This is a genomic window from Terribacillus saccharophilus (genome assembly GCF_046592595.1).
Classification (GTDB): Bacteria; Bacillota; Bacilli; order Bacillales; family Amphibacillaceae; genus Terribacillus; species Terribacillus saccharophilus_C.
Window position 1 is genome coordinate 1 of sequence record NZ_JAWVPF010000009.1, and the last position, 57,671, is coordinate 57,671.

General features: G+C 39.7%; 48 protein-coding genes (1 of these 48 running past the window's edge). 13 read left to right on the forward strand and 35 right to left on the reverse strand.

The genetic code is table 11. The annotated features are described in order from the left end of the window. From SFC25_RS15220 to galU, 14 genes are all read right to left on the reverse strand, one after another. A partial coding sequence (locus SFC25_RS15220) for a lipopolysaccharide biosynthesis protein (RefSeq protein WP_411216107.1) occupies positions 1-486 on the reverse strand: 486 nt, incomplete at its 3' end. A gap of 19 nt (positions 487-505) precedes the next feature. After that, complete coding sequence (locus tag SFC25_RS15225) at positions 506-1,624, reverse strand: glycosyltransferase family 1 protein (RefSeq protein ID WP_411216108.1); 1,119 nt, start codon at positions 1,622-1,624, stop codon at positions 506-508. A 3-nt stretch (positions 1,625-1,627) separates the two neighbouring features. Beyond that, positions 1,628-2,722: a glycosyltransferase gene (locus tag SFC25_RS15230; protein ID WP_411216109.1), complete on the reverse strand. Its 1,095-nt coding sequence runs from the start codon at positions 2,720-2,722 to the stop codon at positions 1,628-1,630. A 31-nt stretch (positions 2,723-2,753) separates the two neighbouring features. Continuing rightward, positions 2,754-3,956 carry a glycosyltransferase family 4 protein gene (locus SFC25_RS15235; RefSeq protein WP_411216110.1) on the reverse strand — a complete coding sequence of 401 codons (1,203 nt, stop codon included), beginning with the start codon at positions 3,954-3,956 and terminating at the stop codon, positions 2,754-2,756. Continuing rightward, positions 3,956-4,951, reverse strand: coding sequence for a peptidoglycan bridge formation glycyltransferase FemA/FemB family protein (locus SFC25_RS15240; RefSeq protein ID WP_411216111.1), 996 nt, complete (start codon positions 4,949-4,951; stop codon positions 3,956-3,958). Before SFC25_RS15240 ends, SFC25_RS15235 begins: the two co-directional genes overlap by 1 nt. 1 nt (position 4,952) lies before the next feature. Beyond that, a complete protein-coding gene (locus SFC25_RS15245) occupies positions 4,953-6,044 on the reverse strand; it encodes an aspartate aminotransferase family protein (RefSeq protein ID WP_411216112.1) in 1,092 nt (363 codons plus the stop codon). Continuing rightward, positions 6,025-6,561: a GNAT family N-acetyltransferase gene (locus SFC25_RS15250; protein ID WP_411216113.1), complete on the reverse strand. Its 537-nt coding sequence runs from the start codon at positions 6,559-6,561 to the stop codon at positions 6,025-6,027. The genes SFC25_RS15245 and SFC25_RS15250 overlap by 20 nt, the downstream gene beginning before the upstream one ends. Continuing rightward, positions 6,558-7,196, reverse strand: coding sequence for a sugar transferase (locus SFC25_RS15255; protein WP_411216114.1), 639 nt, complete (start codon positions 7,194-7,196; stop codon positions 6,558-6,560). Before SFC25_RS15255 ends, SFC25_RS15250 begins: the two co-directional genes overlap by 4 nt. Further along, complete coding sequence (locus tag SFC25_RS15260) at positions 7,189-8,328, reverse strand: DegT/DnrJ/EryC1/StrS family aminotransferase (RefSeq protein WP_411216115.1); 1,140 nt, start codon at positions 8,326-8,328, stop codon at positions 7,189-7,191. Before SFC25_RS15260 ends, SFC25_RS15255 begins: the two co-directional genes overlap by 8 nt. A 21-nt stretch (positions 8,329-8,349) precedes the next feature. Continuing rightward, on the reverse strand, positions 8,350-10,170 hold the full coding sequence (locus SFC25_RS15265) for a polysaccharide biosynthesis protein (RefSeq protein ID WP_411216116.1): 1,821 nt from the start codon (positions 10,168-10,170) through the stop codon (positions 8,350-8,352). A gap of 181 nt (positions 10,171-10,351) precedes the next feature. Then, positions 10,352-11,125 carry a tyrosine-protein phosphatase gene (locus tag SFC25_RS15270; protein ID WP_411216117.1) on the reverse strand — a complete coding sequence of 258 codons (774 nt, stop codon included), beginning with the start codon at positions 11,123-11,125 and terminating at the stop codon, positions 10,352-10,354. A 75-nt stretch (positions 11,126-11,200) separates the two neighbouring features. Further along, entirely contained in the window at positions 11,201-11,893 is a 693-nt protein-coding gene (locus SFC25_RS15275) for a CpsD/CapB family tyrosine-protein kinase (RefSeq protein ID WP_411216118.1), read from the reverse strand. Further along, entirely contained in the window at positions 11,868-12,635 is a 768-nt protein-coding gene (locus SFC25_RS15280; protein ID WP_411216119.1) for a YveK family protein, read from the reverse strand. The genes SFC25_RS15275 and SFC25_RS15280 overlap by 26 nt, the downstream gene beginning before the upstream one ends. A 311-nt stretch (positions 12,636-12,946) precedes the next feature. Next, positions 12,947-13,831, reverse strand: coding sequence for a UTP--glucose-1-phosphate uridylyltransferase GalU (gene galU / locus SFC25_RS15285; protein ID WP_411216120.1), 885 nt, complete (start codon positions 13,829-13,831; stop codon positions 12,947-12,949). A 331-nt stretch (positions 13,832-14,162) separates the two neighbouring features. Here galU and SFC25_RS15290 point away from each other — a divergent pair, with 331 nt between their 5' ends. After that, on the forward strand, positions 14,163-15,209 hold the full coding sequence (locus SFC25_RS15290) for a C40 family peptidase (protein ID WP_411216121.1): 1,047 nt from the start codon (positions 14,163-14,165) through the stop codon (positions 15,207-15,209). Here the strand turns inward: SFC25_RS15290 and SFC25_RS15295 are convergent. The 4 genes from SFC25_RS15295 to SFC25_RS15310 all read right to left on the reverse strand — a co-directional run bounded on the left by SFC25_RS15295 (position 15,203) and on the right by SFC25_RS15310 (position 17,164). After that, a complete protein-coding gene (locus tag SFC25_RS15295; RefSeq protein ID WP_411216122.1) occupies positions 15,203-15,364 on the reverse strand; it encodes a hypothetical protein in 162 nt (53 codons plus the stop codon). The two genes, SFC25_RS15290 and SFC25_RS15295, sit on opposite strands and share 7 nt — an antisense overlap. 86 nt (positions 15,365-15,450) lie before the next feature. After that, positions 15,451-15,972, reverse strand: coding sequence for an ATP-binding protein (locus SFC25_RS15300; protein ID WP_411216123.1), 522 nt, complete (start codon positions 15,970-15,972; stop codon positions 15,451-15,453). A 71-nt stretch (positions 15,973-16,043) separates the two neighbouring features. Then, positions 16,044-16,730, reverse strand: a complete 687-nt coding sequence (locus SFC25_RS15305; protein ID WP_411216124.1) for a Na-translocating system protein MpsC family protein — start codon at positions 16,728-16,730, stop codon at positions 16,044-16,046. 83 nt (positions 16,731-16,813) lie between these two features. Next, positions 16,814-17,164 (reverse strand): hypothetical protein, encoded by a 351-nt coding sequence (locus tag SFC25_RS15310; RefSeq protein WP_411216125.1) that lies wholly within the window; start codon positions 17,162-17,164, stop codon positions 16,814-16,816. A gap of 209 nt (positions 17,165-17,373) precedes the next feature. Between SFC25_RS15310 and SFC25_RS15315 the strand changes: the two genes are divergently transcribed. The 3 genes from SFC25_RS15315 (at position 17,374) to SFC25_RS15325 (ending at position 20,139) form a co-directional block, all read left to right on the forward strand. After that, complete coding sequence (locus tag SFC25_RS15315; RefSeq protein WP_411216126.1) at positions 17,374-18,732, forward strand: MATE family efflux transporter; 1,359 nt, start codon at positions 17,374-17,376, stop codon at positions 18,730-18,732. A 172-nt stretch (positions 18,733-18,904) separates the two neighbouring features. Beyond that, entirely contained in the window at positions 18,905-20,002 is a 1,098-nt protein-coding gene (locus SFC25_RS15320) for a response regulator aspartate phosphatase (protein WP_411216127.1), read from the forward strand. A 5-nt stretch (positions 20,003-20,007) separates the two neighbouring features. Then, complete coding sequence (locus SFC25_RS15325) at positions 20,008-20,139, forward strand: hypothetical protein (protein WP_256366455.1); 132 nt, start codon at positions 20,008-20,010, stop codon at positions 20,137-20,139. A 41-nt stretch (positions 20,140-20,180) separates the two neighbouring features. Here the strand turns inward: SFC25_RS15325 and SFC25_RS15330 are convergent, their stop codons facing one another. Beyond that, entirely contained in the window at positions 20,181-21,050 is an 870-nt protein-coding gene (locus tag SFC25_RS15330) for an SMP-30/gluconolactonase/LRE family protein (RefSeq protein ID WP_411216128.1), read from the reverse strand. Between the two features lie 114 nt (positions 21,051-21,164). Between SFC25_RS15330 and SFC25_RS15335 the strand changes: the two genes are divergently transcribed. After that, positions 21,165-21,683, forward strand: a complete 519-nt coding sequence (locus tag SFC25_RS15335) for a GNAT family N-acetyltransferase (RefSeq protein WP_411216129.1) — start codon at positions 21,165-21,167, stop codon at positions 21,681-21,683. Positions 21,684-21,695: 12 nt separating this feature from the next. On the opposite strand, the gene galE is transcribed toward SFC25_RS15335, so the two are convergent. The 5 genes from galE to SFC25_RS15360 form a co-directional block, all read right to left on the reverse strand. Continuing rightward, on the reverse strand, positions 21,696-22,685 hold the full coding sequence (gene galE / locus SFC25_RS15340) for a UDP-glucose 4-epimerase GalE (RefSeq protein ID WP_411216130.1): 990 nt from the start codon (positions 22,683-22,685) through the stop codon (positions 21,696-21,698). 17 nt (positions 22,686-22,702) lie between these two features. Beyond that, positions 22,703-23,974 (reverse strand): glycosyltransferase, encoded by a 1,272-nt coding sequence (locus SFC25_RS15345; RefSeq protein WP_411216131.1) that lies wholly within the window; start codon positions 23,972-23,974, stop codon positions 22,703-22,705. A 39-nt stretch (positions 23,975-24,013) separates the two neighbouring features. After that, positions 24,014-27,628 (reverse strand): CDP-glycerol glycerophosphotransferase family protein, encoded by a 3,615-nt coding sequence (locus SFC25_RS15350; protein ID WP_411216132.1) that lies wholly within the window; start codon positions 27,626-27,628, stop codon positions 24,014-24,016. A 120-nt stretch (positions 27,629-27,748) separates the two neighbouring features. After that, a complete protein-coding gene (locus SFC25_RS15355; RefSeq protein WP_411216133.1) occupies positions 27,749-28,006 on the reverse strand; it encodes a YciI family protein in 258 nt (85 codons plus the stop codon). Between the two features lie 20 nt (positions 28,007-28,026). Continuing rightward, positions 28,027-28,881, reverse strand: a complete 855-nt coding sequence (locus SFC25_RS15360; RefSeq protein ID WP_411216134.1) for an ROK family protein — start codon at positions 28,879-28,881, stop codon at positions 28,027-28,029. A gap of 163 nt (positions 28,882-29,044) precedes the next feature. Between SFC25_RS15360 and SFC25_RS15365 the strand changes: the two genes are divergently transcribed. Continuing rightward, positions 29,045-29,926 carry a GNAT family N-acetyltransferase gene (locus SFC25_RS15365; protein WP_411216135.1) on the forward strand — a complete coding sequence of 294 codons (882 nt, stop codon included), beginning with the start codon at positions 29,045-29,047 and terminating at the stop codon, positions 29,924-29,926. A 39-nt stretch (positions 29,927-29,965) separates the two neighbouring features. Further along, on the forward strand, positions 29,966-30,166 hold the full coding sequence (locus tag SFC25_RS15370) for a DUF2536 family protein (protein ID WP_411216136.1): 201 nt from the start codon (positions 29,966-29,968) through the stop codon (positions 30,164-30,166). Between the two features lie 56 nt (positions 30,167-30,222). Here SFC25_RS15370 and SFC25_RS15375 read toward each other — a convergent pair whose 3' ends face one another. The 5 genes from SFC25_RS15375 to SFC25_RS15395 form a co-directional block, all read right to left on the reverse strand. Continuing rightward, a complete protein-coding gene (locus SFC25_RS15375) occupies positions 30,223-31,518 on the reverse strand; it encodes a CitMHS family transporter (RefSeq protein ID WP_411216137.1) in 1,296 nt (431 codons plus the stop codon). Between the two features lie 354 nt (positions 31,519-31,872). Beyond that, positions 31,873-32,799 (reverse strand): AEC family transporter, encoded by a 927-nt coding sequence (locus SFC25_RS15380; protein ID WP_411216138.1) that lies wholly within the window; start codon positions 32,797-32,799, stop codon positions 31,873-31,875. Positions 32,800-32,905: 106 nt separating this feature from the next. Next, positions 32,906-34,963 carry a choice-of-anchor I family protein gene (locus tag SFC25_RS15385; RefSeq protein ID WP_411216139.1) on the reverse strand — a complete coding sequence of 686 codons (2,058 nt, stop codon included), beginning with the start codon at positions 34,961-34,963 and terminating at the stop codon, positions 32,906-32,908. Between the two features lie 461 nt (positions 34,964-35,424). Beyond that, positions 35,425-36,012, reverse strand: coding sequence for a class D sortase (locus SFC25_RS15390; RefSeq protein ID WP_411216140.1), 588 nt, complete (start codon positions 36,010-36,012; stop codon positions 35,425-35,427). 1 nt (position 36,013) lies between these two features. Then, on the reverse strand, positions 36,014-44,434 hold the full coding sequence (locus SFC25_RS15395) for a SpaA isopeptide-forming pilin-related protein (RefSeq protein WP_411216141.1): 8,421 nt from the start codon (positions 44,432-44,434) through the stop codon (positions 36,014-36,016). A gap of 218 nt (positions 44,435-44,652) precedes the next feature. Between SFC25_RS15395 and SFC25_RS15400 the strand changes: the two genes are divergently transcribed. Together SFC25_RS15400 and SFC25_RS15405 are read left to right on the forward strand one after the other, a co-directional pair. Next, entirely contained in the window at positions 44,653-45,771 is a 1,119-nt protein-coding gene (locus tag SFC25_RS15400; protein WP_411216142.1) for a response regulator, read from the forward strand. A gap of 16 nt (positions 45,772-45,787) precedes the next feature. Continuing rightward, entirely contained in the window at positions 45,788-48,757 is a 2,970-nt protein-coding gene (locus SFC25_RS15405; protein ID WP_411216143.1) for an ATP-binding protein, read from the forward strand. Between the two features lie 49 nt (positions 48,758-48,806). On the opposite strand, the gene SFC25_RS15410 is transcribed toward SFC25_RS15405, so the two are convergent. The 3 genes from SFC25_RS15410 to SFC25_RS15420 form a co-directional block, all read right to left on the reverse strand. Next, positions 48,807-48,941: a YvrJ family protein gene (locus SFC25_RS15410; protein WP_077307232.1), complete on the reverse strand. Its 135-nt coding sequence runs from the start codon at positions 48,939-48,941 to the stop codon at positions 48,807-48,809. A gap of 63 nt (positions 48,942-49,004) precedes the next feature. Next, entirely contained in the window at positions 49,005-49,214 is a 210-nt protein-coding gene (locus tag SFC25_RS15415; protein WP_411216144.1) for a DUF2922 domain-containing protein, read from the reverse strand. Positions 49,215-49,239: 25 nt separating this feature from the next. Then, on the reverse strand, positions 49,240-49,467 hold the full coding sequence (locus SFC25_RS15420) for a DUF1659 domain-containing protein (protein ID WP_093880544.1): 228 nt from the start codon (positions 49,465-49,467) through the stop codon (positions 49,240-49,242). 250 nt (positions 49,468-49,717) lie between these two features. On the opposite strand from SFC25_RS15420, the gene SFC25_RS15425 reads away from it, so the two are divergent. From SFC25_RS15425 to tagH, 3 genes are all read left to right on the forward strand, one after another. Continuing rightward, on the forward strand, positions 49,718-51,088 hold the full coding sequence (locus SFC25_RS15425) for an LCP family protein (protein ID WP_411216145.1): 1,371 nt from the start codon (positions 49,718-49,720) through the stop codon (positions 51,086-51,088). Positions 51,089-51,241: 153 nt separating this feature from the next. Continuing rightward, positions 51,242-52,075, forward strand: a complete 834-nt coding sequence (locus tag SFC25_RS15430; protein WP_411216146.1) for an ABC transporter permease — start codon at positions 51,242-51,244, stop codon at positions 52,073-52,075. Between the two features lie 14 nt (positions 52,076-52,089). Further along, positions 52,090-52,875, forward strand: coding sequence for a teichoic acids export ABC transporter ATP-binding subunit TagH (tagH, locus tag SFC25_RS15435; RefSeq protein WP_411216147.1), 786 nt, complete (start codon positions 52,090-52,092; stop codon positions 52,873-52,875). A 15-nt stretch (positions 52,876-52,890) separates the two neighbouring features. Here tagH and SFC25_RS15440 read toward each other — a convergent pair whose 3' ends face one another. The 3 genes from SFC25_RS15440 to SFC25_RS15450 all read right to left on the reverse strand — a co-directional run bounded on the left by SFC25_RS15440 (position 52,891) and on the right by SFC25_RS15450 (position 57,405). Continuing rightward, the gene (locus SFC25_RS15440) at positions 52,891-53,616 is read right to left on the reverse strand and encodes a WecB/TagA/CpsF family glycosyltransferase (protein WP_411216148.1); all 726 of its coding nucleotides are present in this window, start codon (positions 53,614-53,616) and stop codon (positions 52,891-52,893) included. Positions 53,617-53,768: 152 nt separating this feature from the next. Further along, the gene (locus SFC25_RS15445; protein WP_411216149.1) at positions 53,769-55,259 is read right to left on the reverse strand and encodes a glycosyltransferase; all 1,491 of its coding nucleotides are present in this window, start codon (positions 55,257-55,259) and stop codon (positions 53,769-53,771) included. A 19-nt stretch (positions 55,260-55,278) separates the two neighbouring features. Further along, positions 55,279-57,405: a CDP-glycerol glycerophosphotransferase family protein gene (locus SFC25_RS15450; protein ID WP_411216150.1), complete on the reverse strand. Its 2,127-nt coding sequence runs from the start codon at positions 57,403-57,405 to the stop codon at positions 55,279-55,281. Positions 57,406-57,663: 258 nt separating this feature from the next. Here SFC25_RS15450 and tagD point away from each other — a divergent pair, with 258 nt between their 5' ends. Continuing rightward, positions 57,664-57,671 carry the 5' end (the start) of a glycerol-3-phosphate cytidylyltransferase gene (gene tagD / locus SFC25_RS15455; protein WP_095220892.1) on the forward strand. The gene runs 391 nt beyond the window's last position, so only the first 8 of its 399 coding nucleotides appear in the window; it begins with the start codon at positions 57,664-57,666; its stop codon lies beyond the right edge, outside the window.

The window sequence follows — 57,671 nt, forward strand, 5'->3', positions numbered from 1 at the left end:
AAAGAGGTATCTATAATAGGTTGCAATATAACGTTTTTGATCGCTTATAATAAGTGATCGTTTATATGAGTAAAAATAGGATACCGCTGAGTTAACTACAAACAACATAAATACTAAGTGGATATTTGAAATACTGTGTTCATTCCCCACAAAGAAATCCAAAAAAGGCAGAAACACAACACCTAATATTAAAATTGCAGAGCCAACAAATATATATGCTTTTTTATAAAATACCATTAAGGACTTAACAGTCTCTGTATTTTTTTTAGAGAGTGGATCATATAAACTATACGTCATTGCGGGTCCTAGACCTAATTCTACTAGTGATAAGATGCTTAAGATAGTAGTAAATAACCCATTAATCCCTAAATATTCAGTCCCTAAGATTTGAATGAATACTAATCTTGATATAAAACTGATAAGAATACCTATAGTCTGACCAACCACGGCATATGATAAATTCTTTATTGAACTTTTTATACGCATATAAATAACTCCAAATATATTAAATTAAATTCGACTTAGTTAAGTAATATTCTTGTAGTCTAAAAGCTACGTCTTTAATATCATATTGACTTAATTCTTTTTTAAAAACCTGATCTCTTTTAGGACTCTTATTATAGACTTTATTAATTATATTTTCAGACCAACTTTCTGCCCCTAATTCTAATGGAAGGTAATTTATTCTGCCCGTAACGTTCGCTTCTGTAGGAACAACTCCCTCTGATGTAAAACAAGTAAGACCAGATGCTTGAGCCTCCACCAGTACCATTCCTAATCCTTCATAGAGAGATGGGAAAACAAAACTATCCATCACTTGCATGTATTCTCCTACATTTGGAATACTCCCAAGAAAAATCACATCAGATCCTAAGCCTTTAATTTTTACATATTCCTTTACTTCATATTCAAGTTCTCCTGTTCCAATTAGCAGTAACTTTGATTTATTTACCTTACTATTAAAGTCACTAAATATGTCAATTACAAACTTGTGATTCTTTACATTAGAAAATCTTCCTACATGTCCAATTACAAAGTTTTCGTTTAAATTTAATTTCTCTCTAAGGTTTCTACGAATCTTATTGTCATATTTAAAGCTAATTAAATTTATACCATTTTTTATAATGGTTATATCGTTTGTATTTATCTTTGAATCCTGAAATAACCAATTTGACGCTTTATCAGAACAACTGAAATAAGTATTTGCATACTTATGAATCATTTTACTGTTAAATTTATGTAATAAAAAATGTATCTTACTTTCGGCTTCTGTACTATGTGCGTGTACGATACGTGTCTTGATATTAAACCAAGATGCGATTTTTAAAGGATTAACATACGTTAAGGAAGATACATGCTGATGTATTATTTCAATTTGCTTTTTATGTTTAAACAACTTAATCCAATCCCTATAATGCTGGAATATGTTCTTTGTTCTAGGAGTTATATAATAAATCTTACCTCCTAGACTTTTAATCTCTTCATCATATGCACTTACTTTAGTAGAATGAACTGCAAAATCAAATTGAACTTTTGTTCTATCGATATTTCTATACACGTTCATAATAAACGTTTCTATACCGCCTCTGTTCATACTGCCCACCACATGTAGGACTCTAATCATTTTTTATCTCCCTAACAGCTCTTTATATTTATAAATTGTGTCTTTTGCCACTAGATTCCAATCGTATTTACTCTTTATAAATTTTCTGGCGTTCAATGACATATCCTTCAAAAGATGTTTCTGATTATATGCCTTTATTATTGTAGAACCAATGTCAGTTGCATTTAAATCAGCTTTCCAACCACATTTTTTATTATCTATGTCATCTGCCATATTAGTACCGGGTGTTGCAATTACTGGTACCCCAAAACTTAATGCCTCCATAATACCTATGGGTTGCCCTTCAAATCTAGACGTTTGAACAAAAACGTCTGAATTTGAAAGTATCTTAATTTTCTCTTCTCCAAATATACCGTCGTTAATTATCACTACATCTTTAACATTAAATTTATTTATAAGTTCAATTACTTTGCTTGCGCCACCTTCATGATCTGGTCCATATATATTTAATTTTATTCTGAACTCTTTCATTTCTTTATGAATATTACTACATGCTTCTATTAATATATCTAGACCTTTATGGAATGGATCTAATCTTCCTATATATACTAAGTTTAAACCTATATCTGATAATATTTCCTTCTTTACAGAATTTACATTCATTCCATTACTCCCAATAAAAGAGCGACTAGACTTCGGGGAAGAGTTTTCTAATTCTTCATTAGACAGATATTGGATTGCCATTGCATTTTTAATAAATCGATTAAATATCAATAAACTTCCAACTATCTTTTTTAACTTCTTTTTTTCTCTTGCGGGTTTTGTAAGACTTCCATGAGGTACTAGTATATAGGGAATATTATTATCCTTTAAGTATCTTGTAAGCCTTGAGTAAACAGGAAAATACACACCGTGAAATACTACTAAATCAGGTTTATTATATGGAAACGGAAGATCTGCAATACTTTTGTTGTTACAATCTTCAGCTAAGTTGTATATCTGCAGATTGTTTTCACTATTAATTATAGGTTTGTAACTAGTACAATTTAGAAGTGCAACATTTGCAATTTCACTTTGATATTTCACGTGTAATGGTACTACATTACTAATTCCACTTGCTTTGTTGTTGGTTATACTAGATACATGTAAGATATTCATATATATTCCTTTCTATACAATCCTATAACAGCTATTTCAAGTACTTTTCGATTTTAGAAATTATTGATTTATAATTACTTCTTCGATCAAACTTTCTTTCTGCAAGTAACCTACTATTTTTCCCTAGACGTTTAATCAAATCGGAATTAGATATTAAGAGCCTTATTTTTTCTGCAATATCAATATGATTATCATTTTGGCAATTTAATCCCGCTTCATATTTCTCTAATAGTCCTCTATATTCTTCACTTTCCTGTGTATTTATAACTGGTAATCCAGCTGCTGCATAATCGCCAACTTTGTTAATGATACTAGCAGCTGACCTTTTCTTAATTGGGTTCACAGCTATATCGCAATTCCTTAAATACGTAACCATTTCTTCGTATTGCAGTCTACCTGTAAAGATATGGTTGATATTTCTTTGTTTAGCATAGTCTTCAAATCTAGATTTTAGAGGACCGTCACCCATAACAATAAATTTAATGTTATTTGTACAATTGTCTTTTAAGTGTTTGAGAGCATCAATTACTGCTTCAATATTATAGCTATGCCCTAATGTTCCAATATAAGCTATCCATACTTCATTAGAAGGTTTATTAATCTTTGGGTTCTGAACAATAATATCATCAAAGTATTGAAGGTCAGTACCTAAGTAAGCACTACTGCCTTTAATATTTTTGTTATTTACTTCTAATACTCTTCTTAGATATGTGTCAGATACTGCAATTATATCATCAGCATTTTTATAAATATAATGCGCTTTAAGTTTCATTGGAGAAAAGATAATATTAGATATCAAAGGCGTATTAAATACAAGTTTGAATGCCTCAGGCCACAAATCTTGCACATCTATAATGAATTTAATATTGTTGGATTTAGCATATTGTGCTGCTACATATCCTGCATCTAAGGAAGGTACAGCACAATATATCAAATCAGGCTTCTTCCTATTTTTAAGATACTTTTTTAAATTGATACCAAATGAATAGTGGCTATAAAAGCGTTTCAGCGAAACATTTCTTGTATAACCTGTTTCATTTAATAGAGTTATTTTAAATGCGGATTCAAACGGACTTTCTACTCTATTCTTCTTTGTTCTATGCGAAAATTTTGTACTTACTATCTCAACCCTGTATCCTCTATTTGATAATTCAGTGGCTAAATAATTAAAGCGACCATTTCCTGGCTCTCCTGGTGTTTGTGTAAAGTGAGCTACTATTAGTATGTCCTTCATTATTTCAGCCCACTTCTATAGGCAGGGAAAAACTCAGCCTCTTTAGTTGTGTTCGTTATGTCACAAAGATCTTTATAAATTACTTGGTTCCAAACTCTTTTACCTATGTAAAAGTCAAATTGAGTATTTTTTGAGAAGTTTCTTTTAAACTTATATAGAGTATCATCTTCAGAATTTGTACGTCCTCCACCATGATGTATTAGTTTGAATCCTTTTTCTTTTCCCCAAAGAGTTATTGCATAACGAAGTATATATGCTGGTGAGTAAGTTATGTATTCTGATAGTGTTCCAGATAAGTGCGTGTGAATATAATCATTAAAGACAAAGTAAAAACCTTGCGCAATTACTTTATTATCTAATATTGCTTTTACTAGAACTATGTGATCTCTGTATAAATTAATTGTATTCACAAAATACTCTTCATCGAAATAATAATAATCGCCAGCATTGTTTCTATTCATAGTAGAATAGTATATATCCATAAATCCCCCTATATCTACTGGCCCCTCTTCAATTTCATATGTAATACCTTTTTCTAATGCTTTTCTTATGTTCCTCCTACATTTTTTTGAAAATTCACTAGCTATTGGGTCTTCATAGGATGATAGATTAGTTCCTAAAGTTTTTCTAATTAATTCAATATCATATACAGGTTTAAAGTCTAAAGCGTTATTAACTATTGGATGAAACCTTATAAACTCACTAATAATATTATTCTCTAAACAAAATTCCTTAAATGCACACTCATATGCGGAAATAAGTTCTGATTTACGACCGTCTACAGTATTTTTAATGATCGGGCCTCCGTAACCATACGGAGTTACTATATCAAAATACTTATCGTTTCCTTCTATTGGTATTTTTCTCTTTATGAATTGATTTTCTATTCTTCCTGCCTCATGCTTAAAATTAAAAACATGAGCTTTTCCTTGTTCAACTTTTTCATACAAGGTACCATATTGACCATCGAAGTATATATCCTCAATCTTTCGCATCTCATAAACTCCTTACAAAAGTGTCCATTAATTTTAATGTATACTCCATATCTTGTGTATCATATCTTTGGTCACAAACTATTGACAGTTCTCTATCGTACATTTGTATATATTCCCCTTTAATAAGTACAGGTTTTCCCCAATGCACAGGCAAGAATATATTATTCTTAGATAAGAATTCACGTAATTTCTTCCTATTGTTTTGTTCTATTATTATTGGTACAAAAAGCGGACAATCTTCATCTTTAAGATTTGAGAAAACGGGAATTATATCATTACCTTTATTCTCATTTATGTAATCCAATATAACAGATGCATTTTCCCTACGTTTTTCTATAATAGAATTAATATCTGAGTTAGCTAAAATATTAATAGACTTTTTATCCATTGCAAATAACCTATAATTCTTATTTAAATTATCATTTGCTTCTTTATATAGATTCAAAAAAATCTCTTTCAAGTTATAATTAATTTGATAATCGTGAATATATTTTTTCTTCAGTGCCATTGCATCATATCTTGACTGAATCATTTTATTATTCGTTTTGTTACAAGTTTCAATTGTAAAAGAACCTTCAATTTTTACAGCCAAACCACCGCTCAATATTGGAAACCATTTTCTTATACTAGCAACTTTATAATGTGAATAATTCTCAGCATTACATTTCGACAGTAGCGAGTGAGTTACATCTTCTATAACTGTGATACCTTTTCTTTTAAAAGCTAGAATGAAATCGTTCATATTACTTTCAGTAAAACCAAAATAATTCATTGCAAAGAAAATATCACACTTTTCATCTAAATCAATTTTATATTTTAATCCTTTATCAAAATAAACCTCATAAAATTCAACATTTATATCTCTTTCTATAAATGGTTGTAACATCGAGTCACAGCAGTAAGAAGGAAAATACACTGTTGTATCATCTTTAATTTGAGGTTTCAAATCTTCCAAGATTAAATCAATTGCTGTCCTACCAGATAATACAAGCCTATTATCAAAACCTAACTCTAACCATGATGGGAGTTGAGGATAATCATTTTCAAGAATAAATTCATCCTCTAACCAAAATTCACTCCCTATTTCTCTCATGTGAATTCTCCCTTGTTATAGAATAAGATAAGATATCATGATATTTTCCATTTTTATATATTCTATTTTTTAGAATTCCTTCCTTAACAAAACCACATTTTTCAAACAATTTTTGAGATCCTTCATTATATTCTAATATATTTGCTGCTATAGTATTTAGATTGAGTTCATTAAAAGCATATTTTAAAATCAAGTTAACTGCTTTGTATCCAATACCTTTATTCTTATTTCTACGGTTTAATTTGACATTTATTGTTGCTGTTCGATTTTTCATATCTATACTTGTTAAAGAAATTAATCCTACTGCATCCGATTCCTTTGTTTGTATAATTAATTTCAAATTCCTCGAATCCATATTTACAGCTTGAATCCATTCTATCTGCTGTTTATCTGAGACTGGAAAAGACCAGCCAAGAACCATGTTTTCAGTTTGGGGATCATTTATCATATCTTTCAAAAGATCCTTATCGTCAATTTCTACCGCCCTTAATTTTAATTCATTATCTTGAATGTTCATAAAGTCCCCCCTTTTTTCTTCACTTCCATTTGCCTGTAAACATGGAAATCCATTATTTCTGTAGTTCCCCTTACAGCAACACCCTCACGCTTAAAAACTTTTACAAAGGTCAAGTATAATATTTTTATGTCATTAAATACGCTTATATTATTGACGTAACTTATATCAAGTTCGAATCTATCATCCCAGTTTAATGCATTCCTACCGTTTACTTGAGCCAAACCCGTTAACCCTGGTCTAACTGAATGCCTAACTTTTTCTCTTTCATTATAATAAGGTAGATATATTACCGCTAAGGGCCTCGGTCCTATTAAACTCATTTCGCCTTTAAGAATATTTATTAGTTCAGGTAATTCATCAATACTGGTACTCCTCAAAAATTTCCCGAGTTTTGTAAGTCTATCACTGTCAGGTAGTAATTCACCGTTAGAATTTCTTTTATCAGACATTGTGCGAAATTTATACATCTTAAAGATTTCTTCGTCTCTTCCTGGCCTATCTTGTTTGAATAGTATAGGACTACCTAGATTAATTTTGATAATAATAGAAACCAGAATTATAACTGGTAATAAAACAATTATTGCCATTGTCGCAAAAAGAACATCAAATAACCTTTTCAAAAAAAATTTATACACGAACTATAACTTCCTCTCTTGAATTAAAGACAGATTTTATTGTTTCAACAACTCTGCTTAAATCTTCAAGTGTCATTTTTGTATCACTTGGCAAGCATACTCCATTTTCAAATAACTTTTCTGCTACTCCTCTACCAATGAAATCAAAATCTTTAAAATAAGGTTGCATATGCATTGGCTTCCATACAGGTCTTGATTCAATATTTTCTTTTTCTAAGACCTCCATTACATCATATGGTCTTACAATGCCGTTTAGAATTATACTGGATAACCAGTAATTTGGATTATCCCATGTGTTATTAGGCATAAATTCTACCCCATCTAACCCTTCTAATTCCTGCTTATAGAAAGCATATATTTCTTTCTTTTTCTCAACTCTTTGTTCTAGAACTTTAAGCTGACCACGCCCTATTCCAGCTACTATATTGCTCATACGATAATTAAAACCTAATTCACTGTGTTGATAATGCCTTGCTTGGTCACGACTTTGTGTAGCCCAGAATCTAGCCTTCTTAATTTTTTCTTCATTATTTGAAACAAGCATTCCACCACCTGAAGTAGTGATAATCTTATTTCCATTAAAAGAGAAAATTCCGTAGTCCCCTATAGTACCGGTCTGTCTGCCCTTATAGTACGTTCCTAAGCTTTCAGCTGCATCTTCAATTAAAATAACGTTATGTTTTTTACATATTTCAGTTATTCTATCCATATCAGCAGATAGTCCGTATAAATGTACAACAATAACTGCTTTGACGTGAGGATACTTTGTAAAGGCTTCTTCAAGAGCTTCAGGGCACATGTTCCATGTTTCGAAATCACTATCAATAAATACAGGAATAGCACTCTGATAGATAATTGGGTTAGCAGTAGCTGAAAAAGTAAGTGTTGGACAAAATACAATGTCCCCTTGACCCACACCAGCTGCTATTAACGCAAGATGGATGGCAGCTGTTCCTGAGGAAAGAGCTGCTGCTGCTTCAGAACCCACATTCAGCGCTAACTCTCTCTCAAACTCATTTACGTTTTCTCCAAGAGGAGCAATCCAGTTTGTATCAAAAGCTTCTTGTACATATAACTTTTCATAACCTTCATCACTCATATGTGGTGATGATAAAAAAATTCTATCTTTCATTATAATTGTCCTCCTCATAGATCAATTCATGTTACCAACTAGTAAGTCTTCATTATTATTTGCCAAGCTTAATACATAATCTCTAATATACTTAGAATCATAAAACTGATAATTATTAATCAGTGTTGTTACGCGGGAGAAATCCCCGTTTATGGATTTCCCAACAAAGATTTTAGGGTAGATAGCATCCTCATGAACTTCATCTTTGCCAAGAAGTTCTTCATACATCTTTTCACCAGGCCGTATACCAGCAAATTTAATGCCTATTTCTTCCTCAGTATACCCTGATAATCTAATCAAGTTTTTTGCCAAATCTACAATCTTAACCGGTTTGCCCATATCTAATACAAAGATTTCCCCACCATTAGCTAGTGTTCCAGCTTGAAGAACTAACCTTGATGCCTCAGGTATAGTCATAAAATACCTCGTCATTTCGGGGTGAGTGACCGTCAATGGTCCCCCTGCCTTGATTTGTTTTTTAAACAACGGAATGACACTCCCCCGGCTTCCAAGGACATTCCCGAACCTTACTGCAACAAACTTTGTAGTACTGCGCTTGTCTATATCCTGAATTATCATTTCTGCAATTCGCTTAGTCGATCCCATAACATTGGTTGGATTCACTGCCTTGTCTGTTGAAACAAGTACAAAAGTAGTTACGTTGGCTAAATCAGCTGCTTCCGCTACATTTTTTGTACCAATAACATTGTTCTTAATTGCTTCTTTAGGATTGTACTCCATTAATGGAACGTGTTTATGTGCAGCAGCATGGTATACAACGTCTGGGTGATATACATCCATTACTTGCTGGATTCTCTCTCTGTCCTGTACATCAGCGATTATAGGTATAATCTCGATACTTTTATCAATTGTATTTCTTAATTCCATATCAATTGTATAAATAGAATTTTCTCCATGACCTAATAGAAGTAACTGCTTAGGTTTAAACTTAGATACTTGCCGGCATATTTCAGACCCAATTGATCCACCTGCTCCAGTAACTAAGACGATTTTACCAGTTAATTTTTCCGAGATACTTTGAACATCTAACTCCACAGGATCTCTTCCTAGTAAATCTTCTACTTGTACATCCCGAAACTGCTGTACAGATACTTTTCCAGTAATAATATCTTCTAACATTGGTACAATCTTGGTGGTAGCATCGGTTTTGCTACATTCTTGATAAATTGTTTGCATTTTATGTTTGTTAAGTGACGGAATGGCCAAGATAATGTGCTTGATTTTATATTTCGCTACAATCGCAGGAATGTCAGCAGTCACACCCACAACTGGAGTTCCATAAATATCAAGCTTTTGTTTATTTAGATCATCATCTACAAATGCAACAGGCTGTAACTCATGGTCATGATTTTTTAGTAAATGCCTTACAAGCATCGTACCAGCAGCACCAGCACCTACAATTAACGTGTTTTCTTTTACTATATTTGATTTAATCAGTCTATCTTTCGATAACCTCCATGAGAACCTACTGCCCCCGATTAAACAGATATGCAATAGCCAAGTTAAGAATAAGACACGCACATATATATTGCCTATGAAAATGGATTGGACAATAGCTGCAGAAATTACAGATAGACTAACGACTTTAATTATTGCAATAACTTCTCCAGTACTAGCATAAGACCAAACCTTATGATAAAGCCGGTAAATAAATGAGAAAATATGATGTGTTATAAGTAATGTTAGTGAACTGACTAACAGCATCTTAGATGTGAATATACCGAAATATGGGTTTAAAAAATAATAACCAACATAAACAGAAAATAATACAATAAATGAATCCATACCGACTAGCAGCGCTAATCTTTTTGAATAACTCAAGAGATCCTCCCCTTCTTACTTTCTTCAATTTGAATTCTCTTATCTATGGCTTCATTTACTAACTTTTGTATTAATAGGAGCTTTTGAAGAGGTGCATCCTGCTTGATATAGCGCATTGTCTTTTTAATTGACTTAGGCAAAGCATCAAATTGATTGATAGGAATCCCACCTTTCCAAATATTCACCCGAAGATGCCAAATAACTTCTTCTTTGTTTTAATACGTTCTGGAATATCGCCTACAATGTTTCTTCCTTCAATAAGATCGGCAGCATTTTCTTGCATTTGTGCTATGAATGCTGCTCCATATTCATTTTCTAGGAGATTGTAGGCTTCTCGCAGTACAAATGTCCTATTACGAATGTTGTGTGCGTCAGACGCGACAAAATGACAGAGATTACTATCAATCAGTTTGAAACTGAGTTGCTGCATCTTCTTACCGAACTTACCTAATATACTTGCTGCTGTCACTTGAGTTAAGGTTCCCCCCTTTACGACTTCATATAATAGATTAGGATCCTCCAATATAGCCCTATTACGCTCAGGATGGACAATCACTGGTTTATAGCCTTGTACTTGTAAATCATAAAGTAGTTGTTTCGTGAATTTTGGGAAAGTTGCTGTCGGGAGTTCAATCAATAAGTAGGGTGTGTGCTGGTTTATTGGTAGAACTTCTTTTTCATCAAGACCTTCTGCTAATTCCCCGTAAATCCTTGTTTCCTGACCGGGTAGAATAGTCAATGGGATATTAGCTGCTATTAATGCATTATTCAAGTTGCTTACATCTTCTATAATATCGGCATAGTAATTATCAAACTGATTATTTCGATGATGCGGGGTAGCTACAATTGTACTAATCCCCTCTTCTACTGCAGCTCTTGCCATATCAAGACTTTCTTCTATAGTACGAGGGCCATCATCAATTCCCGGCAATATATGACAGTGAATATCGATCATTTGTTTCACTCCATTTATACTTAAGAGCAATGCGCGCGGATACCTATGCAACATTGCTCTTAAGTGTGTTGTTTATTAGTTTCCGTAGTAGTAATACGTATTTGAATGCTTTTGTGCCACATCGTTGAGGACAACACCAAGTAACTTAGCTTGAGCAGGTTCGATTAGTTCCTTTGCTTTAAGGATTGAATCGTATTCTGTTTGCTCACTACGAACAACGATAATAGAACCATCACAAATATTGGCTAGGATTTGTGCATCCGTGACTGCTAATACTGGAGGTGTGTCAATTACTACCATGTCATAAGTCTCTTCTGCTAATTCCAATAGTCTTTTCATAGCATTTGATCCTAATAATTCAGACGGGTTTGGTGGAATTGGTCCGCATGTAAGCAAATCAAGATTCGGTATATCCGTTTGCTGAGCAGCTTCTTCCAATGTTTTCTCTCCAATAAGTACCGTGCTCAATCCTGTACGGTTATCCATTTTGAAGGTGTAATGGGTTGTAGGCTTCCTCAAGTCAGCATCTATAAGTATTACTTTTTTCCCTTGTTGAGCAAACACAATAGCAAGGTTAGCTGTAACAGATGACTTTCCTTCTGACGGTCCAGAAGATGTAATCAGCATGCTGTGAATTTTTTCGTCTACTGAAGCAAATTCAATATTAGTTCGCAATGTACGGAACTGTTCTGAGATTGGAGACTTCGGATTTTGTTTTGTAATGAGGGAACGGACATTTGTCTTAAACTGTTTTTTTCTTTTGGCCATTATAGTCTCCCCTTACATTTCTTCTCTGAGCTGTAGTCTTATATTGCTTATTCGTCACGAGATCGGCTTCTGTCATATGGCTGATAGATCCAATAACAGGAATACCAATTTTCTTTTCAATATCTGTTTCTGTTTTGACCGTGTTATCCAAGTATTCAAGCAAGAATGCAAGACCGATTCCAACCATTGCGCCTAGTACCATAGCGATAGCCGTATTTAATAGTATATTTGGGCTAGCAGGAGACGGGTTGTCCACTTTTTCTGCCAGGGATAATGGCTTCACGTTCTCTAAGTTCATCAATTCTGGGATTTCATTTTGAAAAACGTCTACTGTAGTATTTGCAAGTTCTGCAGCCTTTGCTTGACTAGTGTCAGTAGCTGTAACAGTAATGATTTGTGTATCTGCTTCTGATGTAACTTCCAGCTTTTCCGCTATTTGAGTCGAGGATAAAGTTAGATTCATCTCTTTAGCAACTTCATCTAAAATCACAGGGCTTGTCATTACAATTTTATATGTATTGATTAAGCTAATATTTGATTGTATCGCCGTATTCAGTGCCGAGACATCAACATTCTCTTCCTGATTGACGACGACTGATGCTTTTGCAGTATATGTAGGTGTAATGAGAAAATAACTAACAATAAATGCGATTGCAGCAAAGCTAATAATCAAAGATAAAATCATTACTACTCGTTTCTTAAGCAGTGTAAAAATTTCCTTTAAAGATATCGTTTCTTCCATTCATGTCCCTCCGTTTTTAATCTAGTTGTCAAAATCTGCGAAGTAATACTAACTTTCTATCAATTACATACTTTTTTATTATATCTTCATTACTTAGTTCTGCAATGACATTTTTTGTCGAACGGTAAAATATTTTACAAAAAACGTTGTTATCCCAGGAAAAATGAGTATAATATATAGTTCTTTTTATCTGTTTTCCAGCAAACACAGAAGAGTATATCATAGAATTTCCAATTAGGGGGCGTATTTACAAATAAATTAAAATAAAAAAACAAGCCTTTAATAAGGCTTGTTTTTTTGGGAACTTAACTTTATTCTTTATCTTTCATTACATAGTTTTTAATATAGTCTTCTAATTGATCCTTAAGATCAGGTCGATCAAGCGCAAATTCGATTGTCGCTTTAATAAATCCGAATTTATCCCCAACGTCATAACGATCTCCAGTGAACTCACATGCGTATACAGCTTGTTTCTTGTTCAATTCCTTGATTGCATCTGTAAGCTGGATTTCTCCACCAGCACCAGCAGGAAGAGTTTCCAAGATATCAAAGATTTCCGGAGTCAGTACATAACGGCCCATGATTGCATAGTTGGAAGGTGCTTCTTCCTTCTTCGGCTTCTCAACCAAGTCGCTAACCTGCATCAAGTTAGGTTCGCTAGTGGAACCCTGAGGTGCAACTACACCATACTTGGATACTTCGGATTCGGGTACTTGCTGTACACCAACAACTGAACCGCGATATTTTTCGAAAGCCTCTGTCAATTGTTTCAATGCTGGTGTACCGTCTGTTTTCACGATGTCATCACCAAGCAATACGGCGAATGGCTCGTTGCCGATGAATTTCTTCGCTGTAGAAATGGCGTGGCCAAGTCCTTTTGCTTCTTTTTGACGGATGTAGTGGATATCAGCCAAGTTGGAGATGTCTTGGATTTCTTCAAGCATCTTCATTTTATCCTTCTTGATCAGCTGATCCTCTAGTTCGTAGGATTTGTCGAAGTGGTCTTCAATCGCACGTTTCCCGCGTCCGCTGACAATGATGATATCCTCGATACCGGATTTGACAGCTTCTTCGACAATGTACTGGATTGTCGGTTTATCGACGATTGGCAGCATTTCCTTTGGCTGTGCTTTTGTTGCGGGCAGGAAGCGTGTTCCTAGACCTGCAGCTGGTATGATGGCCTTTTTGATTCTCATGTGTTCTGCACCTCTTTATGTAGTGTATGTAGATAGCGTGTAGAGTGTTTCGTACAAATTATACTTCCCGATGCAATGAAGATAAAACATATTTCCATTCGGCAAAGCGCAACTCATACTAAAGTCCCTCTACCTTTACTGAAACTGTAAAAATAGTAACATACTTTTCAGAATCGGCTCAATAGGTAACTTTCTACATTTCCCTACAATATACGTGTTTAATATTACAGTTACATTACAACTGCGTAAATTCTGGTAATCTAGGTGCCAAATTATGCTATAGTATGATTAATTTCTATGGATTATGAAAATAAAGGAGAACGTTACTAGAATGAAAAAGACGATTGTTACCCTTGCTGCTACTGCGGTAATTGCTAGTTCATATGCCACAACTGTTGACGCTGCATCTTACAAAGTTCAGAAGGGCGACTCGCTCTGGAAGATTGCTAGCAAATACGATACTTCCGTAAATAAATTGATGGAAATCAACGGCCTGAAAAGCTCTATCATTTTCCCTAACCAAGTATTACAGACATCTGGTTCATCCAGTTCATCTAAATCTACTACTAAGACATCTTCATCATCTTCTAGCAGTGCATCTACATATACTGTTAAATCCGGTGATACGTTGAGTGGTATTGCAGCTAAACATAAGATTTCTTTGAGCAACTTGAAAAAATGGAATAATATCTCCGGATACTTGATCTATCCTGGTGATAAGCTGAAGGTTTCTGCAGGAGGCTCTTCTTCTTCATCGAATAACAGCTCTTCCTCTAATTCCGGAAGCTCATCCAGCAGTTCTTCTTCTACTTATAAAGTGAAGTCTGGCGACTCACTATGGAAGATTGCGAACAACAACGGCGTTTCTGTTGCGAACCTGAAAAGCTGGAACAACCTATCTTCTGATGTGATCCGTGTTGGTCAAACATTGAAGATCAATGGTAAAGCGAGCAGCGGTTCATCTTCTTCTACGAAGCCTGCGAATAACACACAAGTGGATTCCGCTAAGACTTCTAAGAGTGTGGACAAGCTGATCAGCGTTGCTAAATCCCAGCTTGGCAAACCTTATGTATGGGGCGGAGCTACAACTGCTGGATTCGACTGCAGTGGTTTCATCTACTATGCATTCAAGAACGCCGGGTTTGATATCTCCCGTACATCTGCGGAAGGTTACTTCAACCGTTCTTACTATGTAAGCTCACCGCAGCCTGGTGACTTGATCTTCTTCAAAGGTACGTATAAAGCTGGTATCTCCCATATGGGTATCTACCTTGGCGGCGGTCAGTTCATCCACGCGGATAACGATGGCGTACGTATCACAAGCACAAGCAACTCTTACTACGCGAAGCACTTCGATAGCTACAAACGCTTCTATTGATCATAAGAGCTTGGGACAGAACCTTCTGTCTCAGGCTTTTTTATTTTGTTTTCAGACGTGATGAGCCTGCGAAGATCTGTCAGCTGGCGGGCAACTTCCGCCACCAGGAACAGCATTATTACGACACCGATTACATAGAAAACGAGTTGAAGCATTTGTTTCCCCTCTCTTTAATTCTGTTATCTATTAGACGATTCAGCACGATACTTGGTTTCACTTTCACACAAAAAAAGGCTCATTCCTACATTCGGAATAAGCCTCTTTTATGAATAATCCTGTATTTAGCTACTTCTACACGTGTACCTTCTGTTTCAGAAGACGTAATGTCGAAATTATCCATCAAACGTTTTACACCAGGAAGTCCGCGACCTAATCCGCCGCCAGTTGTAAAGCCGTCCAGCATGGCTTCCTGCAGATTTTGTATCCCAGGCCCATTATCTTTCGCGATGATATAAATACCGACTCTTTTTTCTTCTTCTTCGCTGCGGATACAGATTGTTCCGCTGCCTGCATATTTATAAATGTTACGGGCAAGCTCTGAGATGGCTGCAGTGATGCGTGCTTGTTCGACCGCGCTGAATCCTAAGTCTGCTGCTAGCTTCCTGCCGCATGATCTGCTCGTGACAATATCTTTTTCATTTTCTATCTTCACTTCCGTCACCTTCCCCTCACCAGGAGCTGACACCGTTTGCTTGCATATACTGATAGATAGGTCTCCTTCTGTTTGGCCTAGAACCATTAAAATAAGCCAAAGTAAAGACACTGTATTGATGCCCCTACTTTGGCTTTATCGCTAGTTCCATGCCCAGCTGATTGCTAGCCAATATGATTAAGTTAGTTTTTGAAAGGATCTATTATGACGACAATGATGCTCCGATCCGTTTTAAACTCCCAATCTGCGAATACTTCTTGTACAGCGCCTTCCAGCAGATGACTTTCTTGATCAAATGCCTTGCGGAGCGCGTCCTTTTCCAGATTGCTTTTCGCTCTTCGCAACACTTCTGTCTCACCCAGTTTGAAAATCTCTTTCTCTATGTCTACCAGGATGCCATCGCGATAGATAACGAGAGTTCTACTATTTAGTGTAACTGTTTTTACTGTATTTGGCAACTTTTGAATCGATTCCGTGATCATAGACACAAGCTCATTGATCTGCAGAGAAGATTCTTCTTGATCTATCGTGATGATACTATCTCTTGCGGCTACGATAACACCGCCATTTGTCTCTATATTCCAATCATAAAAGAAGTGCTGATAGTCGCGCCCTGTGCCCTTCTCAATTTGTTTTTTCAATTCCGGAAGACATTTTTCCATGAGCGTATCTCGTGTATCGTAGACCATTGCATATTGCTCTTGTTCCAAAAGCACCTTTTCAACTGGTGTCAGCAAATCCCGCACATATATGCATACTATGTCCTCTGAAAGAGAAACAAATACCGCTTCGGGACCTTTTCCAAAGTGTTTTCGCAAAAGCCCTGCCGTGAATCCTGCCAGCTCTTTTTGCTGTTCTTTTATATTCATTCTCGTATACCCTGTTTCCGATAGATTTTTTACTTTTATTGTACTTTATCAGCGCCTTATTTGGATATAAAAAAAAGCCTGCACTAACGAATTTTAATCGTCATGGTGTAGGCTTCGTTGTTTTGTTCCATTGACATGGATAATTCTTCTCCTTCCAGGATTATGCGGGGCATATCGTCCAATGTCCGCTTTGCTTTCGGGTTTTCATAAATAAATGATTGTGGCATAAAGAACAGACTGTTTTTTCCATCCGTTCCTTTTTCGAGTATGATGTCATGAAGATCTGGAATTTCGATCATATGCTTGTCTATATATATTTTCGCCACGATCGGCTTATGGTTGAAAACGAAAAAGTAATTATCGTTTATGGACGAACCTCTTTTTGTTCGCTCGACAAAATCCTGCACACTTAACGTCAATGAAGGGCAAGTCATCTCTTACCACTCCTTTCCTGTCTAAGCAGTTGCAATTCTTTTTTTCTTAGGTGGCTTGCTACTTGTTATGTACCCTTCCAGCAAAAATATAAACGACTTATCCACAGGCTTTATGAAACTTTTGAACCAGGGCAAATGTGCTTTGCATCAGGGGTTATGATACACTAGGTGCTGTGACTTTACTTATTTCGACAACTGGGGGCGGACTTATGTATCCTACAAATACGATACGCGAAAAAGCGTCTTTATTCTTTCACATATTATGGCCTATCCTCGTAACACAGATCAGCTACAATGCCATGACGGTGCTGGATACCATGATGTCAGGACGTGCCGGCACAGATGATCTGGCTGGTGTGGCTGTCGGCTCCAGTCTCTGGATGCCAGTTTATACAGGATTGACAGGAATCATGCTGGCAATCACGCCAATGGTCGGACAGTTGATCGGCAATAACCGTCGCAGCGATGTTGGACGGACGGTGATGCAAGGATTTTATTTGGCAATCGCGATTTCCTTGGTTGTATTGGCTATCGGTGCAGTTGCGCTGCAGCCTGTACTTGGGATCATGGATTTAAGTGCTGACGTACATACAGTTGCAACAAATTATCTGCACGGACTTTCCATCGGTATTATCCCGCTGTTTGCCAGTGCCGTGCTGCGTAATTTCTTTGATGCACAAGGCTATACCCGAGTAACGATGGTGATACTCTTGATGGCTTTGCCAATCAATGCACTGCTGAATTATCTGCTCATTTTCGGCAGCTTCGGTTTTCCGGAGCTTGGCGGAGCTGGTGCTGGCTATGCGACAGCCATCACTTATTGGTTCATATTCGGTGCAAGTGTGTTCCTGACATTCAAGCTGAAGGAAATGCGTACGCATTATTTGTTCGTCAAATGGTATAAGGTATCATTCCAGGCTTGGAAAGAACAATTGAAAATCGGCGTGCCGATGGGGCTCAGCACTTTCTTCGAAGCGAGTATCTTCAGTGTTGTAACGCTATTGATGGGTTCTCTATTCGATACAACCGTAATCGCAGCCCATCAGACAGCATTGAACTTTACAACGCTCATGTTCATGGTGCCGCTCAGCATCTCTATCGGTATGACGATTGTAGTATCGCATGAGGTCGGGGCCCGCCGGATGACCCACGCCAAGCAATACGCGATTCTTGGTGTCAGCTCTGCACTCGTGATCATCGGTATATTAAGTCTGCTGTTGTTTATTTTCCGTGAACAAATCAGTTACTTCTATACATCCGATCGAGCTGTCGTACTGCTTGCTATGCAGTTCATGCTGTTCGCGATTATGTATCAGTTCTCCGACGCAGCCCAAGCATCCCTGCAGGGCGTGCTCCGCGGATACAAGGATGTTACCATTCCGTTTATCATTGCCTTTATTTCCTATTGGATCGTCGGTCTGCCAAGCGGATATCTATTATCCAGATTCACATCACTAGAACCATTCGGGTTCTGGGTTGGAATAACGCTCGGTTTAACCTGTGCTGCAATCGGCTTCTTCCTGCGACTGCGTTTCATCCAGCGTAAACAAAAGCAAGCCGCTGTATAAGCACCTCCATTCTTGGAGGTGTTTTTTTGTACAACTTTCCTGGTTTCCAAGAACAATGCATGGAAACCTAAATAAATGTCACAAAATTCGACCTACTTTCCCAATAAAAATCTGCTAGGAAACATGCTATGCTTGATTCAGGCAAAATCTTACAGACTAGGGAGTGTAACTGATGCGTTCTGACGTCACGTTCAACTCAGAAGAGCTAAGGGAACTGCTCAATTTGTGGTATATGAATATCAAATTGAAGAAAGTCCAAGCAGCGGAAAAGCTTAAAACGGAAGTATCCGAACAGCTCGCTAAAGGTGAAGCGAATGACGACGTCGTCAAGCTAGCACTTCTGATCCACAGCCGCCATCATATTCTCTGCAAGAATTATACGGAAGCAGAAAAGCTGATCAGCCAAGTAGAAAACTTCTCTCCTTATCTCAAGGAAGAGCATCTCTACTATCTGCATCTGTTCAAGGGCATGTACCTGTATTCGACAAAGGACTATTACAATGCCATTGAAGAATATGGGCAAGTCGAACCTTATCTTGGCTATATCCAGGACGAAATAGAAAAAGCAGAATTCTTCGATGTGTTTGCGTCTGCTCTTTATTACTTGGATTATACAAATCGTTCTGCTATTTATGCAGAGAAGGCTATTTATATTTATCAGCTGTATCCGTCTTATGAAAGAAAATTGACGCGAGCAAAGATATTAATAGCATTGAACTATATTGATATGGGCGAGTTTGATTTGGCTGAAGAGTATCTGCATTCAGCACTTCAAGACAGAAACGCCATGAGTGATGAGATGGTTAAAGTGAGCATCTATCATAATTTAGGTTTACTTTATGAACGTAAACGTTTATATGGAGCAGCAACACGATATTTAAAAAAGGTCTTACCTTATCAAGATTTTGAGAACTACCTTTCCACTCTTTATATGTTAACTAGTATTTCTTTCGAAGAAGGAAAATTCGAAAATGCTATTTATTACTATCGATTAGGAATGGATTATATTGGACAAGAAACCGATAGAGACTATTACTGGAAGTTCAAGATACTCTATACTCGCTACATTGACAAAGATGAATACATTCAGGTACTAACAGATGCTGTAGAATACTTCAAAGGTAAAAAGAGATTCTTCGAAACTCAAATCTGCGCAGATGAACTTGCGACCTTCTACACAAATGAAAAAGATTTTGAACGTGCTAACCATTTCTATCGCTTAGCCCTTGGAAATCACAATAACATTGTAATGTTCCATTCAAGGAGGTGATAATAATGACAAAGAAAAGAATCGTTGGATTTCTAGTACTTGCTACAATCCTAAGCAGCATTGCAGGCTATTCCTTTAGTGATAGTGCAATTGAAAAAGGACACCTACCTAACGCCATCAAGTACACGGACTTCTAATACTTAAAAAAGCAAAAAGCCCGGCCTTAGCCGGGCTTTTCTCATTTTCCATATCGATAGCTAGGGGCTCCTACTACATCTGTCTCATATACAAAGATACCGCCAGCAAGAGGCTCTTTCTCCAGATCCTCTTCCGTCAGGCTCTGCCTTGCTGTTGTAATAAACAATGTCTTCCGGTCAGGACCACCGAAAGTACAGCTGGTTACTTGGCTGACTGGCAAATGAACGTCCTTGAGACGCTCACCTGTTTCCGGGTTCCATCGGGATACTTTAGATCCTCCATAGTGGGCGATCCACAGTTTTCCTTCTTCATCGATTGTCATACCATCCGGTTTACCGTCTTTGAAAGAAACAACGGTGCGTGGATTGCTGATTTCGCCCTTCTCTCCATCGTAATCAAAACATTGTACCTCGCCAGTCGGTGTATCAATATAGTAGAAATACTTATGATCCGGGCTCCAGGCAAGTCCATTGGAGTTGCCGATACCATCGATGATACGTGTCAGCGTTTGATCCACTTCCATCCGGTAAAAGGCTCCTTTATAGCCGCTGCCTTTCTCTGGCATCGTTCCTGCCCAAAGCCTGCCGTAAGGATCAGCTTTTCCATCATTGAAGCGGTTCGAAGGTCTGTCGGTTTCCGGACTGTGGAGCAGAACCTTCGCTTTCAGATCGCTATCCGTCTCATAGATGCCTTCCTCCATCGCCATAATAAGACCGCCATCCTTTTTCAGAATGACTGCTCCAATTTTTTGGTCGACCGGAATCTCCCGGTGCTCTTCTTTCTTTGTATTGTACACATGAATTGATTTTCCATTAATATCAACCCAATACAATTCCTCCGTCTCTTCCCGCCAAAAAGGACCTTCAGCCAAGCTCTGTTTCGCATCTATAAATAATTTCGCTTCTGCCATGTTCTCCACTCCTTTATGTATATATATCCTGCTATAGTAATAATACCACTGTATGGATTACTTATTACCTGATTTCCTGTCAACTAAGCATCCTATTGAAGAAAAGGAGGGAAAATGATGTTCGAAACAGAACGCCTGCTCATACGACCTTACACAAATGAGGATCTGCCTTTTTTGGAAAGCTTGGTCAGCGACCCGCGAGTAGTCCGCTATATCGGAAACGGCATACCAAGAACCAAGGAAGGCGCACGCTTGTTTTTTAATTGGAATCTGTCCCAAATGAAAGAAGACCAGCGCTACGGATTGCAGGTACTTGTGGAGAAAGCAAGCGGAGAACCTATTGGACATGCCGGGCTTGTTCCGCAGGAGGTTGATGGGGCTACGGAGCTTGAGGTGGGTTATTGGATTGCTCCTGCTTATTGGGGAAAAGGCTTTGCAACGGAAGCTGCAGCCGCAATCCGAGACATTGCATTGAAACAATTGAATGAAGATAGAATCATAGCCTTGATCTACCCAGATAATATAGCCTCATGCAGAGTTGCGGAGAAGCTAGGGATGCATATTTGGAAAACAATTGAGCGACACAATAAAGAAGTACTTGTTTATAGCAAAGAAAAAACCCCTCCTAATTAGGAGGGGACGTACTTAAGCATCATAACCGTTCGGACGGTTCTGATGCCATCTCCACGCATCACCGATAATATCTTTCATATCTGTACGTGATGGGTTCCAGCCAAGCACTTCTTTTGCCTTCGCAGAGCTTGCGATTAAGACAGCTGGATCACCAGCACGGCGCGGACCGACTACAGCCGGGATTTCTTTTCCTGTCACTTCGCGAGCAACATCGATCATCTCTTTTACAGAGAAGCCTTGGCTCGAGCCGAGGTTGAAGACATCACTCTGACCGCCTTTATCCAAGTACTCTAATGCCAGCAAATGGGCATCGATCAAATCGACAACATGGATGTAGTCGCGGATGCATGTTCCATCTTCAGTCGGATAATCGTCACCGAAGATGCTGATATGTTCACGCTGTCCAAGTGCTGTCTGGAGGATGATAGGAATCAGATGGCTTTCCGGGCGATGATCCTCACCAATCTGACCACTAGGATGTGCTCCCCCGACATTGAAGTAGCGCAGTGAGACGAATTTAATACCGTACGCTCCGTCACACCATTTCATCATTTTTTCCATCATCAGCTTGGACTCACCATAAGGACTTTCTGGATTTGTGTCCAAGTCCTCCGTCAGTGGCACAACATTTGTGTCGCCATAAGTTGCTGCTGTGGAAGAGAAGACGATTTTCTTCACTTCATGCTTGCGCATTGTCTCAAGCAGTACCTGCATGCCGTACACATTGTTTCCGAAGTATTTCAACGGATCCTCAACAGATTCCCCAACAAGTGAGCTTGCCGCAAAGTGGACGACTGCATCTACTTTTTCCTTCGTGAATACATCATCCAGGAATGCAGCGTCACGAAGATCTCCCTCATAGAAGACCGCATCCTTGTTTACTGCTGCCAAATGGCCAGTGTTTATATTATCAACGATAACCGTTTCAAAACCGCGTTCAATCAGTGTCGCTACAGCGTGTGAACCGATGTAGCCTGCACCGCCTGTGACTAGTACTTTCATTTCATCATTTCCCCATTCTAATTAAATTTAACTTCCAGCGCCCTAGCATCAACCCAACCTAGTTCCTTATCATCCTTATATATTTTACAATAGGAACCATGCATTGTTGCAGCTTCTTCTTTTACATTTACTGACGCATTGATGTAGGCAGAAGCCTTTCCTACTTTTTCACATCCATAACTATTATATGGCTGAGTCCATAATACATGATTATATGGATAGGCTAACTTGGCATTCCAATCACTTGATGTGTTGTAGACCATGTCATATGTTTTAACATTTTCAGTAGATACCTTCTGGTTCCTACTCCACAATAACTCTAAAAGAAGTTTTAATTCCTCTCTATCATCAGCTAGAATCGCTTGATATAATAATCTGGTTTTTAACGGGATTCTAGATAATACTTTGTTAGGAAGCCTTAGCAAATAAGAGTGTATCTTATCATACAATATGTCTTGATACTGACTATTTAAATGCTTGAATTCTTTGAGATACAAAAAGAAATCTACTGTTAATACTTTAAAATGCCAATATCTTTGTACAGATTCAAAATCAGAACGTTCTACTAAAAACTCAAAGCATTTATTTAGAATTTGCATACGATCAGTAAAATTCTCTATTCCACTGCGAGACTGTGTAATAGATGGATTATAGGCATCATCTCGATTTCTCCATTTGTAAACTACTGAATCAACTAGAGCAACTTCCCCGGCCAGAACATGAGCTTTTAAAGAATAAATAATATCCTCATAGCTAATGGATTCTGGAAATGATAGTTCATTGTCTAAGATGAACTTCTTTTTATACAGTTTATTTGTTACTGTGCTATCAAAGAATAAGTCTGGTCGCTTTGATATATGCGTGGTCCCGTCGGTGCAATCCCACTTTATTTTTTTATGGAGATTAGAATCGAACTCTTCTCTTTCATTATATTTTATAACATTACCTATTACAATATCTGCCCCAGTTTCGTTCTGTTTACTAGAAAGCCTGTAAAGGGCATCATTGGGTAGTACGTCATCTCCATCTAAAAAGAAAAGATACTCCCCACTAGAATGCTGAATACCAAGATTTCTTGCTCCTCCGGGACCCAATCGTCCTGTTGTTTGACATTTAATTACATTGCTATACATTCTAGCCAAGCCATTTACAATTTCGCTTGTTCTGTCTGTGGAGCAGTCATCAACTACTATTATCTCTACCTCATTATGGCTTTGGTTCTGAACCGATTCTATTGCATCTTTAATATATGCTTCCACATTAAAAGCAGGTATGATTACTGAAATCAATATTCTTCCCTCCTAAACAAATAGCTAAGGCATGATGCCTTAGCTATTTTTGAAAGCCGAATAGAAAGTATCCATTGCTTTTTTATTGTATTCTTCATAATCAAACGGTTGTACCTGGTTCTCATTTTCATCTGTAACTTTGTGGAAACCATCAATCAATCCTTCGACACTGTCCTCAACTAGTATGCCGTAGCGTCCATCTTCTAGTACGGTTCTGTTAGCAACAATATCTGTAGCAAGGATCTTCATTCCTAACGTCATAGCTTCAAGCAGTACCATTGGCTGTCCTTCATAATGAGAAGATAATACAAAGCAATCACACTGTTTCATAAGCTGGAATGGATTGTCCATTTGACCTGTTAAAAATACAGAGTCGCCTACTCCAAGTTCTTCAATTAAAGCTTCTAGTTCATTACGTAGGATACCATCTCCAAGGATGTACAATCTACTATTTGGGTTGGTTTCCAGATATACTGCAAATGCCTTGATCAAGTTATCCTGACCTTTCTCAGGAGAGAAACGACCCATATTAACGAAATTCGTATAATCAGGTGAAGGATTCATTACAAAATTATCTTTTGATTCAATTCCGAGAGTTTCCTCGATGATGAATGAGTTTTTGTTCAACCATCCAAGAATAGCATTTCCATAGATGAACTTACAAAAAGTTCCTTTTTGCGTTGTTATTTCTTCCACAATAGAGACTGTCTTACCATTGAAATCCTCAGCTAATTTGATGGAGTTGCCACCATCCACATCATATTCCATCACATATCTAAGTTCTTTATCCATTAATTCTATCTTGGCTTTACGGAGAACTTGTTTTTTCTTCATTATAATTGGTCTTCTTACTTTCTCAAAGGCCCGGGCATCAAGCCAGCCTACCTTTTTATTATTCAGAGAAAATAGATAGTACCTACCTTTGCGTGTACGGTGAACCTTTGTCACAGTAACAAGGGACCCGACATAATCCGATGCATCCCCTATAATTTTTGTGCCCATATTCGGATAAGCCTTACTCCAGATCACGTGATCTTCCGGCTTAACTATCTCTGCCATAAAGCGGACATTTTGCTCCTGTTTTGTTCGGTTAGGCAGATTTTTGTACACTTTTTTATTTTTTCTTTGATCGATTAAAACATGAACTCTTTTGTCAACCTTGTCCTTTACCTTGCGAACCTTGGATTTCTCATCCAAGTCATAATCTTTGATAACACGGAGGGCAAGGCTATCTATCCAGCCGATAATATGCTTGTTAATCCGAATCCTGCTGTACATTCCATGCTCAGTTCTTGCTTCATAATCAATTTGAACAGTCACATTTTTAAGGTCATTACTTGTGGATTTCTTAATGATACCTTCTACTTTATATGGTTTACTCCATATTTCATTTCCTCTTGTCTTCATTAGCTTAGCTAATTTATTTACTTTGACTTTGGAAATGATACTATCAGGCAATAATTCAAATGCATCTTGTTCCATCCAGCCTATAATGATGTCCTCAAAAGTGAATTTATAATATATGCTTTCATTGACTACTGCTTTTCGTGTAATTGTGACTTCTTTTTGGAAGAATTCACCGGAAAGTGTGACTTTACTTGCATCTCCACCTTCTATGAAAGGTTTGTTCCAGATAAATTTATCATCTTGAATGATGAGAGCACGTGATTTGAACCTACTAGTTTCAATTGAATTCTCATGCTCTGTATTATCAGGTTCTGAATGATCATTATTCCCCTGACTCATCTTAAGGATTTTTTCAGGATTGATAGAGTTCATGACATAGTCGAATTTAGACTCATCAGCATATTGAGAAAGGTTTTTTCTATTCAGTTCCATTGTCCCTTTCGATACACTAACCAGTTTATCAAACAGGTGGTAGGCACTGAATAAACCACGTAGATTTACTCGATGTGGTCTTCTACCGTTAATGATTTTCTCGCTTTCAGATAGCAAGTCATTATGCATATAGACGATTTTCTGTTTAGCATCTGAATGCAGCAAGTACTTAGCCCAGTACAGGCTATAACCACTGAAATCAATCACATAATCAAAATGAGTTTTACCAAATAATCTTCTATGCTCTCGTCTATACGCTTGTTCAGGATATATTTTCTTTTCTAGTTTTCCTCTGATACCGCGGTTGTTTATATGCTTGTCACGATATACCTCTCCCAATCGATAGACAGGCACACCTGGCTTAAATAGCATCCTGGCATTTTTATTGACTTTCGCTATGTTTTGCAGAGCTTCTTTGGAGTGTGGAGTTTTCATAAAGCAACTAACATCATACTTAGAGTAATCGATGTTATCCAAAAGATTTATAAAGGAAGATGTTATCCCATTATTCATCATTCCACCAGGATAAATCAGAATTTTTTCTTTTCCTTTATCCAATCCATTAATAGGTTGCAAACTTTGAGCTCCATTGAATATATAGGAGACGATTCGCTTCGTAACTTCGCCATCGTCAAACGCTGTAAAACGCGCTTTATTAACTTCGTAATTTTCTTTATAAACAGATCTTACTTCATCTATATTTTTAATTGCTTTCAGTACTTCCCTTATATTAAGTAAGGTCGGCCCTGGCAATTCACTATTATCAAGATATCTTCCTCTGTCCACAGAATATTCATCCTGATCCCACATATAGAAGAGAATAGGTTTATCAGTCACCATAAAATCAAAGAAGATACTGGAATAATCAGTAAGTAGGATATCAGTTACGCTTAGCATTTGATTCGTATCGATATAATCTGGGATTAGCCTATCCTTCAATTCTGGAACTTTTAATGCTTCATCATATAAATATGGGTGAACCTTCACCATAAGATTATAAGCATAACCTATATGATTCTCTAAGTAAGCCATATCAGCCATTATTTGATATACATCATTGTTAACCCTGGAAATAGTAGTACCTTTCCATGTAGGAGCATAAAGAATAGTCGGCTTTTGACCATTAATCTTCACACCTGTACTCTTCAGCAACCGAATGAACTCTTCCCTATCAGTGTTATAAGTAAGATCTATACGAGGGTATCCTTCTTGAATAATTTCTCCTTCAAATAAACCTTTTAGCTTATAACTATCAGTAAACATTTTTGTAGTATGCTCATTCGGACTAAGCAGGTACGAAGCACTCAGGAAATTACGAACAACATTCTGGGAATGTGCAGGATTTCCTGGAATATCAAACCCCATGCTCTTAAGCGGTGTACCATGCCATGTATTGATATATACTTGATTATCCTTCGGTATAAAAAAGGATTGGAATGTAGCATTGTTTACTAAAAACTTCGCTGAAGCTAAACATTTTAAATATTCTCTAGTATTTCTTGTTACAAATTTCACATTATTATATTGATCATATTGCGAGATTATTTTTTCCAACACTGTCGGATTCTCAACCGACCAAATATGAGTAAGATGCTGATAATCTGGATGGTTAAGTAAATACTGGAAAATAGCAAATGGGCTATCAGTTAAGCTTTTTCCATCTCTACTTTCATAGAGAACTACATTATCTCTTACTTCCAGCGTTTCGAAGTACTTTGCATATAAAATTGCTCTACGATGATTATCTTTTCTAAGGAAATTCATTACAGGATCCTTAATAAAGTTTAATCTTCTTCTGAGTACCTTTTTGTTCAAAGCTAGTTCTCCTTACTTAATAAGAATATATATATAGAAACAACACCCCATTATACATGATAATGGGGTGTTTTAGTAATAAAAGTTAATGGAAATTTAACAATTATGATACATATATAATTATTTCTTGTCCCATTCATGCAAATCCAGGCTGCGCACACCATGAACAAAGTAAGGATCCTTTTCAGCTAACGTTTTTGCCTCTGCCTCGTCTTCTGCCTGATAGATGACCAGGCCGCCTGCTCCATCAGCGAATGCCCCCCTGGCGAAAATGAATCCTTTTTCGTCCAAATCAGCTAGAAAATCCAAATGTGCCTGGCGGTATTGCTGGTTCAATTCTGGTTTCTCCATTTTAAGATATGCTGCAAAGTATTTCATTAAAATCTCCCCCTTGCGTGTTATTTTGCTGTTTTGGCAAGCATGAGTGCACCGACAATACCTGCATTGTCTTCGAGACCTGGCGGAACCAGATAATTTTCCGGCAGCGGGACATAGTGCTGCATGAGCGTTTCCAGCTCCTGCTGGATCATGTCATGAAGTCCTTCTTTTTTCATGACTCCGCCGCCCATGACGATTTTCTCCGGACTGAGAATCAAGGTGTAATTCATGATTGCTTGAGCCAAATAATGGGCTTCCATCTGCCATACCGCTTCTTGATGGTAAAGCTTTTGTGCCTTCTCCCCCCAGCGAGCTTCAATAGCTGGCCCCGCTGCCAGCCCTTCCAAGCAGTCTTTATGATACGGGCAATTTCCAGGATAGGCATCATGTGTATTCCGGCGGACTAGCACGTGACCCATTTCCGGATGGGAAAAGCCCTGTAAGGTTTCGCCATTCACAATCGCCCCAGCACCAATACCTGTACCAACCGTAATATACAGGCAGCTGCCTGCATGTTTTGCTGCTCCGTGCATATACTCCCCTAAAGCAGCTGCGTTCACATCGGTATCCAGCTTGACCGGCACACCTAGCCTGCTTTTAAGTTCAGACAGCAGCGGGTAGTCCTTCCACTGCAGCTTTGGTGTGTTGCCAATTGTACCGTAAGACGGACTATCTTCTTTTACATCAACCGGTCCGAATGCGCCCACACCTAGCGTTTCGATCTTTTTATTTTGGAAGAAGCCAAATACAAGCTGCAGCGTTTCTTCCGGTTTTGTCGTCGGGAAAGATGCTCGTTCTTCCACATTTCCATGTTCGTCACCAACAGCACAGACGAATTTTGTACCGCCTGCTTCAATTGCACCAAATCGCATCATTATCACCTCATTTGTCTCTCTTATTCTACTATGGGATTTTTCTCCTTCTGCGTCAATAGTTACCCTGGACTGTACAAATGCGGGAATTGTTATAAAATAGAAATATTGAAATGTATCTAATAATCTTAAAAACGAGATTAGTCTGTCAGAAATGGGGGGATGCATGATGACTGCTCTGCAAGCAGTGACTGCATTTGCGCATGAACAGGATTTACGTAAAAGTTTTAATAAATTAGCCAGAAAAACATTCGGCTTTGATTTTGAATTATTATATAAAAGCGGCTTGTGGAATGACCGTTATCATACACATGCATTTGCAGATGATACACAAATTGTCGCGAACGTTTCTGTAAGCGCACTCACGTTACATATCAACCAACAGAAAATAAAAGCGATTCAAATCGGCACCGTCATGACCGACCCAAGCTTCCAAAACCAAGGACTGGCTACCCAGCTGCTGCAGCGTGTGATGCAGCAATACGAAGCAGACAACGATTTGATCTATCTGTTTTCTCGTCCAGGAGTGGAAAACTTTTACGAGAAACTCGGCTTCACTGCTGTTCAGGAAAAGTTGTTTTCCATCCCGGTAACTTCCAAGCCACATACAGTTTCGGATTATCGGAAGCTGAAGCCTGCTGTTAACCCGCAGGACATGGTTGTGCTGCTTGATCGTTATGGCAAACGCTTGCCGCAGTCCAATATTCTCGACGTGTCAGATGCTCAGCATATTCTTGGTTTCCATACATTGTATGATCCAGAAATAGAAATCATTGAATTATTGGAGCCAGCAGCACTTTTGCTTTATAAAAAGATCGGGCAGACCATGCATCTGTATGAAGTGATCAGCCAAACACGGCTTGTCTGGAGGAAAATTGCAGATTACGTCGCGCAGCCAGGTGTATCGGAAGTCATCTTCCATTTCACGCCGACATTTGCCGACTTGGAGCCTCTCTCTCACACGCACACAGAACGAGATACGCTCTTCGTAAACAAACCCGAACTCCTGCCCGCGGACTTCCAGTTTCCCGAATTGTCCCATGCATAATATAATGGGATAAAGCAGTGATAGAAAGGAAAGAAAGCAATGCTAGATTTAGAAATGCTGAAAGACAAGGTCGAATTTTTCGAAGCACATGACTTTTCTACATTAGAAAAGAAAATCAATGAACAAATCCAGCACAACAAAGCGATTCTGCTCGAGCTTCATCATGTAGCGCATAACATGCATGTAGATGAGAATGGCAGACGGTTTTATAGTGCGGTTGCGCATTTTAAAGCGAAATAATGGGAAGTCATGAGAATTGAAAATACCGTCCATTACGGACGGTATTTTTTTTATTCCTAGAATATAATCCCTGTAACAATCGCTACTGCAATAACAGCAAATGCTGTTCCAGTTGCCCAGAGGATGGTGAATCTCTGGAATTCCCCGAAGTCTACCTTCGACATTCCGACAAGCAAGTATGTAGCCGGAACGAGCGGGCTAAGTAAGTGGACAGGCTGTCCGAGCAGGGATGCACGAGCAATCTCGGCTGCAGAGAAGCCGTAGTTGGCAGCTGCTTCCGCTAGAATCGGTACAACACCAAAGTAATAGGCATCATTGGACATAAAGAATGTGAATGGAATACTCGTGACCGCAACGATGATACTGAAAGCAGGTCCCCATGAATCTGGAATGATGCTAATAAGGCTGGATGCCATCGCATCTACCATTTCAGTACCAGAAAGGATACCAGTGAAAATACCTGCTGCGAATACTAGCGATACAACAGCTAGTACGTTTCCAGCATGATCCGCGATCCGTTCCTTCTGCTGTTTCAAGTTTGGATAGTTGATTGTGATAGCCACAGCGAATGCAAGCATGAACAATACTGGCAGCGGCATGATGCCTTTGATCAGACCGAACATCAATAGCGCAGTCAATGCGAAGTTGACCCATAATAGGTTCGGACGCTTCAGTGACGCATCGACTGTTGCCGCCTGCTGCTGCAAGATGCGCTGTTCTGCATCATCAAATGTAACAACACCAAGACGTTTCTTTTCGCGGCGTCCCATGATGAAGGCAGTGAAGAATATCCAGATTGCCCCGCCGATCATAGTTGGGATTAATGGAACGAATACATCACCTACGTCAACATTAAGCGCAGCTGCAGCACGAGCTGTTGGTCCGCCCCATGGCACCATGTTCGTCAAACTAACACACATAACAGCGATGGCCGGCAAAATGAGCGGGTTCATCTTCAACCGCTGGTACAGCGGGAAGAACGCGGAAACAGTGATCATATAGCTTGTCGTTCCATCTCCATCCAAGGACACGACAAGTGCAAGAGCAGCCGTACCCATGACGATCTTCGTCGGATCTCCTTTAACCGCTTTCAAAATACGGCCTACGACTGGATCGAATAAACCTGCATCAATCATGATTCCAAAATAAAGAATCGCGAATAATAGCATGATTCCGGTTGGTGCCAAATCTGTGATACCTTGCAGGGACATTTCCCCTAAGTCACCTGCATGCCCGGTCAGAACAGCAAATATAGCCGGGATGATCATCAGCGCAATGAGCGCAGATAGCTTCTTCGTCATAATCAAATACATGAATAGAAAGACCATCAAGAAACCCATTATTGCTAACATGCTAAATCCCCCTCATCGTCTCCTGAAACAATTCCCCCAAATCCTAAGCAGCGTTGAATAATATATTACAACTATTGTATGCGCTTCCAAATATAATTTCAACAGTTTTGTTACTTTTTTAAGTAAGAAAAGTAGCCATAGAATCAGAATTGGCTCTATAACAGCTTTTCCCACTTAAAATCAGGCAATATAACCTATGTTTATATCGTTATAAACGCACATAAACCCTTATACCGTATAACACATAAATTATGATTAGGTTATACTATATCTCCGCTTCGGATTTCCATTTTTAATAAACCTATTGCATCTTGCAAGCTATAACTTTTAGCTGCTTCTATTAAAATATATGCCCTATCCAAACAGAATACCGGCTGCATACACAACGATTGTGACGGTAATGCTGCTCAAAATTGTCGTTACAAGAACAGTCTGCGCTGCTAAATCTGGATTGTTGTTGTACTCCAGAGCAAATATCGAACTGTTCCTGGAAGTCGGGAATGAGCTGGCAATGAACAATGACTGCGCGACAGTTCCGTCCAAACCAAGCAGGAAAATGATACCTAAGGCTGCAGCCGGTCCGATCAGCAGGCGGGCTATCGTACTTAGATATAGCACAACATGCGGGCGCTTCAGCTGGATCTGCGCTACTTGAGCACCTAGTGTGATCAAAGCGACAGCAAGGAAGGCATCGGCAATTGACGTAATCGGATTCCAAAGAACAGTCGGAATGTCCACATGGAGTGATGCACATAGAACACCTAGTATAATGGCATAAATCATCGGCAGCCGGAGAAGTTCCTTCAATATAGCATTCCCCTGGCTTTTGACACTCACCATATTATAAAGTCCGTATGTAAAGGTGAGCAGATTCTGATACACCATGACAATCAGCTGAATGGATACACCGAGCGGATTAGACTGGAAAACGAGCTGACTGACAGGAATACCGTAATTCCCTGAGTTCATAAGCACCACGCTATTTTTATAGGTGGCCGCCACTCCCCTATCGAGCTTGAACAGTCTGCTCGTGATCTCCGTAAAGCTGATGGAAAATACGGTGAACAGCAGCAGGAATAAAATGATCTGGCCAAATACAGAAAGCGGCATACTGCTTTGATACATATTGATAAAACCGTTCACAGGCAGGAAGCAATACGTCAGCAGCTTGGACAAGGTGCCCAGCTGTAATGAAAATTTTCGCTGCAGGATGACGCCGACAGCAAGAAGAATCAATAAAGGCGCAATAACTTCCAAGAAAATCAATGATAATACAGCCATGTGCTCCCTCCTTTTGTAAGCGAATACATGGGTATTATACTCCTACCTTTATCAAAACTCTATAGGAAGCAGTCAAAAAAGCAGCCACTATGCGTGGCTGCTTCCATCATGCGCGTTTGCGCAGCTTGTTTATCCCAAAGAAAATGACACCGGCAGCAACAAGTGCAATGCCTCCAAGCAGCCAATTAAACACATTCGTGCTCGTATTCGGCAATGGCTGTCCTTCTGCATCATCAACGTCTGATGCAGCGGAAGCAGTTATCGGTGTATTGCCCTGCTCCTTCGACTCAGGTTCTGTTGTCGTAGTTTCCGTCACCGTCTTTGTTTGTTCTTCTGCTTCTTCTGTCTCTTGCTTTTGTTCTTCTTCATTTGAGGTTTCTCCCTCAGTTACAGGTGCAGTTGTCTCTTCTTGTTCTTCCTCTTCCGGCTCATTTGGTTCTGTTACCGGCTGTTCTGTTTCTTCTTCCGGAACAGGTTCTGGCTGAGTTTCGGCTTTCTCACCTATTGCGTATGCAGCAATTGTCCCTGACACTTCATGGGCCGCCAATAGCAGTGTTTGTCCAGTCGGACTTTCATCTGCCGGAATGTAAGTCAATCCTTCCGGTGCAACATCACCGCTTGCGCTATCCACAGCGGCTTCATCACCTTGGAAGTTCCGGCTGGAAAAATACGTGGAGAATGCTGGGCTGGCTGGATTCGACACGTCATAAGCCATGATGCCGCCAGTCCGCTCCAAGCCGATGAAAGCATACGTTTTGCCATCTACATCTCCCGTAATAACAGTTTCCGGCTCCGGCCCTTTGTCATCACTGCGGTTATCCAGCTTGTCTTCGTCGTTTGTCGTATTGAAATATTCCGGAACTGCTTCCGCTGTTATTTTTTCAAAATCTGCACCGCTATCGTATACCTGCTGCAGGGAATCCGCATCCCAGATCGAGAAGCTCCGCCCGCCGAAGCCATAGACAGCTTCGTATTTACCGTCAGCATTTTTCGGCGCTGCAATACTTGTGTTCAAGCGGCCCAGCTGTTCATCCTCAAACAAACCATCCTGCACAAGCTGATCAAGCTGTTCCTGTGTGTAACCTTCATATAAATCAGCATTCAAAGCATAAGCATCCTCAGCTGCCAGATCAGCAACCCGCACTTCCTCTGAAAAGCCTTCCCAGTCCTGGGCATCGCCTTCATTGGCTGTAATCAGATATGTCTTACCACCTGATTGGAATGCTGTCATTCCATCCGGCATGTACATGCTGAGCACCGGCCAGTTACCGATCTGGATACCGTCATCCTTATTGGATGGATCAAGCTCTATTCCTGCCTTAGAGAAATCCTTATATCCCAAGCTCCTTACTGTAGTAAAACTGTTTGTATTCAAATCCAGCTTCGCAATCGCATTGCTTTCCTGGATGGCGACATACGCATAGCGATTATCTTTATCTACTGTTATGTATTCCGGCTCCAAGTTCTCCGCATAAGATGAATTTTCCGGATCTGGATTTACTTTACGTACGCCCGAATCGACGATATCATCGGTAAATGCAGCTGTTTCAGCTGTCAGTTTATCCAGCCCATTCGCAATATTGATGATGCTGACGGAACCTTCCGGATTAATTGTGTAATCATCAGAAGGCTCTCCTTCATTAGCAACAAGCACCTTTGAGCCGTCATGTGTGAAAGTAACCATATCCGGCAAAGCACCTACTTCCACACTTGCCAGATTATTGCCGTCTGTATCAAGCAGTACGACGTGACCTGGATCTGTCTTTACTTCACTGGGTACCGATACTGCAATATATTTACCTTCCGGATGGATGGCAACACTCGTCACATCGGAAGCACTTACCCCGAATGATTCCAAAGATACCCGTTTCAGAAGCGGGATCTCTCCATTCCCATCCTTCAAACCATTTAAATCGAGAATATCCAATGCTCTAGCTGCACCGTTCACGGAAAAGGCACGTTTTGTATGAGCATCGTACGCTACAATCTCCGTACCGCCTTCCCCAATTCCGCTGCCGCTGTTATAACGGCCAATCTGTTCTACTTGAAGTGCCTGTGCTGGATCTCTGTTATACACCTTCAGCTCTTCTGCATGCCCGACAGCTGGCAATGCTAAACTAGCCGCCGCTAGTGACATTGCTGTCCACTTCTTCCAATTCTTCACCTTCGCCACCCCAACTCTATCATTAGAATATGTATGATAGTCATCATAGCGTAAGGCCGTGAAGTTCCTGTTAAAAGTATATGAAGTTCTTGTAATGTTGCAGGAAAGAAAAGAAGACTGCCATCACGTGGCAGTCTAAGGTTTCATTCACCGTATCCCTCAACGTCCCCAACGCTTTAAAGATACTGTATTTTGATGTTTAATTATCACTCGTGTATTATCCGAACAACAGAAAGTACAAGGACAATAGACAAGCATAGAACAATCCAGATACCAGAATTGCATTCCATAACCCAACAAAAAAGTCGTTTTCTTTCAGGATCATTGGTCCATCCTTTCTTCAGCAACAGTAAGATTCTCTTCTATATCAGCATTATCGGTTTGGATCTGGTTTGTCTTTAGATGTTTCCTCGAAAATCATATGAAGTTGTTGTAAATGATATACTGAGGCAATCACATAATCAGCTCTTCTGGACTTCTATCAACTTACCGGTTACAGCAACTCGCTGTTTTCCTGAGAGCGTACATGTAACTAATGTAATCTCTGGGTTATCTGTATTTTCCAGGATCGCAATATCATCAGGCTCCACAATCTTTACACTGTTTACTTCATATATATAGGTTGCATCTTTATCCTGGAGAGTAATTTCTGCTCCTGGCTTCACATCAGGCAACTGCCTGAAGAAACGATCTCCGCGGTAGCCGCGATGGCCTGCTATCGAGAAATTGTCTTTAGCAGGATTCTGATTCGTCTTGATTTGCGTCAATGCTGCAGCTAAATTCTCATCTGTTGTCTCATTGAGCACATATTGCTCCAATTCGATTGATGGAATTTCCAGCTTCATCATTTCAGCCAACTCTTCCTCCGACCACTTATGATCCTTCTCTTCCCCGACTTGCGGTACGTCTCCGGCCTCTATACTGGCGAAGGCCTTTTCTAATTCGTTCACTTCTTTGGCATGCATTCTTTCTATAGTGAGGGGAGTGGCAACTAACGCCACTCCTAGCAAAAGAAACACAACTCCTGCTATCAGTTTTCCTTTTTTCATCCTACTGCCTCTTTCTGTCCGTCTGTGTTCGGAATGCGTTCCAAATGAATAATCCTCCAACGCCGAACGAAATGATACCAGCCATCAAAATCCATGATAGAAGCTGCTCGCCAGTCTGCGGCAAACTTGCTGGCAGTCCATTCTGGTTATTAGTCGCTGGTTTTGCTGTTCCGTCACCTGACGCAGGAACAGTAGTGTTTCCTGGAGCAGGATCTTTATCGGAGTCATTTGGAGTTCCACTATTTGCTGGCTGCTCCGGCGTGTTAGGCTCCTCTGGTTCCTCAGGATTCTCTGGTGTTTGTTCGCGTGTATTTGTCACCGTAACAACTACTGCTTCCACTTGCGCTTTATCAACTGTAAACGCAATTGGTTTATCGTCTAACTGATATCCAGGCGGCGCCTTTGTTTCAACGAATTGATAGTTTCCTGGCTTCAGATCATTCATAGTGATGTGACCTTCTCCGTCTGTAACAAGGTCTTCTTGGATTGTTTCGCCTCTGTCATTTACTAGTTTGAAAACAGCACCTTCTAGTTTCACAGTACGGTCATCTGTATCCACTTTCTCCAATACAGCTGATCCTGTCGTCAGTTCATTCACTGCTGTCACAACTGCAGCTTCTTTTTGACCTTTTTCTACCGTCACTTCGATAGGTGCAGCATCCAATTCATACCCGACAGGTGCCTTCGTCTCGACGAATGTGTAAGAACCTGGTGCCAAATCCTCAACAATGATACGTCCTTCGCTGTCGGTTAGCAACCTTTCTTTCACGATATTCCCTTGATTATCAAGCAATTGGAATTCCGCATTTGCCAGGTGAATCTCTGGATTATCTTTATCCACTTTGATAAGCGACACAATGCCCGGCTGAAGTGTATTTGCCGCTGTGACTGCCAGTGGTGTTTCCTGTCCTTTTTCAATTGTGAAGGTTATTGGTGTTACATCAAGTACATAGTTTTCCGGTGCTTTTGTTTCCACCAGCTGATAGTCGCCCGGCTTCAAATCTGCAATTGATAACAGTCCGTCACTATTCGTTGTCAAACCGTCCTGCAACGTTTCCCCTTTGCTATCCAGCAGACGGAATTCCGCTCCTGCTAACCCTACCTTATTATCAACACTGTCGACCTTATGCAGATGAACTGCACCTGTTGAAAGTTCATTTTCCAGCTGAATGACAGCAGTTTCTTGCTGGCTGCGTTCAATTGTCACCTGTTTCGGTGTCGGATCCAAGTCATAGCCGAATGGCGCTTCTGTTTCCTTGATAATATAATCACCAGGAACTAGATCACTAAATTGCAGCTTTCCTTCTTTGTCCGTCTTACCGGAAGCTATCTTTTCTCCAGCAGCTGTCAACAGGTCGAATGATGCACCCTCTAATCCGACTGTTTCATCGCCACTGTCCACTTTATGGATTTCCAGCGATCCTTTTATCAGGTCATTCTCCGCTGTGACTGTTACTTTTTCCGTCTGACTTCTTTCGACTGTGAACGTAATCGGTGTGCTATCTGTCAGGAAGTCAGCCGGTGCTTCTGTCTCAACAAATTGATAGCTTCCTGGTGCCAGACCGTCGATCGCGATTTTACCCGCTTCATCTGTAGTCAAATTCTCTTCGATGACATTACCATCCTGATCTTGCAGGTCAAATACAGCTCCCGCAAGTTTTTCGCTATTGTCGTGCGCGTTGACTTTCGTCAATTCCACTCCGCCAGGGATGAGTGTATTCTTTGCTGTAATGAGTAATGGCTCTTTCTGGCTCTTCGCGATCTTGAAGTCTATCGGTCTGTCATCAAGTACATAATCTGCTGGTGCTTTTGTTTCAATGAACTGGTATGCACCAGGTTTGAGATTTTCCACGACGATTCTGCCGTTTTCATCTGTCTTCAGTTTCTCTGCGACAACGTTGCCTTTGCTGTCCACCAGCTTGAATTCTGCATCGGCCAGTGTAATAGATTCATCTACGTTGTCTTTCTTTTCTAACACAACACTTCCAGGAATCAGCTCGTTTTCTGCATAGACTATAGCCGCTTCCTTCTGACTGCGTGTCACTTCTACATCAATCGGTGTTGCATCCAGCACATAGTTTTCCGGTGCTTGCGTTTCAATGAATTGATACTTGCCAGGTGCAAGATCTGCAACAATGATTCGTCCATCCTGATCAGTCACCAAGTTTTCCTGGACAGTTGTACCAGCTTCATCAACTAGCTTATACTCTGCTCCTTGAAGCGGCACATTTTCATTATCTTTATCCACTTTGATCAACGATACTGCACCAGGCGTAAGTGTATTATCAACTTCTACTGTCGGGATGACTTGCTGTCCTTTTTCGATTGTAAAGATGATTGGTGTGTCGTCTAACTTATAATCCACCGGTGCTTGCGTTTCGATCAGCTGATAGTCACCCGGTTTTAAATCTGTGATGGAAAGTTCTCCGTTTTCGTCGGTTGTTAAGCCTTCTCTAATTGTCTTACCTGTTTCATCCTGCAATTTGAACACAGCTCCGGCAAGACCGATCGTACTCTCTTTGCTGTCCACTTTCTTCAATAAAACAGAGCCTGTCGTCAATTCGTCCACTTGCTGTTCGGCAAGCAGCTGTTTTTGGCTCCGCTCTACCGTTACAGGGATCGGAGCACTATTCAAGTCATAACCTAATGGCGCTTTTGTTTCGACAATCTCATAATCGCCAGGAAGCAGATCTTTGAATTGGACCTTTCCTGTCTCATCTGTTTTGCCTGTTGCAACGATGTCTCCAGCTTTTGTCCGAAGCTCGTATTCTGCACTTTCCAACCCTTTATCCAAATTATCTTCGCCGACTTTCGTGATCTCGACAGCGCCTCTTTTCAGTTCATTGACAGCTGTTACGGATACTGACTTCTCCTGGCTGCGTTCGATTTCAAATGTGATCGGCGTTGCATCCAAAACAAAGTGCTCTGGCGCTTTCACTTCGACAAATTGATATGTTCCTGGCGCTAGACCAGTTACAGCAATTTTGCCGTTTGCATCAGTAACTAGATTTTCTTTCACAACATTTCCTGACGCATCTTTCAGAGCATATTCCGCACCAGCTAGGGTTTCATCTGTATCGTGTTTATTGACCTTCGTCAGTTCGACTTCCCCTGGCTTCAGCGTATTTGTCTGCTGTACAACAAGCGCTTCTTTTTGGCTCTTTTCCACAGTGAATGTAATTGGCTCTGCGTCAAGCTCGTAATCCTTTGGTGCTTCGGTTTCAATGAATTGGTATTTACCCGGCTTCAAGTTGTTAACAGTTATGCGTCCATCTTTATCCGTAACCAATCTTTCTTCCACCACATCGCCCTTGCTGTTCAAAAGCTTGAAGGCAGCACCTTCCAGCGTGATGCTGTGATCGGCACTATCCATCTTCTCCAGTACAACACTTCCTGGGATAAGCGTATTCGAAGCAGTTACGACAGCTGCTTCTTGCTGCCCTTTTTCTACTTTCACTTCAATTGGTGTGTCGTCCAGTTGATAATGCTCAGGTGCTTTCGTCTCCACGAAGTAGTATGTTCCCGGTGCAAGATCTTCGACGACAATTCTGCCTTCTTCGTTCGTGACAAGATTTTCTTTCACAATCTCGCTATTAGCGTCCTGCAAGTCATAGACTGCACCTGCCAATCGGAGATTCTGATCATCTTCGTCTACCTTAACCAAGGAAACTGCTCCTGGTGTAAGTGTATTCTCCGCTCTGACCTGAGCTGCTTCCACTTGACTGCGCTCGATTGTGAATCGTAGCTTTTCGCCATTCAGCTCATAATTCACCGGTGCTTTTGTTTCTTGGAAATAATAGCTGCCTGGCTGCAAATCGGAAACAGTAATCTTTCCTTTTGCATCAGTTTTTAATCCTTCCTGGATGAGCTCTCCATTTTCTTTATAAAGCGAAAACTCTGCATCGGCTAGAAGGGAATTATCTCTATCATCTACTTTTGTCAAAATTACTTCTCCTGGCAAAAGCTTGTTGCTCATTTCACGCTCTACCTGAATCGTTGCTTCATTGCTTTTCTCGATTGTGAAGGCTATTGGTGTCTGATCAAGCTGATAATCCTTTGGAGCTATTGTTTCGATAAGCTGATAGTCACCAGGTGCAAGCTGATCGATAACGAGCACACCAGCTTCATTTGTTGTCAGACCTTCTCTTAGCGTCTTGCCATCCGCTGTTTGGAGTTCAAACACAGCTCCTGCAAGTAATGTCTCTTTCTGGTCCCTATCAACCTTTGTCAGTTGAATAGCACCAGTGACTAGCTTATTTTTGATTTTACCAAGATCAATTTCAGCCTGTTTAGCTGGATTGATTTCAAACTCATGCACTGCTGCGTCCAGCTGGTAAAATTCCGGTGCTTTCGTTTCGACGATTTCATATTTGCCTGGTCGCAAATCCTTTACTTCCACCAAACCATTTTCATCACTTGTGAGTCCATCTTTCACTACTTTTCCTGTACTGTCTTTCAACGCGAAGACTGCACCTTGAAGCGGGTTGCCTGCTTCATCGGTCTTCTGCATTTTCACGCTGCCTTTTTTGACTGCATTATCTTTTGTGACAGTCGTTACAGTTGTCTGGTCCGCTTTAATTTCAAAGTAAACAGGATCCTTATTCAAATCGTATAAATCCGGTGCCTGTGTCTCAATGAAACGGTAGCTGCCAGCATCCAAATCTGTAACGGAAACTGTTCCATCTTCACCAGTAGTCAGGTTCTCCTGGATTTGTTTCCATTCTCCATCCACTTGCTGCTCCAATGCAAAAACTGCTCCTTGAAGTGTTTCTCTCGTTTCGCTATCATATTTCGTCAGTTCCACATCTCGTGTAATTTCTTTGTTTTGAATAGTCGTTTGTGATTCGCCATCCACAGTTACTTTCTTTGTATCCTGGATACCGACCACATAGCCTGCTGGTGCTTTATCTTCTTTCAGAAGATAATCGTCATACAGCAGATTCTTGAATAACGCTTTTCCATCTTCGCCTGTTGTCACAGTCCGGATCGCGATCTTTCCTTCACTGTCGTACAACGTGAATGTTGCACCAGCTAATGGATCGCCTGTAGCTACATCCACTTTGGACACTTCCAGGCTGCCGTATTCTCCCGAACCAGTACCACTGCCCCCGCTTTTGCGGACAATAATTGTCTTGCCTGATTCGACTGTTTCCGTTGTGATATTTTCACCGGAGAAGGTTGCTTTGTTGCTGACCGACTCGCCGTTTGCTGCATTGATATACGATTGGTATTCCAGGATATATGCACGATCAATATCATCCAGGAAGGATAATTCAAACGTTTGGCTGCCATCGTCAGCTGTCCTGATATCGAGCTTATAAGCCTCTTTCGATACTTCTTCTCCTTTTGAAAGACCGCCATTTTGCGCGACATTCGTTTCATATAGCTTGAAGCTGTCTTCTAAAAGGATTTGGTTTGCTTGCTGTTCATCTGTCACTTTCGCTTTCGATACATGTGATTGTCCTTTATTAATGTCGATCTTCCAATTGATCACATTGCCATTTTGGGAGCCATCTTTTACGTTATAGCTGCCGCCATTTGCAACGGAAACCTGTGCATTCAAGTTTATTGGATCCAGACCATCACTAGTTAACGTAGCAGTATTATCGTAACGATTGACAATCAATTCACCAGCCAAGCTTGTTTTGTACTCAATCCAATACGGTTTGCTGCTATCAGTCATCTTCACTCTAAAGCCTGGTTCACCTTTGTCATTGTCAGGTACTTCTTCCACAACGTAATCTTTTCCTTCTACTAGAGGTTCTGTACCTTTACCAACGCCATTCCACCAACTTAAAAGTTCCATGTCATACACTTTCAAGGAACCTTCTACCAGATTCTGATTTCCTTGGATATAATCGGTTACAGCTACATTCTTCAAGTCCTTCAGATCGTAGTTGATACCGACGTTCCAAGTGATTTCTTTGCTTACGGCATTATAGGAACCATTTTTAAAACCATTGTTCACTGTGTAATTATCCGGATAGAATTGGGCTGAACCCTCTTTGGTTTGTTCTTTCTTCCATTCATCTATCCAATCCAACTGAACATCATTTTTAAATATTTTCTGTTTGCCTAAACTGTCATAATCAAAATCCGTTGTATAGGATATTTTATACGGTGTTTCAATAATGTTCTTGAACTCCACTACAAATCCGTCTGGTGATACTTGCAATTCGTAATCTTTGTCTCTGACTAACTCTTTATTGCCATTGGCATCAACTATTTTGAATGTATCTTCCCGCATTGTGAGTCCCTTGTTCGGGTACGTGTCCGTGATGACAACGTTGGTCATCTTATGGGAATCTTTGTTGAAATCTATAACCCAATTACTCGTTTTGTCCTTGTAGTTCACATTCGGGACACTTTTGGAAAGTACCTGCTGACTGATTCCCCGATCCGCTCCTGTCTCAGATTCCCCTGCGGTTACTGTATTGTTAATGCTGCCATCATCTAGTACACGTCCATCTGCTTTGGTTTGGTACGTAATTTTGAAAGCGTTCTGGATATCTTCGTTGAATTGAAGCTGGAAACCGCGCTTTCCATCCGCAGCAGGCTGTTCTTCCACTCGATAGTTCGTATACGGCTCTTCACCTGCTTGCTGTCCATTTTCCCCAATCGTGATCTTTTCGACTTTCAATGAGTCACGAATCAGTATGTGGCTAGCATCGAACAAGTCTTCCAATACTGCATCTCTTTGCTGGATGTTTTTTTCATTGTAGTTGTATTGAATTTCCCATGTGATTGTTTGCTTCGCTGCATCATAAGCGATACTGCGTTTCGCAAGCGGCTTTCCTCGGCTGACTCCGACAGAAGCCTTTGCTGACAACTCTTCTGTATTCGAACCTGTCAGGAATGCTGTATTCTCATATCTCGTACCTTCAGCATCCGTAATATCAGTCTTGAACTCCACACGGTAAGCATCTGTAAGCTGGCCGAAATTGATCTGGAAAGGTTCCTCTTGCACCGTATAGGCGGAAGGACTTACCTCTTCCCCTTGTCTTACGCTGCCATCAAGCTGAACATCCAGCTTATACACCCTTATAGAATCAGGCTGCAGCTGTTGATTGGCTTGCAGCGGGTCTTTCAGTACAGCATCCTCGATAGTCTTCAGCTGCTTGTTGAAATCGACTGTCCAAGTGATTTCTTTTGCATTATAACCACGATCCGTCTTTCCTGATTTATCGATTGCATTTCCAGGTTTCGGCTGGAATTTAATTGGGATGACTGCCACATCTTCTTCTTTGATAGTAAAAATGATTTCCTGTTCGATACTTCCTTCAATTTTTTCATGCAGCTCTGTCCAGAAATGCAACGTACCTTTTACATTGGATAACTTGGTGATATTGTCATTGAAGGTCATGACAACTGTGCCATCCATGCTCAGTTTGTACGTTCCCACGCTTTCATTCCCAAACTCAAGCTGTCCGTCTACATCATTGTAGATTGCAAAATAATCCGGGAGCGAGAAAGTGAAAGTGGAGCCCTCTCCATAGCGATGACCATTTTGCAGTGCCCACTGCATATCAATCGATACTTCATCCCCTAATGCAGGTTGATTTTCCGGATTCTCGCTGGCATCGATGATATTCCCATCTTTGTCTCTTAATACAATGTTTGAAATGATATTTTCTTCTATTTCACCTGTAAGGCGATCTTCTGCTGTAATTTCGTTGTCTGCCTGTTTCACTTCGGCATTGTCTTCTGCTTGCTCTTGATCTGTTTCTTCTGCCTCAGCTTCTTCTTTTACAGGCTCATCTGTTTCCTCATTCTTATCAGCTGCAGATTCTTCCGCTGCTTTTTCTTCTTCAACAGGCTGCTCCTCTTCTTTTACTGGTTCAGCTGGAGATTCATCTCCTTGTTGTTCCTCTGCGGGCTTTTCTTCCGGCAGCGTTTCTTTCTCAGCTGCTGGATTCAAAAATAGCGGAACTACCTGTTCTTTATTTTCCACATGAAATGTTAAGTTGATCTCTTGTTCCTCGCTAGCCTGGAGGTTCTCGACAACCTGCGCTGTTACCTCCAGCTCACCGCTTGCAGGCTCTTGCTCTTCATTCGTATATTGGAAAGATAATACCCCATCTTTCAGTTCATATTTTCCGACTTCAGCTTCTTCTGCATTAAACAGAGTTGTTGATTCAATTTCTGTAAAGTCAAGTTGTTCTGGTAGTGTAATCGTGTATGTATGATCTGATGTGTGCTGGTTTTTGTTCCAATTCACTTTCAGTTTCAGCTGTGCGTCTCTGTCCAAACGATTATCTGAACTGATAGCATTGTCTTCCCCATCAGTTACGTCGATTACCGCCTCAAAAGCTTCCGAATCCGTTCCTTCTGCAAATACTTGCGCTGTTCCAAGTGCACCGGATAACACAGTTTGCATAAGCAGGATGGTAATAAGCAGCATTACAGGAATCTTTCTTATCACTCTCTCGTACTCCTCTACAATTTTTTTATCGGGTATCTGCCCAGACTTCCTCACATTAGCAAAGGATTCTGAACAAAAACTGTACATTTTATCCAAAAAGAAGTGATAAAAGACCTGCAAATATTGTCGAAAGGCAAAAAATCTTCCAAATACAGGCTGATTTTCCACATCAGATTGTTATAATACTAGCTAGAAGACGTTGTGCAGGAGGCTATAGTATGAAAGTAATGCTCGTAGACGATGAGCCGTTAGCGCTGCAATTTCTCGAAACACAATTACATAGCATTGGAGACTTTAAGATTGTCGGTGCTTATCAAACATCCCGGGGATTGATGGATAGAATTAAGGAGAAGAAACCGGAGTTGCTGTTCCTGGATATAAAAATAGGCTCTGTGAATGGTGTTGAACTGGCTGCTGCCATACAGGAAGAAAATCCGAATGTGCCAATTGTATTTGTGACTGGTTTTCAGGAATATGCCGTTCAAGCATTTGAACTGAATGCCTTGGACTATATTGTGAAGCCGATTCAAAAGGATAGATTAAGAAAAACGATCCAACGACTAAATACAGAGGTGCAGAAAAATGATTCGAATGCACCTGTTCGTATCAATTGCATGCCAACTTTGCAATTCCTTCAGAATGGTGAGACATTGCCTGTTCAGTGGAGAACATCAAAAGCGAAGGAAGTGTTTTGCTATCTGCTCCATCATGCAGGAAAGCCGATACGCAAAGATGTACTGATTGAAGAGTTCTGGGAAGATAAGGAGCCGGAGAAGGCTTTTACGCAGCTGTATTCCACGATCTATGTTATCCGGAAGACATTGGCTGCATCGCTTCCCGGCCTGTCTTTGAGCAGCGCTAATCAGTGCTATCAGCTACATCTGGGAGACACGGAAGTGGATATTAGGGAATGGCGGAATGAAATCACACATCTGCCAGTATTAAATGAAGATTCTTTATCCGCTTATCAAAGACTGCTGCGAGAATATAAAGGGGATTATTTTTCTGCAGAAGCTTACTCCTGGGCAGAATCAGAGCAGAGGCAGCTGCGGGAGAATTGGTATAAAACCGCTGTACAGGTCGGGGTATTCTTAGAGGAGCAGCACAAACTGGAAGATGCTGTTTCCCTGTACTTGCGGATGCAAGCGGATTACCCATACATTGCACATAGCTATATACGCCTCATGCATGTGTATGATGTGTTAGGAGAATCAGGTGAAGTTGTGAATCAGTATGAGGGATTAAAGCAAATGCTGGAGGAAGAATTTGCTATCGCGCCGGAAGCGGAACAGATGGCGTGGTATACATCATGGAGAGAGCGGCATATGCAGGCTTGATAAGCAGGAGGACATTATGAAACGCAGCACGAAACTGATGATTATATTCGCTTTTGCAGCTTTCTTAACGTTAGGGAGAGTGGTCTGGTACCACACACAGACACCTGATGTTCAGCCTGAGGCTGCCGACGGGCTGATGGATGCTCGCCAGATAGATTTTTCAAACAGTCATTCGATAGAATTGATTGGGGATTGGGAACAGCTAAGCAAAGCTGGTGATCCCCTCTATACACCGCTTCCGAAATATATGGAAGCAGAGGCTGCAGGATCTTATGAAATGACGATACAAGTCGGTGAACAAGCTGACCGCTATGCCCTTTCCGTCCGATCGCTTTATTCGAATTTCTCGGTCTATGCCAATGATCAGCTTGTCTACCAAACTACAGATCTTGAAAAAGGACCACCTACTCCAGTTTCCATTTCAGATCTGCGTCCAAACGAGAATGGTCAAATCAAAGTCAAATTCACGTTCGATGAATTCCACGGCAATAAGCGGGCACGATCATTGATCAGCGTGAGATTCGGCTCGTCGCAGCAGATTCAAAAGGAGACATATCAAGCAGGCCTGCTCCAGTTTTTTGTTGGTGCCATCATATTTATCCACGCAATATATGCATTTGTACTTTACTTAATGAAGCCCAAAAAGATTGGGACTATTTTCTTTTCCGTCGCAGCTTTATTGGCGAGCATAGCCGTTGTGACTTCCGATTACAATACTCTGGGCTACGTCATGCCGCTTAGCCATGAGTGGTATGTACGAACGGTTTATTTCAGTTATATCGGCTTAAGCTTCTTCTTTTTGCTATTTGTCATCTTCACCTATACAAAAGCAGCTTACAGGTGGCCATTTAAAATCCTTTATGTCCTTTTTATTGGATATTTGATTTATATCCTTGCAGCACCGATTGAATTCGTTCGGTATGTTATCGGCATCGCTATCAGTTTGGTAATAGCTTTCTCTATCATATTCTTGATTTTATTCCGAACTGTTTTTCTCAGCGGCCAGAAAGCTTTGCCACTGTTCCTTGCAGGTACTGCTGTTATCTCCCATGTCGTTTGGTCTATCGTTGTAAGTTTTCTTCCTATTGGGGATACTTTGCGAGCTGCCATCAAAGCTGGCTTTTACCCTTTCGATATCACAATTGCATTAGTATGCTTCTGCAGCTTTTGGTTCCTGCGCTTTTTCCAGACAGAAACAGAGAACGAGCAATATATTGAACAGCTGGAAGCGGAGCAAGTACGGAAGGATCAATTCTTAGCAAACACCTCCCACGAGCTGCGCACACCATTACATGGGATGATGAATATGGTTCAAAGCGTACTGGATCAGGAAAACAAGCTCACAGATCACAGCAGATATCTGCTGGAACTTGCAAGTACACTCAGTCGGAAGATGTCTTATCTTATAAATGACTTGATTGATGTCAATCAGATGAAGTCCAATAAAATCCGCCTTCAACCTTCTGCTATGTCCATTGAACCGATTCTGATCGGAACAGTTGATATGCTCCGTTTTATGGCAGATGAGAAGGATGTAAAGATCCATATGCGATTGCCGCAAAGCCTTCCTTACATATATGCAGATGAACATCGCGTTACGCAAATCGTAACAAATATGCTGCATAATGCCTTAAAGTTTACATCGGAAGGAAACATAACCATTGAAGTTTCATCAGATGGATCCAATTTAATTGTTAAGGTAATAGACACAGGTATCGGAATGGATGCCAAGACGCAGGCACGAATTTTCAGTCCTTATGAAAAAGGAGAGAATTCTATTTCTGAGAGCGAAGGAATCGGTCTGGGTCTTAGTATCAGCAGACAGCTTGCAGAGCTGCATGGTGGTTCTTTGTCTGCAGAATCAATTCTTGGAAAAGGTTCAGTTTTTACTCTCTGCTTGCCACTCGAGGCGGACTGTTCGGAAGAATACAAAGAAGATACAATGTCACGCTTCGAATCTGCCGCTTCAGAGCAGTTTGCTGAACCAAATCTTCAAGCTGGCAGCGGATATCGTATACTTGCAATAGATGATGATCCCGTAAACTTGAAAATCTTAAAACAAGCGCTGAAAGCAGAAGGTTACCAGATTCGAACAACTGCATCACTAACCGATTTTTTACAACACTTAGATACTGATAGATGGGATTTACTGATTATTGATGTGATGATGCCTGAGATTTCGGGTTTCCAGCTAACGAAGAAAATGCGCAGTCGCTATAGCCTTTCCGAATTGCCTGTTCTGCTGCTCACTGCACGCTCACAGCCTGAGGATGTATATGCAGGTTTTCAGGCAGGTGCCAATGAGTATGTCACCAAACCGGTCGATATGGTCGAGCTGAAAATACGGATCAAATCACTGCTGGAGTTAAAAAGCTCCATCGAGGATCGACTCAGTATGGAAGCGGCCTGGCTGCAAGCACAGATTCACCCGCATTTCCTGTTTAATACATTGAATACAATCGGAGCATTAAGTTCGATTGATAATGACCGGATGCTGCGGCTGCTTCAAGAGTTTGGCAGCTACTTACAAGCAAGTTTTAATGGAAAGAACCTATCCAGCAGTATCCCCATCGAGAAAGAATTGGAATTGGTACGATCTTATTTATACATCCAACAGGAACGGTTTGGTGAAAGACTGCACGTTAACTGGGAAATCGAATCTGGACTCACATTCAATATTCCTCCGCTGACGCTGCAGCCCTTGGTTGAAAATGCCGTTCTTCATGGCATACAGCCAAAAGAAGATGGCGGCACCATCCATATACAGCTGTTGAGAAAAGGAGACTATGCCTTTATTCGAATCAAGGATGATGGCATTGGGATTACTTCCGGGAAACAGCAACGATTGAATGTATCTGCCGGTCACCGAGATAGCATTGGCTTGATCAATACCCATACCCGACTGCAAAAGCTCTATGGCTTCGGACTGATACTTTGCAGCGAAGACGGATTGGGGACAACGATACAAATTAGTATCCCTCTATAGGACGGAAAGAAGACCAGCGGTCCCTCGACATAGGACAGCTGGTCTTTCTTCATTTCAGCTTCTCTGGCAGACTATGGATGGAAGCAATCAGCGTATTCAATTTGTTTTCGATCCGGTGCATCAAATAGAAGGTGACAGCTGCCGGAAATCCGAATTCCTTTATGATCGCAAGCCACGGCTCCATCTATTAGGCCTCCTTTCTTATTAAAAAAGGAGTGCAGCTTATAACGGCTGCACTCCATCAGAGTTAAAATACTTCTTCAACAGTACGGTCAACGATACGGGCAGCTTTTTTCGAGACAAGCGGTCCGCCGCTCGATGCGATGACATTCTGTGTGAGAATTACATCCATTGCCTGGTTGATCGCTGCTTCGTCGAATGGTTCAACGGGCTGCTCCAAGCTGATGGTAACAGTTTTGCCGGCTTCATTCAAAAACTGCAGATCAAGTTTCTTCAAGCTTTATCCCTCCTTTTTTGTCGAATTAAGATTCACGCAGGATAGAGTGGTCGTTCTTCTCCACTGCGTACAAATTGCGCTGCTGCAATGGTACCAATGCATCAGCGAATGCCTGCAGCTCATCCGGTGTCGCATCAAGTCTGATGTTATTAAAAGATTTTGTTTTGTATTTGTCTTTGCCTGTGTCCGGATCCACGCCGTCGTATAAAACGATGCTGAGGCGTGTTTTATTATGGGTTGCGATGACTGCCATGTTTCTCCCCTCCTTTCACAGCTATAATCGGAGTATGCACCGAAAAAGTGTGGAAAAAGTTTAGAAAAATGATCATGAGCAATGTCTCAGCCCAGTAAGTAGCGGGATAGGCTTGTAATATAATAGTAATTTTACGTTGCATCTGTTTCATAGTACAATTAAGGTTAGCATATTCTGCTGACAGGTAGACTTTACCAGCAAAATTAATGAATAAACATACAGATACATCAGTAAATAAAGGAGTTTAATCATGAGAAGAAGGTCACCTTACCAACCCCAGCCTCCCAGGCGAATAGTGAAGAAAAAAGTAAATAAAAAACGAATTTTGATGCTGCTCCTTATCCCCGTCTTAATCCTTGGTGCAGGCGGTGCGGCATATGCGGCTCATTTATGGACCTCAGCAGCCAGCGCCATCGACAAAGCACATGTTGCAGATACTCGGGATAAATCAGCATTGCGGGATGAAGCAGTCGACCCCGTGGAGGATAATGTTTCGATTCTATTCATGGGAGTGGACGACAGTGATACACGCGATGAAGGTAATTCCCGCTCCGACGCGATGATCCTTGCTACTTTCAATAAGAAAGAACATAGTGTAGATCTTTTGAGCATTCCGCGTGACTCTTACGTGTATGTACCGGAAGTCGATCGCCAGACGAAAATCACCCACGCACATGCGTATGGCGGTGCCCAGGCTAGCGTAGAGACGGTTGAAAACTTCCTTAACGTCCCAGTCGACTATTACGCAGAAATCAACTTCAATGCCTTCATGGATATCATCGACACACTAGGCGGTATTGAAGTAGAAGTTCCTTACGAGCTGTACGAACAGAACTCGAAGGATCAGAAAGACGCGATCCATCTGGAAGAAGGATTGCAGGAACTAAATGGCGAAGAAGCACTGGCACTTGCACGTACCCGTCATTACGATAATGACATCGAACGCGGTAAACGCCAGCAGGAAATCATCAAGGCGATGATCACAAAAGCCTCTTCAGCTGGATCCGTATTTAAATATGATGCATTGATTCAGGATGTTGGCGACAACCTAAGTACAAGTCTTACATTTGATCAGATCAAGAGCTTCATCTCTTATGGCACAAGCAATGACCTGACAATCAACACATTGAATTTGGACGGAACAGGCGGTAAGCTATCCGACGGCATCTGGTATTACCAAGTTGATCCAACTTCCCTTGCCGATATCCAAAAGCAGCTTCGTGAACATCTCGGACTGTCAGAGGAAGTAGACACAGATAGTGTGGAAACCAATGGCAGCGGCGTTTACGATGATACTGGTGCGACGGATGGTACTGGAACAACTGATTCCACTGGCACTACTAGCAGCGGAACAGGAGAAACTGGCACCACTGACAGCAGTACTGGTACAACAGGAAGTACAGGTACAACGGATAGTGCTACTGAAGGAACTGATTCTACTGATAACAGTACCGGAACTAGCGGCTCTGCAGATAGCAGCACAGAATCAAGCGGGACTTCAAGCTATGATACAGGCAGCTCTGATAGCACTTCCAGCGGATCAACGTATGAAGATACAACAGGTACTGCGACAAACGACAGCAGTTCAGTCAACTCGACAGTAAGTACCACAACACCATAAACAATAAAGACTGCCACCCTGAAAAGGGGTGGCAGTTCCTTTTTAAAACTATTGATGTTAAGTTATTGTAAAAATAAAATTGTCTTCTCTCGCTGTAACTAGTATAATTTATAAGGTCTGAAAAATGAACGTCCTAATGGGAAGGATTTTTAAATGAAATCAGCTATAACTGTTCTTAAAGAACAATTCAAGCATTTTAATCTAATTAGACGAATTTCGCTATATGAATTAAGAAACAACAATAACGCAAATTATCTTGGTCTTGCCTGGGAAGTACTTAGTCCTTTAATTCAAATTGCTATCTATTGGCTTGTATTTGGATATCTCGTATCAGGTGGTCAAGAAAGAGTAATAAAAAATCCTTCTGGTGGGGAAGATCTTCAATTCTTACCTTGGCTAGTATCCGGGTTAATTCTATGGATGTTCTTTCAGCCTGCCGCTACACAAGGATCAAAATCTATTTACTCTCGACTTCGATTGCTCTCAAAAATGAATTTTCCAATGAGCGTAATACCTAATATTACAATTTTCTCGAAACTGTATCCTCATCTTATTCTAATAGGTATAGCCTTTGTTATTATGCAAATAACAGGATATACAGTAAGTATATATATTGTTCAATTACCTTATTTTGTTTTTGCAGGATTTGCTTTTACGTATGCATTTGTACTATTGATGACCACATTAACAACATTAATCAGGGACGTTCAACTCTTGCTTCAAGCTACTTTACGTATGGTGTTATATCTAACACCAATTCTATGGACTTCCCAAAATCTCCCGTACTTCTTGGATTTACTCATGAAGCTAAACCCTCTTTATTACTTAGTTGAGGGCTATCGAGCTGCTTTGATGGGTGAGCATGGATGGTATCTTGTGAATTCTTGGGAATATACTCTGTACTTTTGGTTTGTCACTCTGTTGCTCTTCATCATTGGCTCAACACTTCATATGAAGTTCAGAAGGCACTTTATAGACTTTCTTTAAACGAAGGGATTAATATGGGAAAATCAATTATAGTTGAGAACGTAAGTAAAAAATACAAACTCTACGCTAAGAGTTCCGATCGAATAAAAGATATTATTTTACCCAAAAGTTATGGCGAAGACTTCTATGCTCTGCAAAATGTAGATTTTGTCGCCGATAAAGGTGATGTAGTAGGATTTATAGGCATTAATGGCTCTGGGAAGTCAACATTATCTAATATCATAGCAGGAATTGTTCCTGAAACATCCGGATCGGTTACTCTAAATGGTGATGCTGCCCTAATAGCCGTTTCTGCTGGTCTCAAAGGAGACTTAACAGGCAGGCAGAATATCGAACTTAAATGTTTAATGCTTGGGTTAACTCAAAAGGAAATACGGGAGTTAGAACCAGAAATCATTGAATTTGCCGAGCTTGAAAAGTTTATTGATCAACCAGTTAAAAATTATTCAAGCGGTATGAAATCCAGACTTGGCTTTTCCATCTCAGTAAATATAGATCCTGAAATACTGATTATTGATGAAGCTCTGTCAGTAGGTGATAAAGCTTTTGCTGAGAAAAGCCTCGCAAAGATGCATGAGTTTAAAGAAAAAGGCAAAACCATGATCTTTGTAAGTCATTCAATTGGGCAGATGAAACAATTCTGCGATAAGATTTTATGGTTAGAATTTGGACAGGTTCGCGAATATGGTGATACAAATGATGTATTGCCACGATACGAGAAATTCCTAAATGACTATAAAAAGATGTCTAAGAGTGAGAAAGAAAAGTATAGAGAAAAAGTAATACAACAAAAAAAATGACCTGGAAAATCCAGGTCATTTTTTTAATATTATCCGAAACATAAACTCAAATGCTTTTAATATCCTCTTCCATCGGAAAGGTTGTTTTACTAATCTATATAACCATTCCAAGTTTAGGCTGATCCATATCTTGGGGGCACGTTTGACGTCACCAGCCAAGATATCAAAGGCGCCCCCCACTCCCATAAACAAACCTTTTTCAAACAATTCCATATGAGTTGCAATCCAATTCTCCTGTTTAGGAAACCCTAGAGCCACGAATATAATATCCGGCTCTACTGATGCAATTTCTAAAGCAATTTGCTTATCGTCATTAAAATATCCGTGTTGATTACCCGCTATTTTTAAATTAGGGTAATTTACTTTTATCTTTTCAACTGCTCTTTTATTAGATTCAGGCTTGGCACCCAAGAAATAACAGCTTAATTTATTGTCATTAGCAAAGTCTAATAACTTGAACATCACATCAAAACCAGTAACTCGCTCTTCGATAGGATTTCCAAGCAATTTTGATGCAATCACAACTCCTGCACCGTCAGGTATAATATAATTTGCACTTTTAACGCTTTTTTTATATATTTCATCTATTCTAGTTTGCATGACGATTTCAGGATTGGCTGTTACAACAAAAGTCCTTTGATGGTTCTTAATTCTCGGATACACATGTTCTTCCAATAATTCTAATTGTGTTAGCTTGTTAAATGGAATCCCCATAATATCCACAAGTTCATTATTAGACACTCCTAGACAACCTTTCAGTATTCCCGAATCAATAATGATCTAAGGATTGATAGACTTTCCCATTATGCCATGAAAACAATTTCTTTACAAACTTTTTAAGTAATCTTAACACTTAAAAAGGACAACCAGACTCATCTAGTTGTCCTTTTGCTCTACGAACCGTTATTAAATAACTCTAACCATCTCTTTTTATACGCGTCTTCACTAAACCTTTCACTAACCTCAACCGCTTTTTGACTTAAATCATGCCTTAGCTTATTGTCCGTCATCAAGGAGATTACTTTTCTTGCAAGTTCTTCTTGATCGCCTTTTTTAACTAAAAAGCCGTCTATCCCATCTCTTATAATATCCTTTGGTCCGTACTTGATATCGTATGAAACAGTTGGTGTGCCTACAGCTAGGCTCTCAGTTAGTACTAAGCCAAATCCTTCATAGTCAGATGTAAGAATCGAACAAGCAGCCTTACGATATACTTCCTCCGGATTTGACGCAAATCCTCTTAATTTAACATGGTTCTCTAGTCCGTTCTGTTTGATATGCATTGCTAATTTTTCTTTCAATGGACCAAATCCATATATGTTATAGACAGCATCAGGAACCGAAGCTACAACATACTTAAAAGCTTCTATTGCCTCTTCAATTCTCTTTTGTTCATCAAAACGCGCTAAGGTCACAGCTTCATGCGGAAGATATTCTAGCTCATTTTTATTTATTTTATTTGCTGCATGCGGAATAACACGTACATCCACTTCCTGAGCATCAAACTTTCCAAGCACGTCTTCCTTTTGCTCATGAGTCAAAAATACTACTGTATCAAACTTATTTAAATTGTTCAGAAGTGGATACCACGTCTTTTTAGGTGACGCTGACGCATCATAAGGAGCTGATAGATGATTATTATGTGCAACAGCCACTTTATTAACTTTAGCCTCTACATCAATTAGTATTTCATCAGTTTTTCTTGAGTCGGACATTAACACTGGTTGCGGCAGAGATTCAATGCTCTTCTCAATCCACTCCACATACAATTCATTCATGTTTTCAAATTCATATGCATTATCTTTTTCAAATAAGATGGCCCGTCCTTGTTTCTGATTTTCATTAATCCATATTGATAGTCGGCAATCTCCACTATGGTTAAAATACCTATCTAATCTAGGTTTATTATCCATAGGACTCATGTGACTTGTCCGAACAATAGATCCATCAGCTAAATATTCCTCTCTTTTAGTCCGCTTCCTATCTTCATCCATGTAATCAATCAGTTTCAAGGTACCGTCCTTATTGAATCTGCGATATTGTCTATAGATTCCATTTTCGTAATAACGGTATGCTTCTAACTTACTCTTCTTATCTAAAGTCGAAGCAAAATCTTTAATTTTCACATCAGATTTATTACGTATTACATTGTCAGGAATATCAAGAGTATCTACAAAAAAATTCCTGACTTTCACTCTTTTATCAAGTTGCCCGCTCGAATACAGCTGCTCAATTATTTGTCTGAAATCTTGTTGATAAGCTAACGTAAGAAAGATTACTTCATCACAGTAATTTGAAAGGAGATTCGCTCTTTTCATAACAGCTTTTGTTAATCCGCCTCTTTCAACATTCAAAGAATTAAATACAAAAATCGGTGTTTTCACAATAGCTCCTCCACTCTACTTAGCGTTCGAAGATAGCATCTACGACCCTTTTGGTAGCTTTACCATCTTCTAAGTAACAGAATCTCTTATAGAATTGTTCATACTCTAGCTTATTAGTATATCCTTCTTTATCGATTTCCTTTATCCCAGTAATTATTTGGTCCGTTTCTTTATAAAGGGGACCTGGTGCACGATTTTCAAAATCAAAGTAAAAACCACGTAAGTTGTCTCTGTAATCCTCTAGGTCATAAACAAAGAAAAATATTGGCCTTTTCAAATTCGCGTAATCAAAAAATACTGAAGAATAATCTGTTATCAGTACGTCCGAGATTAAATACAGCTCCCGTATATCTTCATAATTTGAGAAATCATATGCAAAACCTTCATAAGACGACAAGTCAATATTCTCTGCGACTAAATAATGAAGCCTTAGAACAATAACATAATCATCTCCCAGTTCTTCCTTCATAAGTGCTAGGTTCAACTCAAGATCAAATTTATATTTTCCTTTTCGATGAAATTGATTATCTCGCCATGTAGGTGCATACAGGATTACTTTTTTTGATGGCAATCCAAGCTTTTGTTTAAGGGTATTGATATAATCAGTATTATTCTGCAAATAAAGTATATCGTTCCGAGGGTAACCTGTTTCAAGTACTGTCTTGTTAAAATCAAATGCCCGCTCAAATATTTCCGATGAATAAGCATTCGGTGACACTAGATAATCCCACTTTGCTGCCTCTTTAAGAAAATTTCTTTTGTATGCATTTGTATTGGTACCAGGCATTAAAACTTGATCCATATCTGCTGCTAATCTTTTAAGCGGCGTACCATGCCATGTTTGCACATATACAGTGTGACTAGGTTTTGGTATCCATAACGGAAGTCGACTATTTGTAACCCAATATCCAGCTCTATTCATATTTAACAACCATCGAAAAGAGAAACGACGAATGTAAGTAATCTCCTTCTCTTCAAACACCTTTGCGGAACGTCTATCTGCGCTCCATATAAGCTTATAATCAGGATATTGCTCCTTCATATACTCATACATGGCACGAGGATTATCACTAAACTGTTTTCCCAGAAAACTTTCGAACATCACAAGCTTTTTATTAACAGGTAGTACCTTTCCAGCAATTGAAAATAGAACTTGATATGCTTTCTTTATAACTGATGATCTTCTTGCTTTTACAATCTTCTTTTTCATTTTCTTAATATTATTTGTTAGAGCATTGTATGGATAACTTTGTACTGTGAGATATTGTGCTTTTTTAGTTAATGCCGCTCTAACTCTAATTTGATTACCTCTATTTTTTAGCTTCACATAGGCTGGAAGTGTATTTGCTTGTTCAAAGAGGCGCAATCTTGTACTTCTTCTCACCTTAACTACTCCACTATCTTCATACTCAACATCAACGAAAAACTTAAAAAATTGCCTGCGATCAGACACAATATATTCTTTAGGATTGAAGAAGCCTTCAAAACCCGCCCTACCTAATTGGTTATTACCTTCGTATAATTCTTCAAGGTCTTTTCTTTCTCTAAGTTTTAAGGGTATGATTGTTTCCTTGTCTTCCAAGTTATTAGTCACAACCAAATTCATTTTTAAGATGGAGGTGTTTGCTTTTTGAAATAACTCAGGAAAATTGATACATCCCGAGAAGTGGAAGTCACCTTGTTTTTTCAAATGAATTTCATCAATTATTCCAAATACAATATCACCTTTATTTGTTCTAAATGATAAATTACCTTTTGATGTACGATATGGGTAAAATATACGGTTTCCATCATTTGTAAATACTGAAAGAAATTGCAGATGTTCTGGCTTACAACTTACCCGATTTTTCTTAGTTTCATCGAAACCCATTCTAAAAAGATATAAATCCCAGTTTTCGCCTGCAACATCAAGAAATGGAATTTGGCTAAAATCTATTTTCATATCAACGATAATAAAATCCTCAATTATATTACTTATTTGAAATGGCAATTCAATCTCTTTTAGAGTTTTTCTCCCTATAATTGAAAAAGTGAATTTGTCGTATCCTTCTATATAAGACTTTCTTAGGGGTACTTTTACTGTGTATGTATCAGTATGTTTTTCAATTCCAATTATTTTCATATTTGTGAATGAATTAGTGTCCATGATACTCCTCCTGGATGCATGCTTCTGTTAATATATCCATATTACTTCATTTCATTCCTCATTAAATTCCTGAGCAATTCCTTATTTACTATACTAGTAATTTATTCATCTTGCACAGGAAGACTTGAATTTTAATCAAAACGTAAATATAATGTTAATTAAGTGTAAACAGTGTAAGTTACACTTAGTTAATGTAAATTCAAAACCCTTATTTCGATAAAATCTTATATTAAATGACTAAAATAAAGGAGAATAGTGATGAAAAA

What these genes read in the sequence shown, in the direction of transcription:
- SFC25_RS15275 (WP_411216118.1), bottom strand. Translation starts at nt 11,893, where the DNA reads ATGGCCAAAAGAAAAAAACAGTTTAAGACAAATGTCCGTTCCCTCATT.
- SFC25_RS15230 (WP_411216109.1), bottom strand. Translation starts at nt 2,722, where the DNA reads ATGAATATCTTACATGTATCTAGTATAACCAACAACAAAGCAAGTGGA.
- SFC25_RS15420 (WP_093880544.1), bottom strand. Translation starts at nt 49,467, where the DNA reads ATGGCAGTCATCGCAACCCATAATAAAACACGCCTCAGCATCGTTTTA.
- SFC25_RS15270 (WP_411216117.1), bottom strand. Translation starts at nt 11,125, where the DNA reads ATGATCGATATTCACTGTCATATATTGCCGGGAATTGATGATGGCCCT.
- SFC25_RS15325 (WP_256366455.1), top strand. Translation starts at nt 20,008, where the DNA reads ATGACAAAGAAAAGAATCGTTGGATTTCTAGTACTTGCTACAATCCTA.
- SFC25_RS15450 (WP_411216150.1), bottom strand. Translation starts at nt 57,405, where the DNA reads ATGGACACTAATTCATTCACAAATATGAAAATAATTGGAATTGAAAAA.
- SFC25_RS15240 (WP_411216111.1), bottom strand. Translation starts at nt 4,951, where the DNA reads ATGCGAAAGATTGAGGATATATACTTCGATGGTCAATATGGTACCTTG.
- SFC25_RS15405 (WP_411216143.1), top strand. Translation starts at nt 45,788, where the DNA reads ATGAAACGCAGCACGAAACTGATGATTATATTCGCTTTTGCAGCTTTC.
- SFC25_RS15245 (WP_411216112.1), bottom strand. Translation starts at nt 6,044, where the DNA reads ATGAGAGAAATAGGGAGTGAATTTTGGTTAGAGGATGAATTTATTCTT.
- SFC25_RS15250 (WP_411216113.1), bottom strand. Translation starts at nt 6,561, where the DNA reads ATGAACATTCAAGATAATGAATTAAAATTAAGGGCGGTAGAAATTGAC.
- SFC25_RS15290 (WP_411216121.1), top strand. Translation starts at nt 14,163, where the DNA reads ATGAAAAAGACGATTGTTACCCTTGCTGCTACTGCGGTAATTGCTAGT.
- tagH (WP_411216147.1), top strand. Translation starts at nt 52,090, where the DNA reads ATGGGAAAATCAATTATAGTTGAGAACGTAAGTAAAAAATACAAACTC.
- SFC25_RS15370 (WP_411216136.1), top strand. Translation starts at nt 29,966, where the DNA reads ATGCTAGATTTAGAAATGCTGAAAGACAAGGTCGAATTTTTCGAAGCA.
- SFC25_RS15360 (WP_411216134.1), bottom strand. Translation starts at nt 28,881, where the DNA reads ATGATGCGATTTGGTGCAATTGAAGCAGGCGGTACAAAATTCGTCTGT.
- SFC25_RS15425 (WP_411216145.1), top strand. Translation starts at nt 49,718, where the DNA reads ATGAGAAGAAGGTCACCTTACCAACCCCAGCCTCCCAGGCGAATAGTG.
- SFC25_RS15330 (WP_411216128.1), bottom strand. Translation starts at nt 21,050, where the DNA reads ATGGCAGAAGCGAAATTATTTATAGATGCGAAACAGAGCTTGGCTGAA.
- SFC25_RS15315 (WP_411216126.1), top strand. Translation starts at nt 17,374, where the DNA reads ATGTATCCTACAAATACGATACGCGAAAAAGCGTCTTTATTCTTTCAC.
- SFC25_RS15295 (WP_411216122.1), bottom strand. Translation starts at nt 15,364, where the DNA reads ATGCTTCAACTCGTTTTCTATGTAATCGGTGTCGTAATAATGCTGTTC.
- SFC25_RS15280 (WP_411216119.1), bottom strand. Translation starts at nt 12,635, where the DNA reads ATGGAAGAAACGATATCTTTAAAGGAAATTTTTACACTGCTTAAGAAA.
- SFC25_RS15410 (WP_077307232.1), bottom strand. Translation starts at nt 48,941, where the DNA reads ATGGAGCCGTGGCTTGCGATCATAAAGGAATTCGGATTTCCGGCAGCT.
- SFC25_RS15365 (WP_411216135.1), top strand. Translation starts at nt 29,045, where the DNA reads ATGATGACTGCTCTGCAAGCAGTGACTGCATTTGCGCATGAACAGGAT.
- SFC25_RS15310 (WP_411216125.1), bottom strand. Translation starts at nt 17,164, where the DNA reads ATGACTTGCCCTTCATTGACGTTAAGTGTGCAGGATTTTGTCGAGCGA.
- SFC25_RS15380 (WP_411216138.1), bottom strand. Translation starts at nt 32,799, where the DNA reads ATGGCTGTATTATCATTGATTTTCTTGGAAGTTATTGCGCCTTTATTG.
- SFC25_RS15335 (WP_411216129.1), top strand. Translation starts at nt 21,165, where the DNA reads ATGATGTTCGAAACAGAACGCCTGCTCATACGACCTTACACAAATGAG.
- SFC25_RS15320 (WP_411216127.1), top strand. Translation starts at nt 18,905, where the DNA reads ATGCGTTCTGACGTCACGTTCAACTCAGAAGAGCTAAGGGAACTGCTC.
- SFC25_RS15235 (WP_411216110.1), bottom strand. Translation starts at nt 3,956, where the DNA reads ATGAAGGACATACTAATAGTAGCTCACTTTACACAAACACCAGGAGAG.
- SFC25_RS15305 (WP_411216124.1), bottom strand. Translation starts at nt 16,730, where the DNA reads ATGAATATAAAAGAACAGCAAAAAGAGCTGGCAGGATTCACGGCAGGG.
- SFC25_RS15400 (WP_411216142.1), top strand. Translation starts at nt 44,653, where the DNA reads ATGAAAGTAATGCTCGTAGACGATGAGCCGTTAGCGCTGCAATTTCTC.
- SFC25_RS15355 (WP_411216133.1), bottom strand. Translation starts at nt 28,006, where the DNA reads ATGAAATACTTTGCAGCATATCTTAAAATGGAGAAACCAGAATTGAAC.
- galU (WP_411216120.1), bottom strand. Translation starts at nt 13,831, where the DNA reads ATGAGAATCAAAAAGGCCATCATACCAGCTGCAGGTCTAGGAACACGC.
- SFC25_RS15225 (WP_411216108.1), bottom strand. Translation starts at nt 1,624, where the DNA reads ATGATTAGAGTCCTACATGTGGTGGGCAGTATGAACAGAGGCGGTATA.
- SFC25_RS15260 (WP_411216115.1), bottom strand. Translation starts at nt 8,328, where the DNA reads ATGAAAGATAGAATTTTTTTATCATCACCACATATGAGTGATGAAGGT.
- SFC25_RS15390 (WP_411216140.1), bottom strand. Translation starts at nt 36,012, where the DNA reads ATGAAAAAAGGAAAACTGATAGCAGGAGTTGTGTTTCTTTTGCTAGGA.
- galE (WP_411216130.1), bottom strand. Translation starts at nt 22,685, where the DNA reads ATGAAAGTACTAGTCACAGGCGGTGCAGGCTACATCGGTTCACACGCT.
- SFC25_RS15375 (WP_411216137.1), bottom strand. Translation starts at nt 31,518, where the DNA reads ATGTTAGCAATAATGGGTTTCTTGATGGTCTTTCTATTCATGTATTTG.
- SFC25_RS15430 (WP_411216146.1), top strand. Translation starts at nt 51,242, where the DNA reads ATGAAATCAGCTATAACTGTTCTTAAAGAACAATTCAAGCATTTTAAT.